At 44.2% G+C, this 57,671-nt stretch carries 43 protein-coding genes and 1 riboswitch (1 of these 44 running past the window's edge); of the genes, 30 read left to right on the top strand and 13 right to left on the bottom strand.

The window, feature by feature from the left end:
* Window positions 1–309, top strand: partial view of an ATP-binding cassette domain-containing protein gene (locus tag MHB71_RS08965; protein ID WP_036615424.1) — the 3' end only. Its footprint begins 1,431 nt before the window's first position; only the last 309 of its 1,740 coding nucleotides appear in the window; its start codon lies off the left edge, out of view; its stop codon occupies window positions 307–309.
* 70 nt (window positions 310–379) lie between these two features.
* Here the strand turns inward: MHB71_RS08965 and MHB71_RS08960 are convergent, their stop codons facing one another.
* Both MHB71_RS08960 and MHB71_RS08955 read right to left on the bottom strand, forming a co-directional pair.
* On the bottom strand, window positions 380–766 hold the full coding sequence (locus MHB71_RS08960; RefSeq protein ID WP_036615422.1) for a hypothetical protein: 387 nt from the start codon (window positions 764–766) through the stop codon (window positions 380–382).
* 241 nt (window positions 767–1,007) lie between these two features.
* Window positions 1,008–2,609, bottom strand: a complete 1,602-nt coding sequence (locus tag MHB71_RS08955) for a response regulator (protein ID WP_340029345.1) — start codon at window positions 2,607–2,609, stop codon at window positions 1,008–1,010.
* Window positions 2,610–2,951: 342 nt separating this feature from the next.
* Between MHB71_RS08955 and MHB71_RS08950 the strand changes: the two genes are divergently transcribed.
* From MHB71_RS08950 to MHB71_RS08930, 5 genes are all read left to right on the top strand, one after another.
* Window positions 2,952–5,234 (top strand): glycoside hydrolase family 3 C-terminal domain-containing protein, encoded by a 2,283-nt coding sequence (locus tag MHB71_RS08950; RefSeq protein ID WP_340030148.1) that lies wholly within the window; start codon window positions 2,952–2,954, stop codon window positions 5,232–5,234.
* 178 nt (window positions 5,235–5,412) lie between these two features.
* On the top strand, window positions 5,413–6,615 hold the full coding sequence (locus tag MHB71_RS08945; protein WP_340029344.1) for a sensor histidine kinase: 1,203 nt from the start codon (window positions 5,413–5,415) through the stop codon (window positions 6,613–6,615).
* A gap of 21 nt (window positions 6,616–6,636) precedes the next feature.
* Window positions 6,637–7,284: a response regulator transcription factor gene (locus tag MHB71_RS08940; protein WP_340029343.1), complete on the top strand. Its 648-nt coding sequence runs from the start codon at window positions 6,637–6,639 to the stop codon at window positions 7,282–7,284.
* 191 nt (window positions 7,285–7,475) lie between these two features.
* Complete coding sequence (locus tag MHB71_RS08935) at window positions 7,476–9,677, top strand: MMPL family transporter (protein ID WP_340029342.1); 2,202 nt, start codon at window positions 7,476–7,478, stop codon at window positions 9,675–9,677.
* Between the two features lie 52 nt (window positions 9,678–9,729).
* Window positions 9,730–10,599, top strand: a complete 870-nt coding sequence (locus MHB71_RS08930) for a DegV family protein (RefSeq protein ID WP_340029341.1) — start codon at window positions 9,730–9,732, stop codon at window positions 10,597–10,599.
* On the opposite strand, the gene MHB71_RS08925 is transcribed toward MHB71_RS08930, so the two are convergent.
* A complete protein-coding gene (locus MHB71_RS08925; protein ID WP_340030146.1) occupies window positions 10,589–11,173 on the bottom strand; it encodes a helix-turn-helix domain-containing protein in 585 nt (194 codons plus the stop codon). The two genes, MHB71_RS08930 and MHB71_RS08925, sit on opposite strands and share 11 nt — an antisense overlap.
* 249 nt (window positions 11,174–11,422) lie before the next feature.
* On the bottom strand, window positions 11,423–13,087 hold the full coding sequence (locus MHB71_RS08920) for a sensor histidine kinase (RefSeq protein WP_340029340.1): 1,665 nt from the start codon (window positions 13,085–13,087) through the stop codon (window positions 11,423–11,425).
* 190 nt (window positions 13,088–13,277) lie between these two features.
* Here MHB71_RS08920 and MHB71_RS08915 point away from each other — a divergent pair, with 190 nt between their 5' ends.
* From MHB71_RS08915 to MHB71_RS08885, 7 genes are all read left to right on the top strand, one after another.
* Entirely contained in the window at window positions 13,278–14,927 is a 1,650-nt protein-coding gene (locus tag MHB71_RS08915) for an extracellular solute-binding protein (RefSeq protein ID WP_127549385.1), read from the top strand.
* Window positions 14,928–14,979: 52 nt separating this feature from the next.
* Entirely contained in the window at window positions 14,980–17,820 is a 2,841-nt protein-coding gene (locus MHB71_RS08910; RefSeq protein WP_340029339.1) for a family 78 glycoside hydrolase catalytic domain, read from the top strand.
* Between the two features lie 204 nt (window positions 17,821–18,024).
* Window positions 18,025–19,257: a cytochrome P450 gene (locus MHB71_RS08905; protein ID WP_340029338.1), complete on the top strand. Its 1,233-nt coding sequence runs from the start codon at window positions 18,025–18,027 to the stop codon at window positions 19,255–19,257.
* A 338-nt stretch (window positions 19,258–19,595) separates the two neighbouring features.
* Window positions 19,596–19,928 (top strand): hypothetical protein, encoded by a 333-nt coding sequence (locus MHB71_RS08900; protein WP_340029337.1) that lies wholly within the window; start codon window positions 19,596–19,598, stop codon window positions 19,926–19,928.
* 378 nt (window positions 19,929–20,306) lie between these two features.
* Window positions 20,307–21,080, top strand: coding sequence for a glucose 1-dehydrogenase (locus MHB71_RS08895; protein ID WP_340030145.1), 774 nt, complete (start codon window positions 20,307–20,309; stop codon window positions 21,078–21,080).
* Window positions 21,081–21,565: 485 nt separating this feature from the next.
* Window positions 21,566–24,007, top strand: a complete 2,442-nt coding sequence (locus tag MHB71_RS08890; protein WP_340029336.1) for a glycoside hydrolase family 2 TIM barrel-domain containing protein — start codon at window positions 21,566–21,568, stop codon at window positions 24,005–24,007.
* A gap of 225 nt (window positions 24,008–24,232) precedes the next feature.
* Entirely contained in the window at window positions 24,233–25,639 is a 1,407-nt protein-coding gene (locus MHB71_RS08885; RefSeq protein ID WP_340029335.1) for a glycoside-pentoside-hexuronide (GPH):cation symporter, read from the top strand.
* 71 nt (window positions 25,640–25,710) lie between these two features.
* Here MHB71_RS08885 and MHB71_RS08880 read toward each other — a convergent pair whose 3' ends face one another.
* On the bottom strand, window positions 25,711–26,931 hold the full coding sequence (locus MHB71_RS08880) for a cytochrome P450 (RefSeq protein WP_340029334.1): 1,221 nt from the start codon (window positions 26,929–26,931) through the stop codon (window positions 25,711–25,713).
* A 395-nt stretch (window positions 26,932–27,326) separates the two neighbouring features.
* Between MHB71_RS08880 and MHB71_RS08875 the strand changes: the two genes are divergently transcribed.
* Both MHB71_RS08875 and tenA read left to right on the top strand, forming a co-directional pair.
* A complete protein-coding gene (locus MHB71_RS08875; RefSeq protein WP_340029333.1) occupies window positions 27,327–29,999 on the top strand; it encodes an endo-1,4-beta-xylanase in 2,673 nt (890 codons plus the stop codon).
* A 207-nt stretch (window positions 30,000–30,206) separates the two neighbouring features.
* A riboswitch (TPP riboswitch) is annotated at window positions 30,207–30,304 on the top strand.
* Window positions 30,305–30,417: 113 nt separating this feature from the next.
* The gene (gene tenA, locus MHB71_RS08870; RefSeq protein WP_340029332.1) at window positions 30,418–31,080 is read left to right on the top strand and encodes a thiaminase II; all 663 of its coding nucleotides are present in this window, start codon (window positions 30,418–30,420) and stop codon (window positions 31,078–31,080) included.
* Window positions 31,081–31,290: 210 nt separating this feature from the next.
* On the opposite strand, the gene MHB71_RS08865 is transcribed toward tenA, so the two are convergent.
* Genes MHB71_RS08865 through MHB71_RS08845 form a run of 5 tightly spaced genes read right to left on the bottom strand, consistent with a single transcriptional unit; the run spans window position 31,291 to window position 33,604 of the window.
* On the bottom strand, window positions 31,291–31,587 hold the full coding sequence (locus tag MHB71_RS08865; protein ID WP_036615415.1) for a spore coat protein: 297 nt from the start codon (window positions 31,585–31,587) through the stop codon (window positions 31,291–31,293).
* Window positions 31,588–31,598: 11 nt separating this feature from the next.
* Complete coding sequence (locus MHB71_RS08860; RefSeq protein WP_036615413.1) at window positions 31,599–31,799, bottom strand: hypothetical protein; 201 nt, start codon at window positions 31,797–31,799, stop codon at window positions 31,599–31,601.
* Window positions 31,800–31,830: 31 nt separating this feature from the next.
* Window positions 31,831–32,967, bottom strand: coding sequence for a zinc-dependent alcohol dehydrogenase (locus MHB71_RS08855; RefSeq protein WP_036615410.1), 1,137 nt, complete (start codon window positions 32,965–32,967; stop codon window positions 31,831–31,833).
* A complete protein-coding gene (locus MHB71_RS08850; protein ID WP_036615408.1) occupies window positions 32,964–33,350 on the bottom strand; it encodes a spore coat protein in 387 nt (128 codons plus the stop codon). The genes MHB71_RS08855 and MHB71_RS08850 overlap by 4 nt, the downstream gene beginning before the upstream one ends.
* A gap of 11 nt (window positions 33,351–33,361) precedes the next feature.
* Window positions 33,362–33,604 carry a hypothetical protein gene (locus tag MHB71_RS08845; RefSeq protein ID WP_036615405.1) on the bottom strand — a complete coding sequence of 81 codons (243 nt, stop codon included), beginning with the start codon at window positions 33,602–33,604 and terminating at the stop codon, window positions 33,362–33,364.
* A gap of 188 nt (window positions 33,605–33,792) precedes the next feature.
* Here MHB71_RS08845 and MHB71_RS08840 point away from each other — a divergent pair, with 188 nt between their 5' ends.
* From MHB71_RS08840 to MHB71_RS08820, 5 genes are all read left to right on the top strand, one after another.
* A complete protein-coding gene (locus MHB71_RS08840; protein WP_036615403.1) occupies window positions 33,793–34,077 on the top strand; it encodes a hypothetical protein in 285 nt (94 codons plus the stop codon).
* Between the two features lie 253 nt (window positions 34,078–34,330).
* A complete protein-coding gene (locus MHB71_RS08835) occupies window positions 34,331–35,416 on the top strand; it encodes an L-dopachrome tautomerase-related protein (RefSeq protein WP_340029331.1) in 1,086 nt (361 codons plus the stop codon).
* 344 nt (window positions 35,417–35,760) lie between these two features.
* The gene (locus MHB71_RS08830) at window positions 35,761–37,221 is read left to right on the top strand and encodes a spore germination protein (RefSeq protein WP_036615397.1); all 1,461 of its coding nucleotides are present in this window, start codon (window positions 35,761–35,763) and stop codon (window positions 37,219–37,221) included.
* Window positions 37,218–38,333, top strand: coding sequence for a GerAB/ArcD/ProY family transporter (locus MHB71_RS08825; protein ID WP_036615394.1), 1,116 nt, complete (start codon window positions 37,218–37,220; stop codon window positions 38,331–38,333). Before MHB71_RS08830 ends, MHB71_RS08825 begins: the two co-directional genes overlap by 4 nt.
* A 2-nt stretch (window positions 38,334–38,335) precedes the next feature.
* Entirely contained in the window at window positions 38,336–39,430 is a 1,095-nt protein-coding gene (locus MHB71_RS08820; RefSeq protein WP_036615391.1) for a Ger(x)C family spore germination C-terminal domain-containing protein, read from the top strand.
* Window positions 39,431–39,548: 118 nt separating this feature from the next.
* Here MHB71_RS08820 and MHB71_RS08815 read toward each other — a convergent pair whose 3' ends face one another.
* The gene (locus MHB71_RS08815) at window positions 39,549–39,890 is read right to left on the bottom strand and encodes a nuclear transport factor 2 family protein (RefSeq protein ID WP_036615388.1); all 342 of its coding nucleotides are present in this window, start codon (window positions 39,888–39,890) and stop codon (window positions 39,549–39,551) included.
* Between the two features lie 28 nt (window positions 39,891–39,918).
* Window positions 39,919–40,713 carry an SDR family oxidoreductase gene (locus tag MHB71_RS08810; RefSeq protein WP_036615385.1) on the bottom strand — a complete coding sequence of 265 codons (795 nt, stop codon included), beginning with the start codon at window positions 40,711–40,713 and terminating at the stop codon, window positions 39,919–39,921.
* A gap of 176 nt (window positions 40,714–40,889) precedes the next feature.
* Between MHB71_RS08810 and MHB71_RS08805 the strand changes: the two genes are divergently transcribed.
* From MHB71_RS08805 to MHB71_RS08790, 4 genes are all read left to right on the top strand, one after another.
* A complete protein-coding gene (locus MHB71_RS08805) occupies window positions 40,890–41,771 on the top strand; it encodes a LysR family transcriptional regulator (protein ID WP_036615383.1) in 882 nt (293 codons plus the stop codon).
* Between the two features lie 226 nt (window positions 41,772–41,997).
* Window positions 41,998–42,144, top strand: coding sequence for a hypothetical protein (locus tag MHB71_RS08800; RefSeq protein WP_200868520.1), 147 nt, complete (start codon window positions 41,998–42,000; stop codon window positions 42,142–42,144).
* 395 nt (window positions 42,145–42,539) lie between these two features.
* Window positions 42,540–44,132: a glycoside hydrolase family 32 protein gene (locus tag MHB71_RS08795; protein ID WP_340029330.1), complete on the top strand. Its 1,593-nt coding sequence runs from the start codon at window positions 42,540–42,542 to the stop codon at window positions 44,130–44,132.
* A gap of 126 nt (window positions 44,133–44,258) precedes the next feature.
* Window positions 44,259–48,062 carry a GH32 C-terminal domain-containing protein gene (locus MHB71_RS08790; protein WP_340029329.1) on the top strand — a complete coding sequence of 1,268 codons (3,804 nt, stop codon included), beginning with the start codon at window positions 44,259–44,261 and terminating at the stop codon, window positions 48,060–48,062.
* A gap of 106 nt (window positions 48,063–48,168) precedes the next feature.
* Here MHB71_RS08790 and MHB71_RS08785 read toward each other — a convergent pair whose 3' ends face one another.
* Window positions 48,169–49,830 (bottom strand): PucR family transcriptional regulator ligand-binding domain-containing protein, encoded by a 1,662-nt coding sequence (locus tag MHB71_RS08785; RefSeq protein ID WP_339193465.1) that lies wholly within the window; start codon window positions 49,828–49,830, stop codon window positions 48,169–48,171.
* A gap of 202 nt (window positions 49,831–50,032) precedes the next feature.
* Here MHB71_RS08785 and MHB71_RS08780 point away from each other — a divergent pair, with 202 nt between their 5' ends.
* The 6 genes from MHB71_RS08780 (at window position 50,033) to MHB71_RS08755 (ending at window position 57,230) form a co-directional block, all read left to right on the top strand.
* The gene (locus tag MHB71_RS08780) at window positions 50,033–51,292 is read left to right on the top strand and encodes an amidohydrolase family protein (protein WP_051447392.1); all 1,260 of its coding nucleotides are present in this window, start codon (window positions 50,033–50,035) and stop codon (window positions 51,290–51,292) included.
* A gap of 23 nt (window positions 51,293–51,315) precedes the next feature.
* Window positions 51,316–52,536 (top strand): amidohydrolase family protein, encoded by a 1,221-nt coding sequence (locus tag MHB71_RS08775; RefSeq protein WP_036615378.1) that lies wholly within the window; start codon window positions 51,316–51,318, stop codon window positions 52,534–52,536.
* Between the two features lie 333 nt (window positions 52,537–52,869).
* Window positions 52,870–53,802 (top strand): ABC transporter permease subunit, encoded by a 933-nt coding sequence (locus tag MHB71_RS08770; protein ID WP_036615375.1) that lies wholly within the window; start codon window positions 52,870–52,872, stop codon window positions 53,800–53,802.
* A gap of 17 nt (window positions 53,803–53,819) precedes the next feature.
* Window positions 53,820–54,701 (top strand): carbohydrate ABC transporter permease, encoded by an 882-nt coding sequence (locus MHB71_RS08765; protein ID WP_339193470.1) that lies wholly within the window; start codon window positions 53,820–53,822, stop codon window positions 54,699–54,701.
* Window positions 54,702–54,757: 56 nt separating this feature from the next.
* Window positions 54,758–56,251, top strand: coding sequence for an ABC transporter substrate-binding protein (locus tag MHB71_RS08760; protein ID WP_340029328.1), 1,494 nt, complete (start codon window positions 54,758–54,760; stop codon window positions 56,249–56,251).
* Window positions 56,252–56,267: 16 nt separating this feature from the next.
* Window positions 56,268–57,230: an amidohydrolase family protein gene (locus tag MHB71_RS08755; RefSeq protein WP_036615371.1), complete on the top strand. Its 963-nt coding sequence runs from the start codon at window positions 56,268–56,270 to the stop codon at window positions 57,228–57,230.
* The last annotated feature ends 441 nt before the right edge of the window (window positions 57,231–57,671 follow it).

Raw genomic sequence — 57,671 nt, 5'->3', positions numbered from 1 at the left:
ACACAAATCGCATTGGAGAAAGCCATTGAAGACTACAAAGGTGCGATTATCATGATTTCTCATGATTTCTATTCGGTTGTAAATGGTATGGATTATGTTTTAATTATCGAGGACAAAACGATTAGTAAAATGAGTATAGAAGAATTTAGACAGATGATTTATGCGAGTCATTTTGATGAAAACTATCTAGAAAATGAACAAAAGAAAAAGTCTGTTGAAATGAAAATTGAATTGGCTTTAAAAGATACTAATTTTGAACTTGCAAAGAGTTTGGTTGATGAGCTAGAAAAGCTGATTAAGTTGCTTTAGACAAGGTGAATATTCCAAAAATCTAAATCCCCCTGTATGTGGATTAATCCGCATACAGGGGGATTTACTTCTAGAAACAGCTAAACGAGCTGATTCGCTGCAGATCAATGCCGGTGTATAGCCAGAAGAAGCCATTCCAACGGAAGCCAGCCACCGAGTTTCTACCTACAAATACCGGGTACATCCAGAAGCCGGGACCACGATCCGGCCAAATATATGTGTAGCGAAACAGGCAGCCGGATATGGCTCTTGGATCTACCGCATATAACGAAGCGGGTTGCTGTGGAACGAATGATGGTGGCGGTCCGGTAGGTGCCTGCACGCCTTGTGGTCCGCCACCACCTCCACCCCCGGGGAACGATGGCGGACCAGGAAATCCGCCGGGTCCTCCTGGTCCTCCGGGACCCCCAGGTCCGCCAAACCCTCCACCAGGTCCAAAAGGAGGTAAAAATGTCATATCACATCACTCCTGTTCATTAGTCTACTGTATTGTATGTAGGCAATTGAGCAGGGGAATGGGTGAAAGCCTATAAAAGGCCGCTAATTTGGTCATAAGCTTGTCAGGTGGATATTCAAAATAAAGACACGCTCAAGCATAATAGATTTATACGAACTGCAAAAATGCACTGGGAGCAATCCCGGTGTATTCTCCTTTTAAAATGAGCGATAAGCCCATAATTTTTTTGCCATTCATTTTGTTAACGAGTACGAAACTCCTGTGGTGTGCAACCATAATGCTTTTTAAATATTTTTATAAAATGCGGCGGAGCCAAAAAACCAAGCGCCTTGCTGACATCTGCAATTTTGAGGTCTGAGTTCAGTAACAAGTAAGATGCTCTGTTCATACGTAAGCTGTACAAATAATCACCAATCGTTTCTCCGGTGACCGTTTTGTACACCTTGGACAGGTAAACGGGGTGCAGGCCGATATAGTCGGCAATGACCTGAAGGGAGATGCCTTCTGCCAAATACTCCTGAATGTATGTTCTCACTTTAGACGTAATTTGTTCATGCGCATTCATCAACTGATTAGAAGCCTGCTTGCGCCGCTGATTAATCATTTTCTCTGCCCAGCTATATATGCGTTGGCTGGATAACTGGCTTTTTTTCCGAAGTAAAAATTCGAACTCCTCCCCCAGCATTTCCTCAACAGTCGTGTCCTGCGATTTTAGTGAAATCGAGAATGTGGAAGACAAGTAGAGTAGTACTGTAAACAATTGATCGTGGGACAGTTCTTTACCAACTTCGTTCAAAAAAAGAATTCTGGAAATTTTGCTTATGGCCTCATCCCAATTACCTGATTCCAGCAGGTTAGGGAGCAAGGGTGGCTCATACAAATTAATGAGATTTTGCTGTTCATGGGAATCCGCATCCTTTTTGTCCAGCGTAATAAAATAACTTTTATTGCTACCCACATTCCGATTGATGGCTGACACGGAGGCTAAATACAGATCGGAGAGGTGGTCAGGGAAGCATTGCTCTTTACTCAGACAAATGGAGATGGCTCCCTTTAAAAATTTTTGCACATTGTTTTGCAGTCTGACCGCGTGGGAGTCGACTGAATCGAGTGCATGCAGATCACTGTTTTTGATCAGAAATACCAGATATCCCTGCTCTGTAATACAATGCCACAGCTTGAACGGATGCTGAAACACTTCTTCGGCTATATTGGTTACAGCATATTCGAGCAAGGATAATGACCGAAGATCATAACCGGAGAATTCCTCCTCCATCCGAATGACCATCATAATAAAGGGGTCAGAGGACACAAAGGGAATCTCCAGCATGCTGAGACGATCAGCCAGAATCTTATGGCTCATGGCTTTGTTCTGAAGAAGTTCCTTGAGAAGTTGATTGCGCAACAAGGGCATATTGGCGTGAAGGGCATGCTGAATTTGCTGAAATGAACTGATGCGTTCCCATTCGTGCTCAATATTGGCAATAGCCTTTGTTACAGCTTGGATGAGCTCATCGGTATTAATCGGCTTCAGCAGATAATTAGCAGCCTGATACTGAATCGCTTTTTGGGCATATTCAAACTCATCGTGACCAGACAAAATAATGCATCTAATTTTACTGGAGAATCGGCGAATCTCCAAAATAAGCTCCAATCCATCCATCTCGGGCATACGAATATCGGTAATCATGATATCAACAGCGTATTTGGAAGCGATATCGAGAGCCTCCGCAGCAGAGTATGCTCTATGCACTTCCTGGATGCCATAATCTTCCCAGGGAATTGTCAGTGCGAGACTATCAACAACCGATTTCTCGTCATCCACTATTAATAAACCGTACATGCTAATTCCCCCCTCTACAGACAAGCTGTTACAACACTTATTGTATTGTATGATGGCCGAACTATCATTTCAATGCGTGCCGCCTTGACTGACCTCAAATCTTAAGAAAACGATATAGATGTTCAGATATACTTATGCGAATTAGCGCTGCAAGTGGCCAGCGAGGTATGAAAGCTTAATTTGTATTCAGATTGCGTTATATCACATTAAGAAAGCGCTATTTCATGTCATTCAACCACACAGTATTATTAAAAAGAGAACTAAAACAATATTATGTGGGACCTTACATAACCGTTTTGCATGTCAAGGATACCTGCCGATAGATGAAGGAGTGTCTGGATGATGAATCGTGATATCAAGCAAATCGTGAAACAGTTAACCTTAAACGAAAAGGCAACACTATGCTCAGGTAGCAGCTTTTGGACAACGCATGCTGTAGAACGTTTGGATATTCCATCCATTATGATGACGGATGGTCCTCATGGATTACGCAAGCAAGCAGGTGATGCTGACCATTTGGGACTGAACGCAAGTGTTCCCTCCACTTGTTTTCCATCGGCGGTTGGGCTGGCAAGCTCCTGGAACCGGGATCTTGTGCAGCTTGTCGGAGAAACCATTGGTAAAGAGGCGCAGGCGGAGGATGTCGCCATTCTGCTCGGCCCAGGGGCGAACATCAAGCGTTCCCCGTTGTGCGGGCGCAACTTCGAATATTTCTCAGAGGACCCTTACCTGACGGGTGAACTGGCAGCATCTCATATTTCTGGTGTGCAAAGCCAGGGTGTGGGAACCTCACTTAAACATTTTGCAGTGAACAATCAGGAGCATCGCCGAATGACTACCGATGCGGTGGTCGACGAGCGGACATTAAGAGAAATCTATCTGACCGGGTTTGAGAAGGCGGTCAAGCAAGCGCAGCCATGGACAGTAATGTCTTCTTACAATAGAGTGAATGGAACGTATGCGTCGGAGAATGATTACTTGCTGAATACCATTTTGAAGGAAGAATGGGGACATGAGGGCTTTGTTGTGACAGACTGGTCCGCAGTGAATGAGATCGCAGCCAGCATCGCTGCGGGACTTGGACTGGAGATGCCTTCTTCCAACGGAGAAGGACCACGCAAAATTGTGGAAGCGGTGAATGGCGGCGAGTTGTCCGAAGAACAGCTTGACCAAGCCGTAGAGAGGTTGTTAGCTATTATTTTCAAGGTGGCAGAGCACAAACGTCCAGAAGCAACCTTTGATTCTGAGCAGCATCATCAGATTGCGAGAGAGGCAGCAAGAGAAACGATGGTGTTGTTGAAAAATGAGGACGATATTCTTCCGCTGAGCAAGAATAGCCGCATCGCCGTTATCGGAGAGCTAGCTGAGAAGGTCAGATATCAGGGCGGCGGCAGTTCGCATATCCATCCGACTCAACTGGATAGCCCTTATGAACAGATGGTTTTGCTTGCTGAAGCAGATGCATCGGTGACTTATGCTGCGGGCTACAACCTTGCCTCAGATGAAAGTGACCCGTTATTGATAAAGCAAGCCGTCGAGGCAGCCAAAGCAGCGGAAGTCGCTGTGCTGTTCATTGGTCTGCCTGACCGCTATGAATCGGAAGGATATGACCGGTCTCACATGGACATTCCAGCTAACCAATCGGCGCTAATCAAAGCCGTGGCAGCAGAGCAGCCTAACCTTGTTGTTGTGTTAAGCAATGGATCACCGATTGTGATGCCATGGCTTGATGATGTGAAGGGAGTACTGGAGGCGTATCTGGGTGGTCAAGCAGCTGGAGGAGCTATGGCGGATCTGTTGTTCGGAGAAACCAACCCAAGCGGTAAGCTGGCGGAAACGTTCCCGCAATCGGTGCATCATAACCCTTCGGCTCTGTTCTTCCCCGGAGACGGAGATCGTGTGGAATACCGTGAAGGCATATATGTTGGTTATCGCTACTATGATCGCAAGGACATTGAACCGTTGTTCCCGTTTGGTTACGGATTGAGCTATACGCAGTTTGAATATACCGGTCTGAGCCTGAGCGATACACAGTTCAAGGATGTGGATTATCTAACGGTAACTGTTACAATTCGAAACACGGGCAAACGTTACGGTCAAGAGGTTGTGCAATTGTATGTGCGCGATCAGCAAACCGTAGTAAGTCGTCCGGACAAGGAATTGAAGGGATTTGCCAAAATCGGACTGGAGCCGGGCGCTGAGGGCAGCGTTTCCTTCACACTGGATAAACGTAGCTTTGCCTATTATAATGTTGATTTGAAGGACTGGCATGTAGAGAGTGGCTCCTATGATATTTTGATTGGCTCATCCTCTCGTTCCATTCTTCTGCAACAGACGGTCAACGTGGAGTCCACGACAACCGGCCCAGTACCTACCTTTGACCGTAATACAACGCTGGGTGAGCTGCTCGCCAATCCAAAAACGATGGCTGTCATGAGTCAATTACAGGGACTGGCTCCACAGGGAGCGGAAGAGGCCCAATCCGATGCGATATCCTCCGAGATGATTCAGGCATCCATGAAATACATGCCGCTTCGTGCGTTGATTCCGTTTACGGGAGGGGCTCTTACAGAGGAAACTCTTTCCCAGTTGCTTGCTGGATTAAATGCGGCTGTTCGTCAGTAAAACACTACACAACAGCTTTTCACTATACAACATCGAAAAACGCTCATAAGTCATGACTTGTGAGCGTTTTTCATTTAAGATGTTATGGGATGTTAGCTCATGCACGAAAGGGCATGCACCAACGTACATACAAAAGGACAACCATCCGTAATATAATCATTGGAGAAGAGGTGATCTTATGAATGAGACGACGGAACGATCCAGCTTCTTGCAAATGAGTCAGGATGCCGAGGATGACCGAATCGCTTCATCCCGACTTCCAATTGCGTTATGGATTATACTGGTCACTATGGTAACGGTAGCGATGCAAACCTTGCTAGGACCGTTGCTGGTGCCCAGCCTGTTTTTTGTAGGCTTGATGGCGGCACATATTCAGTTATACTGGCGAGTGAGCAGGTTGATTCAGGTATCCAAGGTGTTATATCTGTTTCTTCAGGCCGGCTTGATTTTCGGGAGCGCTGCCTTGATGCCAGATGGTCTTCCCGTCATACTCATTGGTTTGATTCCTGTATTGATTGGACAGACCGTAGCTATTTTGTTTGAACCCAAAAAGGTTGTTTTTTTTGCGTTTGTACTCTATTTCCTTTTCTGTTTGGTTACGCTTTGGATTAAGGATGCTAAGGACCTTGCGCTGTTTATCCCCTTGTTATTCCTGATGATTGTTGTGGTAATGGCCTATGCTCTCCTGTACTACAGGCAGGTTAATGCCCGGGTGCGCACGCAAACGTTTTTGCGCGATCTGGAGCTGACACATCAGAAAGTTGAGGAGCTTACACTCGCTAACGAACGCCAACGTATGGCGAGAGATTTACATGATACACTCGCTCAGGGACAGGCAGGTCTCATTATGCAGCTTGAAGCCGTGGATGCATACCTCAGCCGGGGAAACATTCAGCGTGCTCACGAGATTGTTCTGACATCCATGGGGCAAGCTCGACAAACGTTGGGTGATGCGAGAAAAGCAATTGATGATTTGAGAACAAGGGCTACTCCTGTATTTGACTTCAACGAGGCAGTACAAGACCAATTACAACGCTTTCGAATTGCTACAGGCGTTCAAATCCAACTGGAGTTGCAACTTCGTTCGGCTCTGACCGGTTTTACCATGGAACATGTATTACATATTTTGAGTGAAACACTTATGAATGTGGCACGACATGCCCATGCTGATCAGGTTCATATATCTATTATAGAAATTTCCGGCTCACTCCAAATGGTGATCAAGGACAATGGCAGAGGATTCAATACTGCAACTATCGGAAAAAAGACCGGGCATTACGGTCTCATTGGCATTTATGAACGAGCCAGACTCATCGGAGGGCAGATTCAAGTTGAAAGCAGCGATGCGGGTACATGTATAACCTTATCTATACCATTTTGAATAGAAGGGAGGACATAAACAATGAGTCATAAAGTTCTGATTGTAGATGACCACTGGGTTGTACGTGAAGGCATCAAAATGATTTTGGGGACGGATGACAATTATGAAGTGATTGGCGAGGCTGAAGAGGGACACACGGCGCTGGAGCTGATGCAGAAACTTCAGCCTGATGTCATCCTAATGGACCTGAACATGCCTGGCGGCTTGAGCGGTCTGGATACGTTAAAACAGATGAACGTAGAACAAATTAACATTCCAGTTATTATTTTGACGACCTACAATGAGGATGAACTAATGATCAACGGGCTTGGGCTGGGGGCCAAAGGGTATTTGCTCAAGGATACAAGTCGCGATCATTTATTCCGTACGCTGGAGTCGGCCCTTCGCGGTGAAACATTGCTGCAACCTGAAATTTCGGCAAGGGTATTTGCCTTTCACCAGAAGCCGCCGGTAGTGCACAAGCACAAAGATACATTACTGACAGAAAAAGAACTTATAATTCTTCAGGCAGTCGCTCGCGGACTACGAAGCAAGGAAATCGCATTTGATATGGGCATTGCAGAAAGAACAGTAAAAGCTCAGCTGACTAATATCTATAATAAGCTGGGGGTAGACTCGCGCTCCGAAGCGGTTGCTGTATCCGTAGAGAGAGGCATTCTGCATCTGTAGAATATAGAATAATGTTGTAGGTTTCAAAGGGCAGCCTGTACGCAGGCTGCCCTTTGGTTCAACCCGATCGTACATGAAGGGCATGCCCCTACGTACGATTTTTTTTATTTAAGTTTCCACTATGATGATGTCATGAGGTTGTCCGAACAAGAGAACCTGAGTTTCAGATTAGAAGGGAGCTATCCATATACATGGCTAAATTTTTGTATCAATTAGGTGAATGGGCTGTAGCCAAGAAAAAGGGAGTAATTACAGGAGGGCTTGTCATCCTGCTGCTGTTGGCAGCAATCGGCATGGGGCTGGGGACCTCCTTTACAGGAGAGATGACGATTCCCGGAACCAAGTCGGAGCAGGCGGCCGATGTATTGAAGCAGGAATTCCCGTCCTCGGATGATGGTGGACAGGTTCGAATGGTATTTAAATCGGAGAAGGGCACGCTTGAAACAGACTCCACCCAAAAAGCAATTCTCGCAGCGCTGAAAGAGGTAACGTCCGATTCATCTGTAAAAGTAGTTGTTAGCCCCTATGACGGGGGCACAATCAGTGGAAACAAAGAGGTTGGTTATGCGGACATTACATATACGCAACCAGCCTCAGATGTAAGTGAGATGTCCAAAGAGCATATCCTTGATGTTGTCCATACATTACGTGACAAGGGTGTTCAAACCGAACTTGCAGGAAGCGTAGCCTTTTCAGAGATTGAAATTGGCGGCGTGTCCGAGGTGATTGGTATCCTGATTGCATTTGTGATTCTGGCGTTCACCTTTACGTCTTTCCTTGCAGCAGGACTTCCCATTTTGACTGCGGTTGTTGGGCTTGGCATAGGACTCATGATCATCATCATCGGCTCCAACACGGTATCGATGGCTTCATTCTCCATTACGCTGGCTGTTATGCTTGCACTTGCGGTAGGGATCGATTACGCCTTGTTCATTATGTCCAGATATCGGCAGCAATTGGCCGCAGGTTATGATCGAACTACCGCTATTGCGCAAGCCAATGCAACAGCAGGAAGCTCCGTTGTATTTGCAGGATTAACCGTTATTATCGCCCTCGTAGGGCTGTCCGTTGTACAGATTCCGTTTATCACGATGATGGGACTCGCTGCAGCAATCAGTGTACTGGTCGCTGTATTGATTGCTATTATATTTACCCCGGCGCTGCTGGCAGCAGCAGGGGATCGAATCCATCCTGCTCGTGAGAACAAATGGCTGCGCAAGTGGTCTGGTCGCAAAAAATCAGCTGAAGCAGAAAATCGTTGGGGCAAAATGGTTACTCGCAAGCCATGGCTCACAACCATTCTGTGTATTGCGATTTTGGCGGTGTGTACCATTCCATTCACACATATGCAGCTTGGCCTACCGGATAACGGCCTGAAATCCAAAGAAACAACAGAACGTCGAGGTTATGATCTGCTTTCAGAAGGTTTCGGCAAAGGATTTAATGGTCCGCTCATCGTCGTTGCCAAGGCTGCAAACAGTACGGATGCACAGGCAGACATTACGAAGGCAACCACATTCATCAGCAAACTTCCGGATGTAGCCTCTGTAGCTCCGCAGATTCCAAGTCCTTCAGGTTCTACGGCGATTATTACAGTGTTACCCAAATCAGGACCGAATGATATTAAAACAACCGAACTTGTTCAAACGATTCGTGATCAGGCAGAGCAGGTACTCAAGGATCATGATGTCGAGATCATGGTTACAGGTGGAACTGCCGTTAATATCGATATTTCAGAGAAACTGTCTCAGGCTTTACCAAAGTTTGCTTTGTTGATTGTCGGTCTTGCTTTTGTTCTACTTATGCTTGTATTCCGTTCCATTCTCGTTCCAATCAAAGCTGTAGCCGGATTTTTGTTCACTCTGGGTGCAACGCTCGGCTTTATTGTCTGGGTCATACAGGATGGCTATTTGGGAAGTTTCTTCGGAATCCCTGAGCCAGGACCTGTACTAAGCTTCCTGCCAATTCTGGTTACAGGTATTCTGTTTGGTCTGGCGATGGACTATGAGGTGTTTCTTGTTAGCCGGATGCGTGAGGATTATACACATACCGGAGATGCTGTAAAATCGGTACGAAGTGGTATATCCCATAGCGGTCCTGTAGTCACGGCTGCTGGATTGATTATGATCGCAGTATTTGCCAGCTTCATCTTTGCCGGGGATACGATTATCAAATCGATGGGACTTGCGCTGGCGTTTGGTATCCTGGTGGATGCATTTATCGTAAGAATGACTCTAGTTCCAGCCCTGATGACACTCATGGGTCGAAGTGCATGGTATTTGCCAAAATGGTTGGATCGTTTGTTGCCTAACATTGATATCGAGGGAGAGTCTGTGATGAAAGATACTCAAGGACATCACTCATCCAATACTCCAGATAATGACAACAAATAAAACATGGTTGGTTTCTCATATATCATAGAACGCCGTGAGCAGGAGGAGTCCAATGGCTAATGTTCGCATTTTCACAGACAGTATCTCTGATATACCCAAGGAATGGGAAGAAAAGTATGATATCGGGATTATTCCACTATATATCGTTTTCCAGCAAGATTCGTATTTGGATCGGATCGAAATCACTCCACAAGAGATGTATAACATGGTCGAATTATATGAAGAGCTGCCCAAAACGGCGGCTCCTCCACCCGCAGATTTTATGAAGGCTTTCAGCCCGGTCATTGAAAATGGAGAAGATATACTGTGCATCAGTATGTCCTCTCACCTTTCATCCACGTACCAGAATGCGTGTAGTGCGGCCAGAGAGTTCCCCCCAGGCAGAGTAACAGTGGTGGATTCTCTCAATGTATCGGCAGGCACCGCAATGCATGTACTGCTTGCAGTGCAGATGGCTAGGGAAGGGAAAAGCGCACTAACCATCGCTCAGGCTTTGGAAGCAATACGTCATGAGGTACAATTAAATGTGCTTGTGGATAATTTGGATTATTTGCATCGGGGAGGACGAGTCAGCAGCATTCAGCATATGCTGGGCAGCTTGCTGAGAATTCGACCGGGCTTGTATGTTCGAGATGGACTGGTTCATGCCGGAGCCAAATACAGAGGCAGCAAGGACAAAGTCGTGAACAAGTTGTTAAATGACATGTTGAGTCAGATCCACCGTATTGATCACGCGCAGATCATTATCGCCCAAACATTAGAGGAGGAGAAGGCGGAGTGGGTCCGCAACTTCATCCAGGAACAAACCTCCATTCAACATGTGCACATCATCGAAGGAGGTTGCTCTATCTGCTCTCACAGCGGTCCTCATAGCATAGCTATCAGTTATATCTTAAAATCGGAGCCACTGTTCAGGGCTTGAGATGATCCAAAAATATGTTCTTGAGGATATTAAATTGCTCGGCTTCGTCCACTTTTGTTTGGAAGGCTTCAATGCCATTGAGCATCGCTGTTTTTTTGGAGAAGTTGCCAAAGACATTAATCATCGTGTTAATCGTTTCAACCACATTGGCGTCGTTACGAACAGATCCATCCTTTTGACCAAGCTCAGCCAGCTCTGCACAAAGCATAATAATCTGTTGGTAGTTAGAATGATACATCTCGATATCCTCCAACGGGGACTTGGACATTGCGACGTAACACTCAAACGCTTCTATTAATTTGGAGCTTTGCTGGCTTTCTACCTGCTGGAAAAAAACTAGCGAGTCGAAAAGGCGGCCAAGCTTGTCGTAGCAGGTGCCTTCACCTCTGATAATATCGGATAATACCAGAACCTCGGACTGAACAATATCTGAAGCTACGGCAACAATAAGCTGCTCTTTCCGCGGAAAGTAGCGGAAGATTGTTGCCACCCCCAGTATTGCCTCGTCCGCAATATCCTGCATGGTCGCTTGCTCGAAGCCTTTATTCAAAAAAGCAATTTTAGCTGCTTCAATTATAGCTGCTCGTCTTCTTGTTTTGAGGTCACTGCGCTCTTGTTGAAGCCGTTGACGGGGTTCTATTGTAAAAACCTCCTTGTTGGAATGAACTCAAACTATGCTATCAAACTAGACTCTTTTCTGTCAACGTAAGGATTCATTCTGCCGTTTGGCGATCGAAAAAGCACTTCAACCCAAACCATGCCTCTGCCGTCACTGGAAGTGATGATCAGAGGCATTGTTCTAATATATAGTGTTTTCTTTACCCTACGATTTTGCAAGCGACCAGTTTAATCGGACTCGCATGCCTCCAAGGGGACTCTGCTCAAACTGGATACCCGAATGGGTAGCGTCCTGAATGCGTAGACGCTCCGCAATATTCCAGAGTGCACATCCCATCGTATCCACAGGCGGCTCGGATATTCTGGCCTTAAGTGCATTGATTTCTTCCTCCGTCATGCCTCTCCCGTCATCATCAACCACAACACAGATCCCGTGTTCCGTACGCTCAACGGTGATATGAATGGAACCGGAATCCCGCTTGGCTTCTATGCCGTGGATGATGCTGTTTTCCACCAAAGGCTGAATGAGTAGTTTGGGAATCGGGACAGATCTTAGCTCGTCCGGTAGCTCGATCTGATAAGAGAGACGGTCCATGCGCAAGCTCTGTATCTCAAGGTAATTGCGGACGATGCCCAACTCTTTTTCCAAACGGGTCATCGGCTCGTCAAGGCGTGTGGTGTACCTGAAATATTCAGCCAAGTTCTGGGTCATGGCAGTAACCGCTTCCTCATTGCCCAATCTTGTCATATTATTAATGAAAAAGAGACAATTATATAAAAAGTGAGGATTAATCTGGGCTTGTAGCTGTTTCAGCACCGCTTCACGAGCAACGATTTTTTCCTTATATACCTTTTCAATCAAATCCTCAATCTGTCCGGCCATGTCGTTGAATTGACCATATAAGTAATCAAATTCATTACCGCTCTGTCGTTGAATCCGATAAGAGAAGTCGCCATGCTTTAAAAGACGAACACCTTTTAACAGAGCAAGTATGGGGATCTGTACCTTGCGGAAAAGAACAACAATAATCGTGACACCCGCCATAAACAGCATGACACAGGCAGAGTAAAACCAGAATTGAGTCATTCGTATAGGCTGCAACGCTTTATCAAGTGGCATAAAATCAATTAAATACCAGCCGAGCTGATGAGAGTACACGTAATTGACAATGTACTGGGCTCCGTTAACCGAGACGGTTTCTGTACCGGAGGATGGTTGTAGATGACCGGTTAGCTCTTTCATGATAAGAGGGGTCATGGGATTAGCCTCTTTGCGAGTAATCAATTGCTCGTCCGGGTTATAAAACAACGTCTCATTCTCGCCCTGATGTGAGTTCTCAACTATATCCTCCAGATTGCTACGCGGGAACTCCAACCGAATAATAATCTGTGGACTGACCTTGTATCTATAATATTTAGCTGTAGCTGCATCATAGTTCCACCCTGATTTCAGTGAATCTACAGAGGGAGTCTTCATATTTAACTCCGAAGAAATGATCCATTGATTCAACAGAACCGAGTAGACCGATATTTTGTTATTCCATCCCTCGGACAGACTTTGCAGATTAACTCTCGCAGCAACATTTTGAATCAACTGTACCTGCTCAAAGGAACTCATCACGTCAATGGATCGCAGCAAGGCAATAGAATTGTCCGTTTCCATGGAGATAGATAACATATTCAGTCGATTTATGCTCTGATCGAGAGAGTTAACGACAAACTGCACTCGATTGAGATTGTTGGTTTCAATATCCTTTTGAACGGTATCCAGACTGGATTGAACGGAGAAGGTATACATGACCAGCACGGCGACAAGCATAATCAGCGTGATGGCCACCATGTTCATAAAGGTCCTGTATTTCTTTTTCAACCCTTAACGCCTCCTGCCAACGATGTAAATTCACCTTATTGTAGGCTGGCATTGGATGAAATACAAGTGAATTGGAATGTAATATAGATGAAGGTTAAGAATGAATTATCCAATGTTGGAAAAGCGTTATTTCGACTGTATAACTGGCACGATATGATGAAGATGAATTAGATGAAGGAGCGCATTTCGCATGAGCTGTAGCAAAATATACCTGTCTCTTACTGTTGCTTGTTTGATTCTGTTTACCGCCGCTTGCAGTGGTAAAGCACAGGAGCCTAAGCCTGTAAAAACAGGTGTGATCGTAACAACGGTCAAAATGAATGATCCAACCACGATCTACAAAAATGGCGAAACCGCCGCGGATAATGTTCATATCCGTTGGGCCAGAGAAACGCTTGGCGTGGATATTCGGACCAAATGGAGTGCTCCTGTCGATGACTACGATATGAAGCTTCGATTAATGCTCTCTGCCGACAATACGTTACCTGATGTGTTCTCATCCAATGTCATGGACACGGTCAATGGATTCATGATCTCAGGAAAACTGTTGGACGCTGGACAAGCCTTTGATCGATATGCCTCATCCACCTGGAAAGCGGCTATGGCTGAAGTGCCAGAGGTATGGAAGCCCTTTGAGATTGACGGGAAACGGATGGCGATTCCGATCATTACGGAGCAAGCCTCGCAGTCCGTACTCTGGATTCGCAAGGATTGGCTAGATCATCTGAACCTGAAGGCACCAAGCAATCTCGACGAACTGGAAACGGTAATGAAAGCCTTTACCTATGATGATCCAGACGGTAATGGCATACAGGATACCTACGGTATTGATTTTGCAATCAAGGACCAGTATCTGGCCTCTCCTACAGGAGACATATCCTGGGTATTTGGTGCATATGGAGCGATTCCAAGTATATGGAGCAAGAATGCACAGGGCAATCTCGTCTACGGAAGTATCCAGCCTCAGATCAAAAATGCGCTGGCAAAACTGCAAGACTGGAAGAAAAAAGGATATGTGGGCAATAACATAGCTCTGCAAGACTTCAATCAGGTCAATAAAAATATTATTGATGGCAAAGTTGGGATGGTGGCTGGTCCACGCTGGTTTGGAGATTATCCGCTGCAACAACTTAATGAAAAGGATCCGAAGGCTGAGTTTGTGCCTTATCCGATTCCTGCAGGAATCGATGGAACCACAGCGAGATTCAAAGGAAACTCTTACAGTGGGGCTTTAATGATCAGCGCAGACATTTCTGAAGAAGCCTTGCAGGCTTTTTTCAAGTATCAGAACTATCTGTATGAGGCTACGGTGACGAATAATCCGTTGTATCTGAGTGCGTATCAGAATGGATATGATTATGTGCTGAACCCGGATGGTACGGTGGATAGTGACAGCGGCGATATTCCCGGGGGGAAAGTAATAACATTCAAATATACCCTCATGGGACAATATGCGAGTTACCCTTCCCGATTCAGAGCAGCTCTTCTGAGAATGGGCAAGGGAGAAGAGCTCAGCTCGCATGATCGCGCCATTTTGTTCAGTATGGGAATTGATCCTAAGGATGAGAAGCAGGATCCCATTATGAAGGCAAACGTTGTAGAGACCAGGCAGCGGCAAATTGATCGAGTCAATCTGTTTCAGGGGCCCCCAACAAAAACAATGCAAGCTCGAAACACTTATTTGCAAAAATTGGAGCTGGACACCTTCAACTCCATTATTTATGGAGAGGAGCCACTCACCATTTTTGATGAGTTCGTGAAAAAATGGCTGGATTCAGGTGGAAGAAAGATCACGGAAGAAGTGAATGAATGGTACCAATCGGCGCAGAATCAGCCTTAAAGCAGGATGGTTAAACGGTCCGAAAGGTAATATACAGGGGGAGGTTTCATCGATGAACATTACTCATATGAAAACAAATCACATCACTAATCCGCTCGGTTTTGCGGTAACCAAGCCAACCTTTACTTATGCCGTTACGGATACGATAGCAACAACGCAGATCGCCGCACAGGTAGAAATTGCACTGGATGAATCCTTTACAGAGCTTGTATTTGATAGCGGAATAACAGAGGATATGGATTCGCTCGCGTATTCTCCGGATCTGGAACTGGCTGCACGGACGCGTTACTTCTGGAGAGTTCGAGTCTGGAATGAGCTTGGGGAAAAGGCGACCAGTGAAACGGCCTGGTTTGAAACGGCGAAGCAGGCTGAGCCATGGACGGCAAAATGGATTACACCTGAGCTGGAACCAACGATTCACCCAGTCCTCCAAAAAACGTTCGAAGTCAAAGGGCCTATCGCCAAAGCACGGGCGTACATCTGTGGTTTAGGAGTATACGAATTGGAGCTAAACGGAGTCAAGGCTGGGGATGAGTACTTGGCCCCTCATTATAATGCCTATCACAAATGGCTTCAGTATCAAACCTACGATATTACCGACCTGTTGCAAGAAGGGTCCAACGCGATAGATGTTCGTTTGGGGAATGGCTGGTATAAGGGACGGTTTGGTTTTGAAGGAGATACCACTGCCAATTTGTATGGTGATCATTTTGCATTGCTGTCCGAGTTGGTGATTACTTATAAGGATGGAACAGAAGACGTTGTACCGTCAGATCTGTCCTGGCATGCCATCCGCTCGAATGTGGTGGATGGTAACATCTATGACGGAGAAATCTATGATGCCACGCTGGAAGTGAACGAGACTTTCCCCGTTCGGGAAAGTGATCTGGGATATGAGCGAATTCAAGCAAGAAAAAGTCTTCCGGTTGTAATCAAGGAAACCTTGAAGCCGATCGAAATTTTGATCACACCTGCTGGCGAAACGGTCATTGATATGGGTCAGAATATGGTAGGCTGGCTGCAATTCCGTACTACGGCACCAATTGGAACGGTCATCCATTTGCAATATGGCGAAGTGTTGCAGGAAGGTAATTTCTACCGGGAGAACCTTCGCTCGGCTAAGGCGGAGTATATCTATACCGCAAACGGTGAAGAAGCTATTGTGCGTCCGTATTTCACATTTTACGGTTTCCGATATGTTAAGGTTGAAGGTTGGGTAGGCGAACTGGATCTAAATGACTTCACAGGCTGTGTGGTTTACTCGGATATGGAACGCACGGGATATTTGGAAACAAGTCATGCTGGCGTGAATCGTTTGTTCGAAAATGCACTTTGGGGGCAAAAAGGGAACTTCCTCGATACGCCTACCGATTGTCCACAACGCGATGAGCGCATGGGCTGGACAGGGGATGCACAGGTATTCTCCGGTACAGCAAATTATAATATGGATACGTATGCCTTTTTTAACAAGTATGGATATGATCTGTGGATGGAACAGGAGGATCGGAACGGTATGGTTCCGATGGTCGTTCCGGTTGGACGTGTGCAGGGCGGAGGGTCCAGCGCCTGGGGAGATGCGGCAACCATTATTCCTTGGAATACGTACCTGCATTCCGGGGACCCGTCCATTCTGGAGCAGCAGTTTGACAGCATGAAGGCATGGGTAGATTATATCAAGCATTCAGATGACGAATCCGGTGGTACACGTTTGTGGACGGTAGGTTTTCACTTTGGTGACTGGCTCGCGCTAGATGGGGATGATCCGAACTCTCCGATGGGGGGAACAGATAATTACTTTATTGCCTCAGCCTACTATGCCTATTCTTCAGATATCGTAGCCAAGGCTGCCAAAGTACTTGGACATCATGATCTTGCCGCATCCTATGAGCAGTTGGCGGAAGAGGTTAGAGCTGCAATTCTGAAGGAATACTTTACTGCGAATGGACGTCTGGCAGTAGATACACAGACCGCATACGCTGTAGCGTTGTATATGGATCTCGTTCCTGAGCAACATAAGGCACGGACTACAGAGGCTATTCGCTTGCGTGTACGAAAAGATCAAAATCATCTGAGAACCGGCTTTGTAGGTACGCCTTATTTAAACCGAGTGCTGTCAGCGCATGGCAGCAATGATATCGCCTATACACTTCTGCTCAATGATGATTATCCAAGCTGGTTATATGCGGTCAATATGGGAGCAACAACAATCTGGGAGCGTTGGAACTCCATTTTGCCAGATGGTACAATCAGTGAAAATGGTATGAACTCGCTCAATCACTATGCCTACGGTGCCGTTGTTGAATGGATGTATCGTCATATGGCGGGGATCAATCCAGTAGAGGATCGGCCTGGCTTCCGCCATGCACTGCTGGCACCGATGCCTGATTTCAGAATCCAGTGGACCAAAGCCCGCATTGACACCACAGCAGGAACTTATCGCAGTGAATGGAAATTTGACGAAGCAGGCAGGCTGTATTTAAGCTTCTCTGTTCCGTTTAATGCAACAGCAACGATCAAGCTGCCACGTGCCGTGGTTGATCAGGTGATGATAAACGGAATTACACTTTCGGATGCAGGTCTGACTGTTGTTCAGGGTGAGGATGAAGTGATCATCGAAGTGGTGAGTGGCACGTATGATTTCAGCTATGTACCGTCTGTTCCTTACAAACAAACGTTAAGTACGCGAACCCCGCTGAATGTGCTGCTTCGTAATGACGAAAGTCGCAGCATGCTGAACGAGCTTTCACCGATGCTTGCTTCGCTGGACCCGGGAACAATTGGTCCAATGGGGGAAGCAAGCCTGCGTGAGCTATCCAGCTATCCTTCGTTCAGTACGCCAGAGGAAGAACTCGACCAGCTCGATCTCAAGCTGGAGACCATTCAACTCGTTTAGAATAAATCATTGTTCGTTGATACGAAAACGAAACACAATGACGTTTCTTTAAATACAAATCATCTCATCCCGATGCACACAAGTTGATCTTGTGTGCATCTTTGATTAGCAGAAAATGAGTAGTTTATCAAAATTTGAAAGCATATTGGTTAAATGATAGAATTCATATTGTATTGATATCCACTCTATCATTCAGGAGGCGTTATGATGTTTACAAACGAGAGCAAAAACGATTCCAAGTCCAAGGTTGATTTTATGGATAGAACGTTTATCCAAAATCCGTTCCCGGTGTATGAACAGTTGCGTAAAGAAGATCGGGTACACCGTTTTCTTCTGCCGAGCGGCCACTTTGCCTGGTTAGTGTCTGGTTACGATGATGCTTCTGCCATTTTGCAGGACAACAAGCGCTTTGTAACCAACTCTCCGTACATGGGAGAAGCTGACGGCTCAGCCCCACCGCATCAGGAGATCATCTCTCGCAACTTGCTTAGTGTAACGCCAGAGGACCATCGTCGGTTGAGAAGGTTGATCCAGAAGGCCTTTACACCACGTATGATTGAACGCCTCCGTGGTCGCATCCATGAAATTAGTGAAGATTTGCTTGATGGTGTACTCGCCACAGGTAAAAGAGAAATGAATTTGATCGAGGACTACGCCTTTCCTCTTCCAATCATTGTAATCTGTGAGATGTTAGGGGTTCCTCACGAGGATCAAGAGCAGTTCCGTGAATGGTCCAATACGATTATGGAAGGTTTCAATAACCCCGAAATGAGTGAACAGAGTGATCAAGTCATGCGTGCCTTTGTCGAATATTTGCAGAAGCTTATTGCAGAACGGAGACAGTCTCTTCAGGAGGATCTGATTAGCGACCTCATCAATGTAGAAGAGGAAGGAGACGTATTGTCCGAACAGGAATTGTATGCCCTTGTTTTTGTCCTCATCATTGCAGGGCATGAAACCACTGTAAATCTGATTGGCAACGGTATACTGGCCTTGCTCGAAAATCCGGAGCAGAAGCGCTTGCTGCTAGAGAAACCAGACATGATTGGACCGGCCATTGAAGAGATCCTGCGATATAACGGGCCTGCTGAGGTGAGCAATATTCGCTGGGCTAGCGAGGATGTCGAATTCGGGGGCAAGCATATCCGTAAGGGTGACATGCTCTTTGTTTCCTTTTCCTCAGCCAACCGGGATGAGAATCAGTTCGCTGACCCCGATGCGTTTGATATCACACGGAAGGTCAATAATCACATTGCCTTTGGTAAAGGTGTTCATTTTTGTCTTGGAGCCCCGCTCGCCAGACTTGAAGGAGAGATCGCCATTAATGCATTGCTTCGTAAAATGCCGGATATTCAATTTAAGACACAGCCCGCTTCACTGGAATGGCGTCCAGGCATGATTATTCGCGGGCTGTACGATTTTCCGGTTTCCTTTTAATCCAGTTACAATATCATTTGTTATAAAACAGGATAGCCTTACTTAACCGCGATTTCGCGGTTTTTTTGTCTTTGACTAGCAATAGGCTTGAATTACGCTACACGATCTTTGTATTGCGTTATAGTCGATCGTCTCACTTGAAATCTACAATAAAAGTATCCTTTTAGCCCTGCCAATCCACTGAGTTAAGGAGACAGATTTTAAATGAACATACAATCGGTTAACCTGAGCAATATCAACGTCACATTGACCGCCTACCTGTTGGATTCTTCACCTGAGATGCCAAATATTAAAAAGCGGCCAGCGGTGCTTGTGCTTCCAGGTGGAGGGTATAGAGCTTGTGGTTTGGTCTGTGTACACGCTGGGTCCGCAGTGTGTTTGGCGAATTTCCCTCTTCTATTGAGCATGTTCTGGATGAAGAGGTCCACGAGTGCAGTCTCGATGTGAAGCCGGGTCTTCTATGGAGCAACGAGCAATGTAAAAAACGGATTCTTGCCGCTATTCCTGAACTCGGGGAAACTCCACATCCTGATGCGATGGGAGTGTCACTTCGCACGATTTTAAATTATGGCGGGGACCTGTTGGCCAAGGAAGAGCAGAAGCAGCTTAACGATGGGCTAAAGACTATTTCAGTGATAAAACCTGAAGGCAACACAGCAGAAGCAGGATGACCCTTTAACCATTTTCGGATTCGTTCCAAATCTATTAAAACGACGAATTGCAAAAATCGACACAAAATGATAGTATTTATATCTATATAATAGTATAACTATCAAAATAAAAATTCGGAGGAAACAACCATGACAACTTACAATGAAAACATTAAAATTTCGGAACTATTGAATAATGAAGAAGCAACTGCATTGCTTACCAAACATCTACCTGAATTCATTAACGAGCCATCATTCAAAATGGCTTCCCATTTTACGCTGGACCAGCTCGCTGCCATTCCACAGGTCGATCTGCCCGAAGACATTTTGTCCGCACTGAAAGCCGATCTTGCTAACGTAACCTTTGAATCTGTAGAGGCTCCTAAAGCGAGCAAAGCTATGAACCCCAAATCCGATTCACTGGCAGGTAAAGTGATTACCATCACAGGCGCTGGCAGCGGTATTGGCCGAGCTAGTGCAGTGTTGATGGCATCGAGAGGAGCCAAGTTGGTTCTCGTGGATTACAACGTGACTACAGGGAAAGAGACACTTGAGCTTGTGAAAGAGCAAGGTGGAGAGGCGATTTTTGTTCAAGCCGATGTATCCAAGGAAGAGGATGTAGAGAACTATATTCAAAAAGCAGTTGAAACGTTTGGCAAAATCGATGTCGCGTTCAACAATGCAGGAATCATTCAGAAGTTCCAGCCTTTCCATGAAACATCCCTGAACGATTTCTCCCGTATCATTGACGTCAACTTGAAAGGGATTTTCCTGGGGATGAAACATGCGCTTAATGTGATGGTTCAACAAGGCTATGGCCACGTGATTAATACCGCATCAACAACAGCACTTCGCGCTGAGCATAGTCTGGCCGCTTATACAGCGAGTAAACACGGTGTTGCTGGATTGACAAAAGCCGCAGCGATTGAGTACGTCAGAAAAGGCATTCGTGTGAATGCCATCTGCCCTGGGGGTGTAGCCACTACCCTGACCGCAGCTGTTCCACAAATGTTGCAAGAGAGCGACTACATGCCTGAAGAATTCCCGAATATGAGAATTGGGCGTTTTGCAGAGCCGGAGGAGCTTGCTGAACTCGTTGCATTCTTGGCATCGGACGGATCCAGTTATATGACAGGCTCTATCATTGTAGCAGACGGTGGATTGACACTTTAAGGATTAACCATAAGTCTTTCGATCATGTTTCTAGCGATTTTACAGCAGTTGCGAAGGACACGAACATTGTTCCATTCAAAGTCGCTATTATAGCGGCTTTTTAGTTTTGCCGAAAAGGACAAGAACATTGTGTCATTTCGGATTAGATTGTTATCTAAATATTATCATGACAGAACTTATGTGGAGAGATAAAAACGCGTAGGTGCACTGGGATGTCGTCTGCCTGCGCGAATTTTAGATATCGGTCCATTTATTAATATGCAAGTTAAGATCCAATTATCCAGCTTAATATCGAGTTATATAAAATGATAGAATGATCAAATAAACTTGAGAGACGGACTAGTACGGCTCATCGAGTAGAAACTTTTGAATACAGATTACTCGAGTGGAACCTTTACATAGACCTTTCCCAACATAGCAAAATCTTGATTAAGGCAATAAGAAGACTTCAAACTCTACTACATAAAGAAGGAGATGATTTAGATATGATTAAAACATCTTTTAATGCAGATTGGTTAGTTGGCTCAAAACCGGGTTTATTTGGTGAGTGGGTAACAGATAAAAAACCTCATAAACTGGTTACTTTATCATATGACGCGATGTGGGCAAATGAAAGACTTAAGGACGGTAGAGGTACTATTGCTTGTTATCCGGAAGGTGAGTATGAGTATAAAAAGTCATTTTTTGTTCCCGAAGAGTACCGAAACAAGCGGGTTACCTTCGAATTCGAAGGCGTATACAACCAAGCGATGGTCTATATCAACGGAGACTTCGCGGGCCAGCATCCCTATGGATATAGCAACTTCTATATAAAGGCTGACCGTTTCCTAAAATATGGTCAAAAAAATGAGATCAGTGTTATTGCTAATAATTACAAAGATTCCCGTTGGTATTCCGGAGCTGGGATTTACCGGAACACAAAGATGATCATTGGAAATTTAGCCCATGTTGCCTTAGATGGTGTAAAGATTACAACACCTGAGGTTTCTGCAGATCGAGCAGTCGTAAAAGTAAAGACAGTCATTGAGAATGAAGGTCTGAGCACTTTGACTGTACAATTGTTGACTGAGATTATTGGTGCAGATGGTACGGTCGTTGCCTCTGACCTTGTTCCGGTCACAACTTTTGCAGGAGAACTGTCAACAATTCGTCAGTCAATGCTTGTTAAGGCTCCAAAACTTTGGAATGTAGACGAGCCCAATCTATATACTTGCAGAACAACTGTTACGAGTGACGATGAAGTGGATCAGGAGCTAACGACTTTTGGTATTCGTACGCTAACTTTAGATACAGATCAAGGATTATGTATAAATGGAAAAGTAGTCAAACTGCGTGGTGCTTGTATTCATCATGATAATGGCGTAATCGGTGCTGCTACAATTGATCGCGCCGAGGAACGACGAGTTGAGATTCTGAAAGAGTCAGGATTCAATGCACTCCGTAGCGCGCATCATCCGATTAGCAAAGCGCTGTTAGACGCTTGTGACCGTATCGGAATGCTTGTTATGGATGAGAGTTTTGATATGTGGAGTTCTGTCAAAACCGATTATGATTATGCAATGAGCTTTCCAGTTTGGTGGGAAAAGGATGTCCAGGCTATGGTGGATAAGGATTTTAACCATCCAAGCGTAATTATGTATTCCATCGGCAATGAGATTCCAGAAGCGGGCAGTTCAATTGGTTCAATATGGGGACGCAAGATTTCGGAGAAAATCCACACCCTTGATCCTACCCGCTTCACCACGAACTCGGTTAGTTTCTTACTGACTGTAATAAAGGATTTGCCCAACATGATGGGGGTTGAGAGCGAGACCCGTCATGCATCCGATAATAGTGAAGCCGCTGGTATTAATACAACTATGAACAATTTGGGTGATGCCCTTGCGGCAATTATCGATGGAGAAATTTGCACTGAGCGAACAGCCGAATCATTTGCTTATGTAGATATTGCGGGCTACAACTATGCAGAGTCACGATATCTTAAGGATATAGAACGGTTTCCTAACCGGATTATCGTAGGAAGTGAGACCTTTCCTAATAAAATCAATGTAAACTGGAATTTTGTAAAAGAGCATGGCCAGATCATTGGTGATTTTACCTGGACAGGTTGGGATTACCTAGGAGAAGCAGGAATAGGGAGAGTTCACTATGATATAGAAGGCCCGACTCACCTAATTCAGAGTACTTACCCGTGGATTTCCGGCTGGTGTGGAGATATTGATATTATTGGTAACCGAAGACCTGTGTCATATTATCGTGAGATCGTATTCGGTCTTCGTAAGGCTCCGTATATCGCTGTTCAGCGGCCTGAACATTATTCTAAAGAAGTAACTCTGTCGGATTGGAGTTGGAGCGACTCGGTCTCTAGCTGGTCTTGGACCGGCTACGAGAATAAGCCAATCAAAGTGGAAGTGTATTCTGATGCAGAAGAAGTCGAGTTACTGATAAACGGTCGTACTATCGGAAAAACTGATATGAGTGAAAAACAAGACTTTATAGCAGAGTTTGACACGGTCTACGAGTCAGGAGAAATTATAGCGGTGGCTTACGTCGGGGGCCAAGAAGTTGGCAGGATGTCAATTCATTCCGCAAAAGGCGATGTCATTCTCAAAGCAGCAGCTGATCGAACGGAAATTAATGCTTCAGATAGTGATTTAGCCTTCGTTATGATCAGCCTGGAAGACGATCAGGGGAATCTATACAACACGGCTGACCGAAAGGTTAAACTTATGATTGAAGGTCCTGGTCACATTCAGGGTTTTGGTAGTGCCAATCCAGTAACCGAGGAAAACTTTTTTAATGAGGAGTATACAACATTCGACGGCAAAGCATTGGCTGTCGTCCGTCCAACTGGCGCAGGCACTATCATTTTGACAGTAGCTGCTGAAGGGTGTATTCCCCAATCTGTTAGAATCAACGCAGTATAACGGGTAACGATATCCCAAGAACAACTGAACTGCACCCAATTGTTAGCACCATCTAGCAATTGAAGGTGCAGTTTTTTTGTCCTTCAAACAGCAGGAATACCTTCTGTTTGGATTGCGTTATTTGATCTTAACAATGCGCTATATCTGTTATATGTGCCAGGACATAAAATGAAAGTATAGAAGAGGAAGAGAAATTCAACATGAAGAGTAACGGAGGCGAGTGTTATGGGAGTTGCAGTGAATGAGCAGCATATTAAAGTAGATAATACGCCGACTCAGCCACCCCGGGAAATACCAACGAAAAAATTAATTGGCGATTCAATGGGACAGTTCGGGTTAAACATTTCAAGTGGATTGTTGGGTTTGATCACGTATTATTACACGGATGTCGTTGGTGTATCTGCCGCGGTAGTCGGTACAGTAATGCTGCTGACCAAAGTTTTGGATGCGTTTGCAGACATCGGGATGGGTGTACTGGTGGATCGGACCAAAACCAAGTATGGGCAAGCCCGTCCCTGGTTGTTATGGATGACCATTCCAATGTTCATCTCATTATTCTTAATGTTTTCCGTGCCGGATATAAGTTCCACAGGCAAAATTATATATGCGATTATTACGAATCTGGTGTTCTACATTTTGGTGTTTACTCCAACCTCGATTCCATATACCAGCTTGATGGCGTTAACGACCCGTAACAGTTACGAGCGTTCCTTAATGGGTATTATCCGTTCAAGCAGCGGGTATCTGGCAGGTATGGTAGTTGCCGTTGCATTTGTTCCAGTCGTTACAGCCATGGGGAATAGCAGAAGTGACTGGACGTTGCTAGCAGCAATTTTTGCTGGTGTTGCAGCCATCGGGATTTTCATTTCGTTCCTGTCCAATAAAGAAAAGTACAATAATGTTCAACTGGACGAACTCGGCATGTTTCAGGATAAAACGCCGATTCGTGAAGGACTGAAATTGCTTTTTGCCAATAAATACTGGGTGTACATGTTCTTCGTAATGGCTCTCGCCAACATTTTGTTTGCTCTGGGTGTAGCAGCAGGAAGTTATTATGCCAAGTACATTTGGGGCAATGTCAGCCTGATTGGCATCATGGGCGCTATTGGTTTGATTCCCGTTATTATCGGATTTGCCTTATCCGGACCATTCATCAAACGTTACGGCAAGCGTGCCACGGCCCTCGGTGGTATTGTAATCGGACTCCTCGGAGCAGCCGTTCGGTTAGTCGCTCCTGAGAGCATTACATTGGGTCTGGTCTGTTCTATCTTCCAAACGCTTGGTACAATTCCGCTCATGGCAGTAGGTGGAGCAATGGTCACAGACACGATTGAATACGGTGAATGGAAATTTAACAAAAGACTCGTTGGTTTAACGAATAGTGTAATCGGTTTCGGTTCAAAAGTAGGCACAGCCATTGGCACGGCTATGATTGGATGGTTCCTCGCGCTAGGAGGATATGTCGAACAAGCTACAACCCAAGGAGAAGGAGCAAAGCAGGCCATCATTGCGTTGAATATATACGTCCCCATTGTTGTGTTCATTCTTCTTACAGTATTCCTTTACAAAAACAAGCTCGACAAGGAATATCCAACGATTATTAGAGAGCTCGAAGATAGAAGAAGGGCATAATAAGATAAAAGTGTCCTTACACACAGCCAATCGCTTGTGTGTAAGGGCACTTTTAATTTGATAAAATTAGTTCAAAAAAGCTTGGGTGTTACGATGGCTGGCAGGTTTTGAAGAGTCTGTGTACCCGGGTAGAGCTGGCTTGCCGCTTTAAATTTGATTTTTGCAGTAATATCGGAAAAGTGACTCGTGAAACCTCTCAGCACCAGTTGGCCCTCCAGCCTGGCCAATGGAGCGCCCAGACAAAAGTGAGGTCCTTTGCCGAAGGCGAGATGACGATTGCTGTTGGGACGGTAGATATCAAAGCGGGAAGGTTCGGGAAAATGTCTAGGGTCATTGTTGGCTGCACCCAGCCAGGTTAATATAACGTCTCCTTTTTTCATAGGCACGCCCAGGATATCTGTATCCTCTACTACCACACGATCAAGTGTCGTTGGAAAACGATACCTTAACGATTCTTCAACGGTGTTCTCTATCAGTTCTGGATCTGCGGCAATATCCTGATAGATTCCGGGTTGATCATACATAAAACTGTAGAACAGGCTGTTTATCATGTTGGTCGTAGTTTCGTTCCCAGCAGCAAGCAGGCCCAGGCTAAAGGTAACAACCTCTTCATCGGTCAGTTGATCCCCATCCAGCTCAGCAAGTGTGAGATCGGAAATAATGTCCTCGGCAGGATACTTTCTCTTCTGCTGAACAATGGGGAGCAAAAATTCGTTAAATTCCTGCATAGCCGCATACTTCGCATTCATCTGCTCCTGCTCATTACCTGTGGCATTGGGGAAAAATAACATGTCAGACCAGGCTTTGATCTGTGCACGGTGTTGCCTCTCCACCCCAAGCAGATCGGCAATGACAGTAACAGGAAGTGGGACTCCTAGATCTCGAACGATGTCGACATCATCTTTCTCCTTCATCTCAAGCATTAACTCATCAACGATAGCCGCGATTTGAGGCTCCCAGTTTTTCAACTGACGTGGGGTAAAGGCACTAGAGACTAACTTTCTAATATCACGTTGAACAGGGGGATCAACAGAATTGATGTTCACTCTGGTAACTACCGGCGGAACCGGGGAGACACTCCGTTTACGTACACTGGAGAACCGTTTCCAGTCTGTTAGAACGGAATTGACATCATCATAACGATACAGATTCCATACCTGTTGCTCCTCGTCAAAATAGATGGGATGATTCTCCAGCATGTACTCATAGTAAGCATATGGATCCCAAAGTTCTTCAGGTGTCTCTAAATTAGATACCTGATGAATAACGATCGATCTGTTATCAGCCTGCATGTCTCCTCGCCATCCTTTAATGTAGTTTGTGGAAATCTCCAAATAATGATAGCCAATCTATCATTATTTGATTTAAAGGTACCATATATTACACTTATTTAGCAATTAGATGAAATCTTTTACTAAATATCAATTATTTAGAGATATTTTCGAGTCACAGATGGAGAAACATTTTCATATCAAAATGCAGAAAAATGGCGAATAAAGTGTTTCCTAACTAATTTATTGTGTGATATGAACGACCGAGACGGGTATCGCGTATTACCAAGTGATAACATTTTATTGTAATTATTGTAAATTTATTATATGTAAGCGTTATCCAAAGAGCTATAATCTATTTATCTGGATGTTAATCCGTTCAGAAATAATTAGACCCAATCAAGAGGAGGAATTGTATGAAACGGTTACGTCAATGGAATATTGCAGCCTTGGTTCTTGTGCTGATACTCGCCATGCTTCCATTTTCGAATGTCTCACATGCAGCCAAGGCAGTTACGGAAGTGGAGGGAGGTCATTTGAGTACAAACTTTGAAGACGGTACACTTCAGGGGTGGACTCCACGTACAGGTAACGAAAGGCTGACAGTGACACAGCAGGAAGCACACGAAGGTCAGTCCAGTATGCTGGTCGCCAACCGTGAGCGTTCCTATCATGGACCAATGTTATCCATGAAGGATCTGCTTAAGCGTAACCAAGAGTACGAAATTGCGGCATATGTAAGACTTACTCAGGAGCCCACCACGGATCAAACATTACAGCTCACCACATATAAAAAAACAACTGCCGAAAGCTGGAACCCAATCGGTAGCGTGAAAATTGCCAAAGCAGAATGGAATACATGGCACAAAATCACCGGAAAATTTCAGTATAGCGATGATCCCACTGAATTGAATTTGTTCATCGAAACACCCTACATCTCTGAAGATAGCGTAGATACGTTATCGTTCTATGTGGATGATGTATCATTTACTCTGGCCGAGCAACTGGAGATTGAAGAAGGGATTCTGTCTCTGAAAGACCTGTATCAAGATGATTTCCCCATTGGTGCAGCGGTGTATCGCTGGCAGTTGGAAGGCGCATATGGACAACTGCTCACAAAGCACTTTAACAGCTTGACCGCAACCTATGAGATGAAACCGAAGTACATGTCTCCTTCCGAAGGTGTTTATGAGTTCGAGGCAGCCGATCAATATGTTCAGTTCGCCGAGGAGCATGGTATGGGCGTACGCGCACATGCATTGTTGTGGCATATTGATGCAGCAGAGTGGATGTTCAAGGATCCTCAGGGTAACCCTGCGAGTCGAGAATTACTACTTGCCCGGATTCAGGATTACGTTGAAACCGTCATGACCCGATACAAAGGTAAGATCTATGCCTGGGATGTGGTAAACGAGGCGATTGCGGATAGCAATGGTGATGCCAACGGTTTACGTAAAAGTCCCTTTTATGAACTAATCGGTCCGGATTATATTGAGAAAACCTATGAATTCGCTCGTGCAGCCGATCCGAATGCCAAATTATATTACAACGAATACTTCACGGAAATCCCTGAGAAAAGAGAGCATATGTATCAGTTGGTCAAACGACTGAAAGAGAAAGGGCTCATCGATGGTGTGGGTTTGCAATCCCACTATAACCTGGAATCCCCGCCCATCAAGGAAATTGAAAAAACGATCAGCATGTTCGCCGAACTTGGATTGGATATTCAGATCACGGAACTGGATGTTGATAGCGGAATTCCATTTGGTGAAGAGTTGTCCGATGAAGTCGCGGTAAAGCAGGCGTATCGATATAAGGAACTGTTGGATTTGTACAAAAAACACAAAGACCACATTTCTTCAGTTACCTTATGGGGACTCCAAGATGAGAAGTCTTACAACAACCAGGCTATGCTGTTTGATTCAGCCCTGAAGGCCAAAAAAGCATACTGGGGACTCGTGGATGAATCCAGCTTGCCTGTGTTGACACAGAGAGCCGTCTCACTTTCGGGTAAACCGGATATCAAAAAACAGTCACAAGATCCGCTCTGGAACAAAGCGGTGTCTACTACACTGAAGGATGACTCTTCGGGATCAGCCAGTTTCCGCACCTTATGGGATCATAGTAACCTGTATATCCTTGTGGACGTTCAGGATGCAAAGGCAGATGTGAACGACAAAGTAGATATCTTTGTTGATCTCAATAATGGCAAGACCACTTCATATGAAGCAGATGACCGACACGTAATCATTAAGCGGTCGGGCAAAGCTGAGGGCGTGGAGAAGCGTTCATATCGTGTACGCGAGACCAAAGCCGGATATCAGGTTGAATTGTCCATTCCGTGGGGTGGTATCCAAGTCGGATCAGAATATGAAGCCGGATTGGATATCCGTGTGACTGATGGCGGTTCAAGTGGGACACAACCTTATAATCCACTGTACTGGAATGATCGAACACAATTTCAGGAACAGGATACAAGCAAATACGGCGTGATTCAGCTTGCCCCTATGCCCAAATCTGCACAAGCTGTGCAAGGGATTGTTCAGATTGATGGAAAGAAAGACACATCATGGAATAAGGCTGCACCATTTGAAGTAAAACGGTTGAACCAGAGCGAAGGTGCAGAGGCAGTGGCTCGCGCTATGTGGTCAGGTGAGTATCTATACCTGCTGATCGACGTCACTGATCCAAACATCATTACAGACAGCATCAACCCATGGGATCAGGATTCGGTTGAGATTTTCCTGGACGAGAATCACCAGCGCACACCGTATTTTCAATATGATGATGCCCAGTTCAGAATCAGTGCAGACAATGTAGGAACCTTTGCAGGGGGTGCCTCACCTGGACGCCTTGTAAGTGCTGTGAAGAAAACAAATAAAGGATATCTCGTAGAAGCCAGAATTCATTTACAATCATTGACGCCCAAAGCAGGAAATGTTCTCGGTTTCGAGCTTCAAATTAACGACAACCAGGGCGGAGGTAAGCAGAGCGTAGCTAAATGGAATGATACGACCAATGAGAGCTGGAGAAATACTTCCCAGTACGGAATACTCACTTTTGTCGGAAAGAACAAACTCGGGCATTAAACCATCGGCAGTAGTTGCAAGAATAGAAACCATCATAACAGTGGCTGAAACTCAACCATTGTTGTGATGGTTTCCATCGTTTACATACGTCACCAAAGGTGATGAGGGGCGATACAATCTGCCTTGACTATATTTAACAGCCCTTGATATACTAAATGGATGTTATTTTTTCTTTTATGCGGATAAGAAAGTAATCAACTACATACTAACCGTTTGCGAGGGAGCCTTAACCGGCTGAGAGGGTGTTAAACCGACCTTACCTGATTTGGATAATGCCAACGTAGGGATGCAACGATGAAACGCTTTACTTGGGTAGCTCATGCGAACCCCCTTGTTTTAGTGTATTTGTCTGCGAAACATCCTATGGATGTTTCGTTTTTTTGTTTTTAAATACGTACATTATGAATTGGAGGAACACATGTTGACTATTTCAGAGAGACTATATCAGGTAGCACAGCCTGTGTGGAAGGAATGTCTTGAGCATCCTTTTGTTAAAGGGATCGGAGATGGTTCTTTACAGGTTGAACAATTTCGTTATTATTTGCTGCAAGACTACTTGTATCTGTTCGATTATGCCCGTGTATTTGCACTAGGTATCGTCAAGTCGCACGACCCCAAATTGATGCAGTTTTTTAGTAAAAACGTAGATAACATCCTGAATGGTGAAATGAAAATTCATCGTTCTTATATGGAGCGATTAGGAATTACAGAGGATCATGTTTTTCAGGTAAAACCTGCACTGAAAAATGCAGCCTATACTAACTATATGCTCTCTGTTTCCCATGCGGGTGGCATAGCAGAAGTACTTGTATCCATTCTGGCCTGCTCATGGAGCTATGCAGAGATTGGTCAAGTCCTTGCCCAAAAGCCAGGTGCAGCTGAGCATCCTTTTTACGGAGAGTGGATCACAGGATATGCTTCCTCTGAATACAACAGCAACAATCAATCCCTAGTGACGTTAACTGATAAGCTATTAGAAGGCTGTAGCGAGGGAACGTACCAACGGATGGAGGATATTTTCGTGATGTGCAGTCGCTTTGAGCTTGATTTTTGGGAAATGTCATGGAAGCTGGAGCCTTAAGTTCACTGTAGTCAATTAAAGTAGAGAGCAGCGGCCATAAACAGTCTCAGGATAGAAATAAGTAGAATACGTAAAGGAACGCTTGCAATAAGCGTGTTTCGTGACGATGCCAAAAAAAGGGCGGATAGTATCCGCCTTTTTTCATTGTTGAAATTCTTGACACAGGGACATTTTGTTCTCTGAAGTCTCTGGCTAAAATCAAAAAGGGTGTCAGGACGGAATGTTCATAGCAGTCTGAATGTTTTTCAGATCGAGCTGAATTTGCTCTGCAATATGGTAAGGGTGGTATAAACCATGCTGCACCATGTAATTTGATATCTTTTCATGAGAATCTATGGCTTCATCGAGCTGTTTCATCAAAATTTGTTTGATTTCGGGGGTGGCACATTCGGTCACAGCCATGGCGTAGTTTCTGACACCGCTCTTGGCGTTCATCAAAAAATCCATTGCGATCACGTCATCGGTCAGCGTATTAAGACCAGTCATGTGTTCTAATATTGGGTTCATTTTTTTATCTCCTATACAGTCGCTTTAGACAGCACTCCACCGAGCTCCTGAAGCTGCTGTTGTGATAAGATCGCATCTTGTTGCAAAATTTGCTTGAGCTCCGGGTCGGTTACCAGAGCTTGCATGGTCTTGGATTTAGTCATACAAACCGTCTTGAACGCAGCTATTTCATGTACCTCGAGAATCTCATGCAAAGCGTATGTGGAATCCATTCAGATTGTCCTCCCATGTATCTATTCATATTTAAGGCTTTAAGATGACTTTAATGCAATCGTCCGTTTTTGTATCGAACACTTCATAGCCCCGTTTGGCCTCGCTGAGCGGAATGACGTGCGTAACAATGTCGCCAGGGTCCACTTTGCCAGACGTAACCAACTCGTACATGTATGGCATGTAGTGAATGACCGGAGCTTGTCCGGAACGGATATTCACGTTTCGCTGCATGATATCACCGAGCGGGAATCCGTTATAACGTCCGCCGTATACCCCAGTGACTTGAATGGTGCCACCTTTGCGAACAGCCTGAGATGCAATGATAAATGCGCTCATGGTGCCGCCTTGCAGTTTCATACCGCTGGCTAGAAATTCAAGATCGCTCATCTTGCCGTCCATTCCTACCGCATCAATGACAACATCGGCGCCGCCTTTGGTCATTTCCTTGAGAGTGTTCCCAATATTCTTATCCTGTTCGAAGTTTACTATTTCCACATTGTTTGTTCGCTTCGCATGCTTTAAGCGGTAATCGACATAGTCGACGGCTATGACCCGCTTAGCTCCTTTCAGCCAGCAGAACTTCTGGGCTAGGAGTCCGACCGGGCCGCAGCCGAGCACAATGACCGTATCTCCATTTTTAACGCCGGCGTTATCTACGCTCCAGAATGCCGTCGTCATGGCATCGGCGATCAAGCTTAGCTTTTCGTCCGGTTGTTCGCAGTTTTCAGGGATCTTAAAGTGGGTAAAATTAGCAAATGGGACCCGTAAATACTCCGCTTGCCCGCCGGGATATCCGCCGGTCGTTCCGGAGTAGCCGAAATATGCGCCCATATCCCCGTGTTCGTTGGAATTGTCACATTGGCTTTCCAGCTGATTTTTGCAAAAAAAGCATTCTCCGCATGCGATGTTAAACGGGATGATTACGCGGTCGCCTTTTTTTACCTTGGTCACGCCAGGGCCCACTTCTTCTACGATCCCCATCGGCTCATGTCCGATGACATAGTTTTCCTGAAGGTTAGGGATCATCCCGTGAATAAGATGAAGGTCAGAACCGCAAATCGCGGTACTGGTGATCTTTACGATCATATCGTCCGGTTTCACAATCTTCGCATCCGGCACCTCTTTGACCACGACATTTTTAACCCCTTGATACGTTACCGCCTTCATGCTTTATGTCCTCCAATATGTTCATCTGGGGTCCGATCAAACATCCCTTTACGTGACGTATCACCCGGGAACAGATTCATCTGCCCGATCATCACCGTATTTTTCGCCGAAAGCTGATCGAGTTGGTACTGTTCGTTCAGCTCATAAGGATGAAACCATTTTTTGCGAATCATGAGCTCCGAAATTTCTTGGTGCATTGAAATTCCCTGCTTCAGATGAGTATGCAACAGGGCTCTTACATCCGGTGAAGCCGTTTCCGTCAGGGCGATGGACAAATTACGTACACCCTCCTTGGCACGAAGAAGGAAATCCATGGCAAAAGTCATATCTGCCATTTCCGGCATATTCAATGAATTAATCGGATCTAAATAATCGGTATTCATCTGAGTTCCCCTTAATGTGTTATAGGTGTCGGATTATTCGGAACGGGTGCTTGAAAAGGAGCTCTTGCGTAGATTGCTTGCAGCTCAGCAATCTGTTGTATGGATTGAATTACGTCTTTCTGCATTAATGCTTTTAGCTCTTGGTCAAAGACCAGGCCTTGCATAAGTTTCGACTTAGCGATGCAGAGCGTTTTGAAGTTTAACGCTTCATGCAGTTCCATCGATTCGTGCGGCGCTAGCGTTGGATTAGCCATTCAGAAATGATCCCCTCCTTTTTCATCAAGATTAGATTTTCCAATGCATCGGATCTTATACTAATATGGATCACCGGAGAGGTAAGATCCGAATATTCCCATACAGTCGCAGGGATATATACAAAATCTCAATCCCATACTTATTTCTGTTTAAATGAATGATCTTACTCATGGAAGGAGGAGTCACGGTGCCCAATAAAAACAAAATTGATCTAGCAACCGAAAACGCAAGAAAACCAGCAGAAGATGCACTTAACTCGAGTGGTAGTAATACGCTGGAGCAGCATGCATCTAACGCGGTTTCTAAGGTGCAGACGGCTTTAAATCAGGCAATAAGCTCGTTAAGTGAATCTAATGCGGCAACAAATTCACAAGCGTTGGAGATTGCCAGGCAGCAATTGACCCGAGCAGAGGAATTTTTAGATCAAGCGATAACTTCAGCCAATGCATTAGGTTTACCGGACCAACAATAAAACGGTTTTGGTACTGATAAGCTTGGCAAAGTTTTGCGTTGACGATCGGAAGAAGCATTTTTCCTAGAGCACATATAGTTAACGTCAACATGCTTCGGCTTACGCCGAAGTTTTTTTGTATTTTTAAATGTATCGGACAATTTCAAAATCGAGGTTAAAAAAGAATGATTAAGGGCCAGGCATTAGAAAAAGTCTTGAACATAATTATAGGTAATATCTATTCAACTATGTTGAGGAGGACATCATACAGCCTATGTTACCTATGGAAGAATATTTTGGTAAGTTAGAACTCGTTCATTCCTTTTACGGGGCTATGCCTACAGGCGTTAGTGTATCCGAAACCGGGCGTACCTTTATTTGCTTTCCAAAATGGGGAGATGACGTTAGATTTACGGTAGCGGAAATTGTTGATGGTCAGATGCAACCTTATCCTAATGAAGAAACGAATTTGATCAACCCATTGAATATCGTTATGTCCTTCATTAGTGTCCAGAGTGTTGTTGCAGATGGAAGGGGAACCCTGTGGGTACTGGACACGGCTGCACCAAATTTTTCAGAGCCTATTAAAGGAGGGGCAAAATTAGTCGCGGTAGATTTAGAAACAAATACAATTAGAAAAGTATATACATTTGCAGATGATGTAGTCTTGCCGACAACGTATCTAAATGATGTCCGATTTGACTTTCGTGTAGGAAAAGCAGGTTACGCATATATAACGGATTCTTCTTCCAATGGTCCAGGCGCTATTATCGTCGTAAATTTAGAAAACGGAAATGCGTATAGACGGTTGCATGGAGCAAGCTCGACCTCACCCGATCCGTATTTTGTGCCGAAAGTGGAAGGTAAAATTTTGATGAATCGAAACGCGGATGGTTCGACATCTCCGTTTCGATTGGCCTCTGATGGTATAGCGATTTCCCCTGATGGAAAAATCTTATTCTATTGTCCATTAACCAGTCGCCAGTTATTCTCTATCTCAACAGAATCGTTAAGAGACAGAACGATACCGGATTTTAAGTTAAGTGATCTTGTGCAGTATTGGGGAGAGAAGGGTGCATCTGATGGGATGATCACAGACGCTAAAGGAAACGTTTATGCTGGAGATTACGAAAACGATAGTATTCGAAAGATATTGCCAAATGGAATCATGGAAACCATCGCCCATGATCCCCGAATTTTATGGCCGGATACTTTTTCTATTGGTCCGGATCAATACTTATATGTAATTGTGAACCAATTACATAGGCAGGCCAGATTTCATTACGGAAAAGACCTGCGACAAAAACCCTATAGTCTACTACGCATGAACATTGATGAATTACCTGCTCCTACCTTTTGATACATCCCACTTTTCAAAGCAGATTTTAATAGCAGATTATTCAGTTCATTTTGCGGGACCGTAGGCCCTTTATCTAAGGGCAATATAGTAATTCTAATGAACTTAAGATAGGGACAGGTATCAGTTGATGCCTGTCTTTTTGTTTTTTGTCGCCCAAGAGGAAAGCCGGAGACAGATACAAAGGGTAGGGTACCATAATACACTCATTCGATTAAGATTAATCTGGTAGCATGTTGTTCCCGATATTGCTGTTAAACTACAAATTGCCGGTCGTATGATTTTTCGATTACAGGACAAGATATTAACCTTATCACCATTTTATTACTTTGATAAAGGAGACGACCATGGTTGAAAAACACGAGCCTCAAATGAAAAATCATCAAAAGTCTACATGGCTTGATGATTTAAAACAGATATTAAACCATATGGAAGATGCCGAAATCATTGAGCACAAAATAGGTACGAGTGCTTCAGTCCATCTTTTATTTATAAAAACATTAATAGATCAAGAGCGTTTAAACGAGGCGATTATTCAGCCACTTCATCAATCAGGCGGAAATTCGCTTCCTTCATGCATAATCAATTCTGATGTTTCAGAAGTTATATCGATCGAAGATGCTGGGCAAAAAATAATGCAAGGATATATTCTTCTATACGATTCAGTCAACGATCAATGGCTAGGCATACAGTTGGAAAATCCTCTTGGCCGGGCAATTGAACCTTCCCAAACGGAAACGGTTATATATGGAGCGAAAGATAGCTTCAGCGAACAAATCGATAATAACATTACAATGTTGCGCAGACGTTTGCCTATAACGACATTAAAAACGGAAAGCTTCACTATAGGATCACTGAGTAAAACAAAAGTTGTGTTAATGTACATAGACGGAATAATTAATCCGGAATTTGTTTCCCTTGCAAGAGAGAAAATTGAAAGTGTGGATTTCGATCAGTTTTTAGACTCCGCACAGCTTGCAGCTTTTATTGAAGATCATAACCATACGGTCTTTCCCCAGTTTCTACAAACGGATCGGCCGGATGCCTGCGCCTTCGCCTTAGGTGAGGGTAAGCTGACTTTATTAGTCTCCAATTCACCGTTTGCTTTAATTTGTCCCATTACATTATTCCATCTATTCCAATCGCCAGAAGACTACTTCCTTCGTTGGCCGGTAGCCAGTTTTTTACGTTTAATGAGGTATGGAAGTTTTATTATTTCTTTGACGATGATTCCTTTTTATGTTGCGTTAACGACATTTCATTACCAAATGGTTCCGCTGCCGATTCTCTTCGTATTATTGGAATCGAGAAGCAAATTGCCCTTTACTCCGTTTGTGGAAGGAATTTTCATGATCGTAACGCTGGAAATCATCAAAGAAGCAAGTTTGCGAATGCCGACCAAAACCAGTCAAACTCTAGGGGTTATCGGTGGTATTGTCATTGGACAAGCGGCTGTAGAGGCAGGCTTTGCAAGTAAAGTATTAATTGTTTTGATGGGTATATCCGCTATTGCTTTCTTTTTAGTTCCCAATTATCAAATGACAAAATCCATGGTTCTGTTGCAATTGCTTCTTCTTATCCTTGCATCGTTTCTTGGGCTGCCAGGAATCGTGGTCGGGATAATCGGCATTCTTGCGCATCTCCATGCATTAACGTCATTAGGTCAACCTTATTTAGCGCCGCTTTCACCTTTTTATGGGAAGGATTGGATTGACCTCTTTATTCGCGGGCCTTTGATTTGGATGAAAACGCGTCCGCATAATCTAAAACCACTACAGAAATGGCGACAGGAGAAGATGAAGAAATGAAGACTTTATCCCTATTCAATCAAACTTCCACCCTTGGCGGCATCCATTTCCTTTTATTAGTTAATCGAACGCAAATGCATTATTTTATTTTAATCATGCCGGTTTATTTGGTTCATTCCTATATGGTTTGGGGAATTGTCGCCTTGGGGCTACTGTCCCAACTTAATTTGATGATGCTATCCAAATGGTTTACTTCCAGTTATGCATCGAAAGGCTATCAAGGATTTGTACAGCTTTTTGGGAAACGGGCGGTTCAAGTTTTCGCGATACTTGGTTTTGTAATAATACTGTTAAAAATTTCAATCATCACACTGGGTTACGTTGAAATGCTCCATAATTTTATATATCCATCAATGAATAAAAAGTGGCTGATCCTAGTTATCCTTTCGATCAGTTTATTTGTGGCTTCACATGGCATGGAAAAAACATTGCGTTTTGTCGTTATCGCCTTTCTTTGCGGGGCGTGGATCTTAATCATGTTTATTCCCTTTTTCTTTCCAACGATTGCAAATTACCGCGATTTGTATCCTCTAATCCCCACCGAATGGTCAGGACATTCATGGCAGGGCTTGTTGTTTATTTGGTCGGCATTTTCCGGTCCAGTATATTTGGCCTTTATGGTTCCATGGTTAAGCTCCAATAAAAAAATATCAAAATATCTTGTCATTGGAAACATGCTGACGATTATGGAATATTCATTATTGTTCATTGCTTCGGTATTGTTTTACGGTTCAAACTTTTTAAGCAAGATCAACTTTCCGGTAGTATATATGGGAAGTTACATTCAAATGAGTGGTTTAGAACGAATCGATTACATCCTTATCTCTTTCCATATGTTTAATTATGTATTTGACATTTCAATTCTTTTGTTGTGTTTATATGGAGCTGGAAGAGTCTTTATGAAAAAAATGAACAAAAGCACAACTCGGCTCGGATTATTGTCGAGTTGGTTTGTCATTTTGATAAGTATTATCATAATGGATCAATGGTTATGGCAAACGGTTCCGGGTCAAAAGATGTTGCTGAACATTCAAATCTGGCTTGGTGCATTCATTTATTTACTTGTTCCTACGATCCTTTTCACTATGGTTAAACGAAAGGAGAGTGTGTAGGCATGATACCATACAAGCATTATGGTTTATTGGCGATTGTAAGCCTTATGTGGATGGCCGGTTGCTCTTCACCATATGCCGAGAACAATATCATCGAAGAGATCGCTCCGGTAGTTTTCTGGTCGGTTGACAAGGGGACGGAGGGGAAGTTTAAAATCAGCACTTTAGTGCCACCACTCATCAAAGAAAAAAAACGCTTTCTCTCCAAGGAAGTTGATCTGTTAAAACAGGGGGGCAAGGAGTTTAATTTAATTTATTATCGGGAATTAAAGCAGGGGCAGCTGCGAATGTTATTAATCAATGAGGAACTGGCAACAAAAGAAGGCATTGAAAAGCTGATCAATACGATATTGGTTGATCCCGATATTTCAATGCATGTCTATTTATTGATTGTCAGAGGCGATTTTGATGAATACATAAAAAATCAATTGACGAAGCAAGAAAACCAAGATTATTTTCTTTATCGGATGTTAAAGCATTACGAGGAACATAACCAAGGTGAAATGAGCATTGTCAATATTCATCAATTCATGAAGATGTTATATTCCCCTCTTAAGGATCCGATCCTGCCGGTTTTTCATGCGGATAAAAACAATTTCAATTACGTAGGAACGGCCTTTTTCCAAAATGATAAAGAAGTAATGGTTACTCAAGACGTAAGTGATGAAATTTTTCAACTTCTGGATAACGATCATTTCTTAAAAGTCTTGGCCATTCCAAAGTTATCTATCAGTTTGGGACGTGTTCGATCCAATATTCGCATGAAACTATCAAGTGACTATTCATCCTTGTCTTTACATGTGGGATTGAAAGGAAGAATTGAGGAATATCAGGGAGAAAAGAATATTCAAAGCGAGGAACAATTGGAACATTTAATTCATGAGATTGAGGTATACCTTGAGGAACAAACGTCAGAATTATTAAAAAGTATGCAACGGTTGAGAGTGGATCCCTTAGAGGTCGGAACACATTCACTTAAGCCTTTTTCTAAACCAATAACGGAAGAGCAATGGTTGAGATATTGGGAAAATATGAAAATTAATGTTGACTTCGACATCAAAATACAGCCTTTGATTAATGTTGAACGGCTGTCGTGATTTAAAAGATGCCCCCTACATGATCAAATACATCATTGTGGGGGCATCTTTTTGTTCAAATCATGTACAAAGAGAGCTTATTACTGCAGCCCGTGGCGGACAAGCCATTTGGATATCTTTAGAAAATGGAAAGTCTAATGATCTTATCGTCAACAATAACAAAATGATAATCCAATAATAGCGGATCGGGTAGACCCGTCTTATCGTAGGTACCATCCAGCTTGCATGTTAACACAATTTCATCACCTATTTTTTTGGCTTTTGTTGGCTCTAACGTTACATTCGCCGCGAAATGGTTTTGATCACTCCATTTCCGAATCGCCTGTTTGCCATTTCGCTTTTTTCCTTCATCCATCACAACGGCATTTTCTGAAAAACAATCTACAAATACTACTGGGTCTGGCTTGTTAGATGCAGTAATGTATTTGGCAATTACAGACGGTAAATGATTGAGATCCATATTGTTCTCTCCCTTTATTAATTAATTATTAGACGGTAGGGATAGTTCCCCCATCTATGACATATTCACTACCTGTAATAGATGCTGCTCGGTCTGAGACCAGAAATGCGACCAGCTCAGCGACTTCTTCAGGAAATCCTGGCCGACCAATTGGAATACCTCCGAGTGAAGTCATAAGTTGTTCAAGGGCACTTTCTCGACTTCCGGTTTCAGTTGCGATCCGATCAATTAATGCGTCAGCTGCTTCTGTCTGAATAAACCCAGGAGACAACGTATTTATGCGAATTCCTTGTGGGGAAAATTCATTTGATAATCCCTTGCTATAATTAGCCAGCGCGGCTTTGGCAGACGCATAAGCCAGTGTAGTTTCATATAAAGGCAAACGTCTCTGGATGGAAGTGAAATGAAGAATAACGCCTGAATTATTTTCTAACATAAGTGGAATTAAGCCACGATCAAGTCGAACTGCTGCGAGTAAATTCCAATTTAATGTATGAAGCCAATCCTCATCACTCAATGCAAGTGCGCCTCCTGGTGGTGTCGTTGATCCACCTACGCAATGGACGATAATATCGATACCTCCAAGTTGCTCTTTTACTGCTGTAATTATTTGCTCTACACCTTCAGGTGTGGCGACATCTGCTTGCACAAATTTGACCGAATTTGGCAAGTCAGCAGATAGGGAACGGGCAGTAGTAAGAACTGTAGCTCCGCCGTTTGCAAGTCTTTTCACAACTGCTTGCCCCATTCCCTTTGTTCCTCCGGTTACAAGCACCCTTTTACCTTTAAATTCTGATACAGAGAACTCAAACTCTTTATGCATAACTATTCCTCCTAGTGATGGTATTCAATGATTAATTTGAAATTGCTCTGTCTCTAAACCTTAATGTGTAGTTCGAGAGGAGCTAGAACTAATACTACACTTGCTACTTTCATAACGTCCAATTTATTATAATAATAGAAATGATGAATATTATTAATATATGGAGGGGTGTTTTAATGGAACTTACACAATTGGAATACTTTATGACCGTTGCACAGCTTGAACATATGACCTTAGCCTCCAAAAAACTCGGTATTACTCAGCCAGCGTTAAGTCATGCAATTGCCAAGCTTGAAAACGAGATAGGAGCTCCTTTATTTGAGAGAAATGGACGAAATATTAAGCTGAACCGCAACGGTACTATGTTCTCTAAATGGATTGGTAGGGCCCTACATAATATTGAAAATGGTCTAAAGGAAATCGAAGAGTGGTCCAACCCGGATACTGGTGTGATTACGTTGTCTTATCTAAATATTCTCGGTGTTGAATTGATCCCTAGCCTAATTCGGAGTTATCAATTGAAGTATCCCAAAGTTCGGTTCGAATTGACACAAGGGAACTTAGGAGATATTGATGAACATCTGGAGCAAGGATTCTCGGATATTATGATTACATCGAGGGAATCTACTTTGGATAATCATCACTGGAAGACGATTAAAAATGTTCCTTTATACATTGTTGTTCCCTCCCAACATCGTTATGCAGATTGTAGCGCTCTTAGTTTGACAGAGCTGTCTGGCGAGCCTTTTATTGGATTGAAAAACAACTGTGGATTAAAAGCAACGATCATATCCCGGTTCCGACATACCGGATTTTTTCTTGCTTCGGCTTATGAAGCGGAGGACCTGATCACTGTAGCCGGTTTTATAAAGTCGGGTCTAGGTGTATCAGTACTGCCTAAGACGCTGGGGTTGATGTTAGATGAATTGGTCTGGATCCCTATCATTGATGAAGGATGGTACTGGGAAATAGGATTAAAGTGGAGAGATGATCATAATATTTCCCCAGCAGCGAAAAGGTTTATTGAATATGTGGATACTTTACATCAAGGAGAATGACCGCCAAATTTTTTAGTTTTGAAAAGAAATTCTGAGAAAACAATCATACTTTATTGTATTTGAACACAAGGAAAAAATCCTTTTACAATCATTGGCAGTGCGTTATAATACAACCACCAGGTAGATAACAAACAAAAAAGTGAAATATTGTAATACCAGTCACACTCGGCTCATCATAGTTCTTTGAGCCGCTTATCACAACATAATAGATATCGGAGGTATGGTTATGGTCAAGAAGAAAATTTCCACAGCCCTCAGTGCAGCTTTAATCGTTTCTATGCTGGCTACTGGCCTAATAGTCACTATCCAAGGTAACACAACGTTAGAGGTAGCGAAGTCAGCAGGGGATAAAAAGGTTGAAGTTATTAAATGAAGGCAAGACGTTAATTAATTAACCTGCCGCGGGAAATGAACATATTCCTATTGAAGTCGCTATTTTAGCGGCTTTTTTTGTTTTATCGGTAAAATTGGGTTTAATACTAACGAATATTTTGTTGAACAAGTAAAGAGAAGTTTAGATGCAACCTTTTTTACATTTGTAAACCATTAGGTTTAAAGCAATAAAAAAATGATTAAGTCAACTTAAATAAAAAATTGTTTTTTTCTATAATCAATCATAAAATGTGCAAATGTAAACTAAAACAGATATATACATAAATAATAATGTTCATTTAAACAAAAATACTTTGACAAATGAAAACGAGTGGCTTATTTTGTTAATAAGGAATGCAAATTACTTTTTTAGATTTTAAATAGCCTTAAGGGAGCGTGAATAAAATTAAAAAAGTACATCTATCAGGTGAAAATAATATCAGCAAAGGTCCAGAAAACTTTATTTATAAAAATGAATATAGACCGCAAATACATTATTCCCCTAAGGAAAATTGGATTAACGATCCTAACGGAATGGTTTATTACGAAGGAGAATATCACCTTTTCTACCAATATACTCCCCATGATACACAGCCTGACTTCGGCAGAATGCATTGGGGGCATGCAGTAAGTAATGATTTAGTACATTGGGATGAACTTCCACCAGCCATCTCGCCCGGAGAAGATGGAGCGATCTTTTCGGGAAGTGCGGTAGTCGATAAGAACAATACAAGCGGATTCTTCAACGAAGCAGGATCAGGATTGGTTGCAATTTATACGAATAATGGTAACAACGCTCAACCCGGTAAACCGCAGGTTCAAAGCATCGCTTACAGCAAGGACAAAGGTAGAACCTGGACAAAGTATGAAGGTAACCCTGTTTTATTCCCCACGGAGACGCTAGACTTTCGAGACCCAAAGGTATTCTGGCATGAAGAATCTTCAAACTGGATAATGGTTCTTGCTGTAAGCGACCGTGTAGAATTTTACACATCTTCGAATCTTAAGGATTGGTCTTTTGCAAGCGGTTTCGGTTCTGATATTCCGGGCATCCATCGTGGAATTTTTGAATGTCCTGATGTTTTTAAACTCCAAGTGGATGAGGACCCTAATACCACTAAATGGATTCTGACACTAAGTGTCGGAGATAGAAATGGCATAAATCCAAACGATCCAGAACCACCCGCAGGCGGTTCTGGCATGATGTATTTTATAGGTCACTTTGATGGTAAGGTTTTTACACTAGATGAAACATTGGAATCATTCGATACAATCCAATGGATAGATTACGGATCTGACTTTTACGCGGCCGTGACCTGGGATGGTATACCGAATGAGGATGGGCGAAAGATTTGGGTCGGCTGGATGAATAATTGGCGTTATGCTTCCACTCTTCCTTCTAAAGAATGGCGTGGCCATATGTCCATCCCACGAGAGATTCAGCTCAGGACGTATTCGGAAGGACTTCACTTAATTCAAGCACCCATAACTGAGTTAAATCAACTCAGAAGATCAATTTTGTCTCTACAAGACATTACGATTAATCCAGATATGAACGTTTTGTCTGCTGTTTCTGCTGCAAAGATGGAAATTATTGCGGAATTCGAAATCGGTAATGCAATAGAATTTGGGTTCAAGGTGCGAAAGTCTTCCTCTTCCAACCAGGAGACAGTCATCGGATATAATGTCTTGAATGAGGAGTTGTTTGTCGATCGGACGAAGTCGAACACTGTTGATTTCCATTCCGATTTTGTTGCAAAACACAAGGCCCCCATGAAGCCAGAGCATAAACGGATACAGTTGAGCATCTATGTTGATTGGTCAAGTGTAGAGATCTTTGGCAACAATGGGACAACTATCATTTCAGACACGATTTTCCCCGACTTTGGAAGTAGAGGACTGGAACTTTATTCCATTTGCGGAGAACTAAAGGTCGTGTCGCTTCAAATCAATGATCTCGTAAGCATTTGGGAAAATCAGAGTGTTTAGAATATAGCAATGGCTTGATTCGACATTATGGTTACTGCGCGGTTTTGGGCAGCCGAACTGAACTCGGTGTCCAAAACCAATTAAATTTGAACTGACTTACGATTCTATTAGAAAAGAGGGTATGGAATGAAAGATAAATCTAAATTCGCAATATGTCTTCTGATGGCAACGGGATTAGCTCTGACTTCAAACGGGATTTTTACATCTAAATCAATTGCGGCTAGTGCTGTACTTGCAGATCAGGAAACAAATAAACAGGCAAAGGAGGAGCTTGATATTTTTGAAAGCGCATCCAAATCAAATACCAATCTGATAGGCTGGCAAGTGAAAGGAAAAGGAGGATTAGAGGATACTTCAGAAGGAATCTTGCTAACTTCACAGCCTAAAGAAAATGTAATGGCCATCTCAGAGACAGTGTCCGATGATTTTATCTATGAAGCTGATGTCATGATCAGGGATACGAAGGCGGATGCAACATTGTTGTTTCGATCTAATGAGGATGGCTTTAGCTCGTACATGCTGCAAATCGTTCCGGACGCAGGCCTGATTCGGTTAAGAGATGCAAGAAATGGAGATGGGAAATTAAAGGAGGAGCGTAAAGTTTCTGTTGAAATGGGGCAAATCTATCATCTCAAAGTGAAGGCAGTGGGTTCCTCGCTAAAAGTATATTGGGGCAATCAATATAAACCATTAATTGATGTTCAGGACATTTCGTATCAAAGCGGAAAGCTTGGACTCCATGTATGGGATGGATCCGCCTTGTTTTCGAACATCGTGGTGAGTGATCTGAAAGGTAATTTGGGGCCGGTGATTTCTAGCAAGGGAAAATGGCAACCTGATATCAACGGCAAAAGAGGGACGGTAGAACAGGGGAGCATAGCACAGCAAATCTATAACAAAGAGGCGACTGATATGGTCTATGAAGGGAATATTACCCTTCGTCCTGATTCTATTGCAGCTCTCGCATTTCGATCTTCAACCGATGGAGCTGAAGGATATGAAGCTACTCTTACGAAGGAAGGAGATCAGGTCCGTGTAAGTTTGACGAATACAAAAGGAACAGTAATTGCAAGTTCGCAACGTACTTATCCGAGTCAGATGGGAGCCAAACATCATGTGGAAATCAAGGCAAAGGGAGATCGAATTCAGGTCTTCCTGGACGGATACACTACGGCCGCGATTGACGTGAAAGATTCAACCTACAGGAGTGGAAGTACCGGAATCGTCGTAAAAAAGGGGACGGCTTACTTTCAGGATACTTATGTAACGGAACTGAGCCAATATTACAATGAGATATATCGTCCACAATATCATTACACGCCAATACGTGGTTCAGCGAGTGATCCGAATGGACTTGTCTACTTCGAAGGAGAATATCATCTCTTCCATCAGGATGGAGGAACATGGGCGCATGCGGTAAGTAAAGATATGCTGAACTGGAAACGGCTTCCGATTGCACTTCCCTGGAATGATCACGGACATGTCTGGTCTGGGTCGGCTATTGCGGATATGACAAATGCATCTGGTTTATTCGGAGATTCAGGAGGCAAGGGCCTTATTGCATATTATACTTCCTTTAACCCAGATAGCCCGAATGGGAACCAGCGTATAGGTCTGGCATACAGTAAAGACCAAGGTCGTACTTGGGAGTATTCGAAGGAACGCCCGATTGTGATCGAGAACCCGGGTAAGAGCGGAAATGAAGCTGGGAATTGGGATTTCCGCGATCCGAAAGTGATCCGTGATGATGAGAATAACCGCTGGGTTATGGTTGTGTCCGGAGGAGATCATATTCGTTTCTACACGTCAACGAACTTACTTGACTGGACATTGACAGATAATTGGGGATATGGGGATTACGTCCGCGGAGGCGTATGGGAATGCCCTGATTTGTTCCAGCTTCCGGTAGACGGAACGTCACAGAAGAAGTGGGTTATGATGATCAGTACAGGAGCGAATCCCAAAACAGGCGGATCAGATGCCGAGTATTTTATCGGTCATTTAACAGCTGATGGTAAATTCGTGAACGATAATCCGGCGGGTAAGGTACTAAGAACAGATTTTGGTAAAGAGTTTTACGCTTCGATGTCTTTCGCTAACATGCCTGATCATCGCACAGTGATGATGGCGTGGATGACGAATTGGGACTATCCGTTCGCTTTCCCAACGTCCAATTGGAAAGGTGAACTAACCATTCCGAGAGAAGTATCATTGGTAACAACCAAAGATGGAATTCGGATGACGCAAAGTCCAATCAAAGAATTGGAATCACTGCGTAAACCTTTGTACTCTGCTTCTAACAAGTCGGTGAGTCCTTCTTCCGGGAATCTGCTAAAAGGTATTATTTCAGGTGCTTACGAAATTGAAGCTGAAATTGAAATCCCTGAAACCAGCACAGCGACCGAGTTTGGCTTTAACATTCGTGAGGGTGCAAATCAGAAGACGGTCGTGGGTTATAAGGCAAGCGATAGTAATATGTTTGTGGACCGAACTGCATCCGGTGAAACGGATTTTTCTAACCTATTTAGTAAGAAACATGAAGCGCCTACGCAAATGGAGAATAATCGGATCAAGATGCGTATTCTTGTGGATGAATCTTCTGTTGAAGCCTTTGGTAACAACGGCAAAGTCGTCTTTTCAGATGTAATATTTCCGGATCCTGCTAGTAGAGCGATGAGTTTTTACGTGAAAGGTGGGAATGTGAACGTTGTTTCCTTGAAAGTGCATCAACTTCAATCTGTCTGGAATGAGGACATTCCTTCAAAAGCTCAAATAAAGATGGATACGAGGGTTCGGGAACTGGGGGTAGGCGAGTCGGATACACTGCAGGCGATGGTCGAGTATGGCCCATGTCTAGGCGTTCAACCGCTGAAGTGGAGTTCCAGTAATAACGACGTAATAGCCATAGACTTGGTAGACAATTCACATGCAGTTATTAAGGCAAAAAAAGAAGGGGAGTCCACAGTCACTGTATCTACTCCGAATGGTAAAGCTTCCAGTAGTGTGCTCATTAAAGTCTCAGGTGGCGAGTTCCGGACAAACCTGAGTGGATGGACTAAAGATCTGTCTGCTGCTTCATGGTTAGTTAGTGAACATGGGATTCGTGGTAAGTATTTTAGCGATGCGAATTATATTGCCAAAGAGAAGGCTGGGAACTTTACGTATGAAGCAGACATGATGCTCGGTGAAACAGGAGGGGCAGGTTCTATTTTGTTCAGGGCTAGCGAAGATGGTCGCAGTGGTTATTATCTGAATCTAGACCCTAACATGAAGGCCATTCGTCTTTTCTATAAAATCAATGGAGGATTTGAAGAACGTCAGGTTCTTGCAAAAGTACCAACGTTCATTCAGCCAGGTCATACGTATAAGGTGAAAATAGAAGCGCATGGTCCGCATATTGTCGTTCACGTGGACAGTCAAAAAGTGATAGATATCATGGATGGTACTTTTGCAGAAGGCCACTTTGGACTGAATGTATTTGGCGGCTCCGCATCTTATCAGAACGTCAATGTGAGCAACGGTGAACCTGCAAACATCACCAAGTCCAGTCTTATAAATGCCGCAACACAAAAATCCATTTATACCGTGAACCTTGTCAACGGGGAGCCGGTTACCTTGCAAGATACAAGTGCAGCTTCCGTCCAGAAGTGGGTATTTGTTCCGACAGGTGACGAAGAAGGTTCGTATTCGATTCGTACTACGGCCGGTCAGACGCTTGATCTGGATATAGGGCAAAACAAACTTCAGCTGTATCATTACTTAGGGTACAACAACCAGCGTTGGGTCCTTCACGAGAACAAAGACGGATCAGTTCATATTACTTCAGCTCATCATCAAAAAGCATTAGAGGTATCGGAAGATGGGACCGAACTCTTCTTAAGTGAACTGAATCCATCACTTGATCGACAAAAGTGGATATTAGCAAAATAATCAAAGTTTATTCCATAATGGCGTAACTAATAGATATTCCAATAAAGAAGTGTCGTGGGACAGGAACATGTTCAATTCAAGTCGCTATTATAGCGGCTTTTTTCTTTTAATCTTGTCCTAGCAGAGGTTCGATGGCTAGCGCTATGCGGATTCGTAAGCTTTCAGTTGGATCTTTGAGTTTCACACCCAGGATTTTTTCACACTTTTCCAGTCGATACACCACCGTATTTCGATGAACGAAAAGTTGCTTGGATGTTTCGACAAGCTGGCATTGTGTATCGTAAAAAGCGTTTAAGGTGCGCAGCAACTCTTTTTTTTCATGTTCGTCTGCAATCTGCAGCAGTCCGTTTAAGGTCGCGTCGTAAAATTGTTTCAGTTCGTTGTGGGGAAGCATGTGGAATAAATATCCGATGTCCTTGGCTTGGTAAGATTGGACGAATTGCTTTCGTTTTAGCCAGTAGCCGAATTGCAATGCATTAATCGCTTCTGTATAAGAATGACGAACGCCGAGTACATTTGTTGCAGGTTTGCCAATGCCGATAGACAGACTCAGTCCTGTCTCAACATGCAGCTCTTTAAGCATTCCTGACAACTGCTCGGTGATTTTTGCCTCATCCCACCCCGACTCAGGGATAGATAGAAGAAGACAGTAGGTATCATGTTTGGTAAACATGACGAAGGAATGATCTAACCCACCAAAAACACGTTTGATGTGCTCGTACTGCTCCTCTTGCTCCGTGATATTATCTCCTTTCGGAGGCGCCGAACCTTCGTAATTAGGAAATCTTTGATGCATGTGATGCACCTCGTCATTACGCATGGTCAGCAAGACGCTTGCACGCTCCTTGATAAGCCCACATCTCTTGCCGCGGTTCAGCGCCTCCTGCTCAGACGTGATATATCCCTCAATCAGATCGGAGAAAAATTCGTTTTTGTGCCTGCGGGAGCGCTCTTTGACAGCCTGTGATTTAGTCAACTCCATTCCAATGACGTTGGAGGCCTGCTCAAGCGTCAGACCGAAAAGCCCAGTCCATTGATCCGGTGAATGAAATGATAACAAATAGCCTTCGTGGCGGTAAGTTTTTACTGGATATACCAGCATGCAGCAACGCTCTCGGACTGATGGGTTGATGAAGCACAACGAAGTGGGACTAGAAATATCGGACAAGTCTTGAAGTGTATTTACAGCGGCTGCAGTGAGTTCAGCAACACTTGTATTCTGGCTGGAAGCAGAGATAGTTTGCCATTTGTAGTTTAATAGAACGACTGGGGATGAGAACAGTTTGGACAGAGAATCGATAATGCTGGAAATTCCTTTGCCGCGCATGATCATCTCGGAGAATTTTTTGTGGATGCTGAGTGCATATTGCAGTTCGTCACTCTTGTTATTCAGAATCACACTGGTCGATCGCTGCAAAATTTCGCCAAGGGATAGACGGACATCGGAAATTTCGATGATGGGAAATTCGTTCTGATCCGCTTCCCAAAGTATTTCATCAGGGATTGGTAGTTCAAAGCGCTTGGTTTTGATGGCCAACCCCGAGCACTGAAGACGCTGCATGTCCCTGATTAGTTGAATAAACATCTCTGGTTGCTGCTTCATGAAAAAGCCGTTGGTCAGCAAGAGCTCGTTCGGCCTTAGAAAGCGAATGATATCCGGACAGTCCATAATGTTGACCGTTTGAACCTCACGTACTAGCCCCTTATGCCCCGTAATCACTCTAGCATCATCGTAAATGCCGTTTTTCAGCAAATCTGTCAGCAGCACATCGACCCATCCCTTTCTGGAACAAGTTATTTTATTGTTAAGTAATATAACACTACGATCATGTGGAGTAAATATCTTTGGTTTGATCATCCAATATTGCTAATTATTTTTATCCTTTTCATCCAATGATTTCTCAGAAGGAGTGAATTATGCTTAAAGTGTTTCTTGCGTGTAATAAAAGCGTACATGAACGGAGGATGTAATGATTGATCTACTTATCACAGATACGGTGATTTCCGGGGATGAAAGGCGAATGGATGTCGGGATATCCTCAGGCAAGATTGCATTTGTCACGCCATGCGGGGAAAGGAAAACCGAAGCTTCTCGTGTAGTGCAAGGCAAAGGGGGCTTATTGCTACCCGGATTCGTCGAGCCGCATATTCATTTGGAAAAAGCATATTTGCTGGATTCCATGGATCGGGAGGCGGAGTCTCTCCAGGACGCGATTCAGATAACATCCAAACTGAAAAGTTCGTTCACAAGGGAGGACATGTATCGTCGCTCGCTGGTTGTCATTCGGGAAGCCGTCAGGAATGGTGTAACCCATATGCGTTGCCAAGCAGAGGTCGATCCGGTTCTTGGACTCAGAGCTGTCGAATCTGCTCTTCGTCTCAAACAATCCTTAAAACATCAACTGGATTTACAGGTAGTTGCCTTTCCGCAAGAAGGGGTGTTCAAGAGTCCGGGGACTGTTGAGCTGATGGAAGAGGCCGTTCGTATGGGAGCCGATGTGATTGGAGGAATCACTTATCAGGATGCAGACCTGGGGGAGCACTTGGATTTTGCATTTGGTCTGGCAGGGAAGTACGGAAAACCGTTGGATTTTCACGCGGATTTCTCGGTCGATTTCAACGACCGTGCCGTTGTGGAAATTGCAAAAAGGACCATTGCTGCAGGCATGCAGGGGCATGTAGCCGCCGGACATGTAACCTCGCTCGGTTCCCTCCCTGAACACGAAGCTTCGGCTATCGGGGAGCTTCTGTGTCTTGCCGGAATCAGCGTCATTACGCTGCCGATGACGGACCTCTTTTTGAATGGAAGAGAAGGTCCAGAAGGTTATCATAGAGGTCTGACTCCTGTGAAACTGCTCCAGGATTGTGGAGTGAATGTGGCAATTGGCGTCAATAATGTGCGCAACCCATTCACGCCGTTTGGCAAAACAGACCCGATTGAGGTTGCCTGGCTATTGGCGATTACTTCTTACATGGGCGGCAAACGGGATGCGCTCATCTTGACCAACATGCTGACTCATAACGCAGCACAGGCGTTAGGCATTGATAATTATGGCGTTAAGGTTGGCGCTCCGGCTGATATGGTATTGTTCCGAGAGCGGTCGGAGAGGGAAGTGCTGCTTAATAAACCGGAGGCCCGCACGGTTTGGAAATCGGGATTACAGGTAGCTTGTACTGACTCAAAACTTTTGGAATTACCGTGGTTGTCGGATGGGATGGAAACAATCTAATTATGAAGTAAGGGGATGGAGTTATGGAGAAAGGCTTAACACTCGTGAAAAATGTCAAATGGTCGGAAAACCTGTTTGATCTAACGATTGATCAAGCAACTGGACTTATTGTCAGCATTGAGACTGCCGGAACGGATGCGGATCTCACATCTGTAAATATTGCCGGTAGGGCGACAACCGTCATTGACGCGGATGGGCTGCACTATGTACCGCCAATGACAGATATGCATACCCATCTGGACAAGCATTTTATTGGGGAGCCGTGGAAGTCTTTGCAGCCGTTTGTCACGCTGCCCGGCCAGTTGGAATTTGAGAAAAGTATGTTGGGAGAACTACCGACCGGAGCGGGAGAACGTGCGAAACGAATGTTGGATTTAATGTTAGCCCAAGGTACAACGGCAATCCGCACACACGTTGACGTGGATCCGCAAATTGGTCTCTCTCATCTTGAGGAGGTCTTGGAAGTGCGCGAGATGTACCAAGGACGCATCGATATGGAAATTGTGGCATTTCCCCAGCAAGGCCTGCTTCGATCCGACTCCGTTTCCGTCATGCGGCAAGCGCTTCGTGCTGGAGCCAACTATGTTGGTGGTGTGGATCCGGCCGGATTGGACCGCCGAGTGGATGCCAGTCTGGAAGCCATGTTTGAACTTGCGACAGAATTCTCTGCTGGCATCGACTTGCATCTGCATGACCCGAGTCATCTCGGAATATACACGATCAGGAGCTTCGCCGAACTGACAGAACAAGCCGGTATACCCGGCCGTACCGCGGTAAGCCATGCCTATTGTTTGGGCCAGGTTGGGGAAACAGAGGTGCGCTCACTCGCGGAAAGGTTGTGTGCGACCGGCGTAGCCATCATGACGAGTGTGCCCATTGACAGGCCTATGCCCCCCATCAAACTGTTGATGGAAACGGGAGTGTCCGTTCATATCGGTTCCGATAACATTTTGGATTCGTGGAGTCCATTCGGAAATGGCGATATGCTCTCCCGTGGGTCACGTCTCGCTGAAGCATCCGGTTGGGTGGAGGACTTCTGGTTGCTAGAAACGTACAAGCTTATTTCCAATGCGCCATTAACTCCAAAAGTGGGTGAACAAGGCACTTTCTCGTTGGTAAATGCCATAAATGCGATGCATGCGTTGGCTGCAGCACCTCCACGCGAAGCTGTATTTTCGGGTGGTGTGCTTGTTGGTGGTCGAATGTTTCCCAACAGCAGACAGATGGCAGCCATCCATTCGTAACAATCTTTAATTATACATGAAGCAGCGCATCCTTTTTCAGGTGCGTTGCTTTTTGACATGAAAAGGCTGATCACAGGGCTTATAATACGTTGCTTAATGCAGTGAATGTGATAATACATAACATTAAAATTTAGACAGGCTTTTCTTTTGGTGTAATAATCCAAATTAAATCATTTTTTTTAGTGAATCACACCAATGACTGAGGCTTACTTACATCGTATTATTCATATAAGAACAATTTTGAGTCACATAAACTGACATTCATAGAATAGGAGGGATGTTGGAGGAGTTACACAAACCAAACATCATTGTTACGAACAGGGGGAGAGAGACATGCGTCGAGGTTTCCATGCAAACCGCATCCAAAACATCAGAAAGCATGGGCTGTTATTGGTCATGATTTTGCCAGGCATCGTCTATCTGTTCATCAACAATTACTTGCCCATGTTCGGCATTGTGATTGCGTTCAAAGATATCAATTTTGCAAAAGGAATCTGGGGAAGTGACTGGGTAGGCTTCGATAATTTCGCCTATCTGTTCCAAACGCAGGATGCTTGGGTGATTACCCGAAACACGTTACTTTACAACGGCGCATTTATCGTGCTTGGAACAGTGCTCTCTATAGCTGTGGCCGTATTGTTGAACGAGGTAAAAAAGCGATTTGCCTCCCGACTGTATCAAAGCATCATTTTGCTGCCCTATCTGATCTCGATGGTCATTGTCGCTTACTTGGTTCTGGCATTGCTCAACGAGGAAAACGGATTCGTCAACCATTACGTGCTTCCTTTACTGGGGATAGACCCCGTGTCGTGGTATGCGGATTCCGGTAAGTGGCCCTTTATATTAAGTGTCGTATATCTATGGAAAAACGTTGGTTATACATGCATTGTTTATCTTGCCTCAATCGTAGGCATCAGCCAAGAATATTATGAATCCGCTACGCTGGACGGAGCATCCAAGTGGAGGCAAGTCTGGAGCATTACCCTTCCTCTGCTTAAACCCACGATGGTCATTATGGTGCTTCTTGCAGTGGGACGCATCTTCAATTCCGATTTCGGATTGTTCTATCAGGTTCCGCTGAATTCGGGTGCACTGCAAACGACTACCGATGTCATTGACACATACGTTTATCGTGGATTGATGACTTTTGGGGATTTCGGAATGTCATCCGCTGCCGGACTGTACCAGTCCATTGTCGGTTTTCTGTTAGTATTAACGACCAATGCGATCGTTCGTCGCAAAAACCGGGATTTGGCGCTGTTTTAGCTAAGGGGGAGAACAACATGTATTCAAATAGGATATATCAAATGGCTGTTCACCTCGTGCTCATCATGATGGGAATCGCTGCAGTGTTTCCGTTTATACTTCTGATATCCGCTTCCCTAACCGAGGAACAAGCCATTATCAGGGATGGTTATCGTTTGTTCCCGGCTCAATTCAGCTTCGATGCTTATGTGTATCTGTTTAATCAGTATTCGTTGATTCTGCGGTCGTATGGAATTACGACGTTCATCACGGTCGTGGGCACGATCGTTGGATTGTTGATCACAACCCTGGTCGCTTATCCGCTATCCAGAAATGTGCTTCCATTTCGTTCGTTCCTGTCATTCTTCGTATTTTTCACCCTGCTTTTCAATGGGGGGCTGGTGCCGATGTACCTGGTTTATACGGATCTCTTCCATTTGAAAGATACCATCTGGTCGCTAATCATCCCGAATTTACTGACCAACGGGTTCTACATTTTGTTGATGCGCAGTTTCTTTTCCACATCAATTCCCGGCGAAGTCGTGGAGTCAGCCTATGTGGATGGAGCCAACGAATGGGTTATTTATTGCAAAATCGTTCTCCCGCTTGCTCTCCCAAGCCTGGCAACCATTGGTCTGATGCTCATGATCTCGTATTGGAACGATTGGTTTAACGGTCTGATCTTCATCAATGACGGAAGCCTCTACAGCATTCAAAACCTGCTTAATCGAATGTTGTCTGATGTCCAGTACTTGCAGCAAAGCAGTTTGTCTGGTCAGACAGCAGTTGTCTCATCCGTACCTCTCGGCAGTGTGAGAATGGCTATTGCCGTAATCGGCGTGTTGCCGCTGATCGCAGCGTATCCGTTTTTCCAGAAGTTCTTCGTCAAGGGATTGACTATTGGTGCCGTAAAAGGTTAGTTATGCTTCGTATCCAAGATGTCTTATCCAAAAGCAAACATGGGGAGTGAATGAAGATGTTCAGAAAAAGATTGCCTGTGGGTTTCATAAAGGTAATGTCCTTAATTTGTGCGGCCCCTCTATTGTTGACGGCATGCGGAAACCCAGACAGTAAGGAGGGGGCAGAACTTGGAAAAGCTTCAGCAACAGACATGTATGAAGTGGTCATGACGTATCCAGCTTTTGGGGATGTAACAGATGTTAAGGAAATTCAGGAAGCCATCACTGATATTACAGCGGAAAAGGTAGGCGCCACCGTGAAGCTTTTACCTGTTAATGGATCGAACTATGCCAATCAAATGAACTTGATGCTGGCGGGCAGCGAGAAACTGGATCTGGTGTATACCAGCGTTTGGTTCGGCCTTGAATCCCAAATCGGCAGGGGACAGTTACTGCCCATGGACGAATCGTTGAATGAATTTGGTAAAAAGATACTGGAGGCTGTTCCGGAGGAAGCCGCAGAAGCCGGGAAGATGAATGGCGAAACATATGGCGTTCCCAGCATTAAAGCTTGGGCACTTTCCCCCAGTTTTGTGATGGACAAAGAGCTTGCTGATAAACATGCTATTGACCTTAGCGCCATAAAAACCTGGAATGATATCTCTGCTGTATTGCAGCTTATCAAGGACAAGGAGCCTGGTGTCACGCCGATTGTCAGCTATAACTCACAGGAAACACCCGGACAAGCCATGCTGAATTTTGATCCATTGGGAACAGTACCTGGCGTACTGGATTTTGGCGGGGAGGACTTCACCTTGCAGAACCTTTTTGCGACTTCGCGGTTCTCCACAATGGCTGACCTGATGCGTGATTGGTATCAAAAAGGTTATTTCAGCAAAGATGTCGCAACGTCACAGGAAACGGGCTCCAATCTGATCAAGGCAGGCAAAGCCTTCTCGTATATCCGGAATATCAATGAATGTTACTCGGAATCACTTGCGGCTGGGACTGAACTTGTATGCGTCCCCCTTGAGGATTCGTATATGACACGAAATAGCGTAGCTTCCAACATGATGTCTTTGGCAAGGAACAGTGAGCAGCCGGATAAGGCGATTCAAGTATTGGAACTGTTTTACTCGGACGAAGCAGTCATTAATCTGTTTACGAATGGGATCGAAGGCAAGCATTATGTTAAACGGGATAATGACCTAATCGGCAAGCCGGATGGCGTTACTGCAACAGGATACGATTCAAACCAATATGCCGTGGGGAACAATTTCCTGTCCTATATATGGGAAGGGAACGATCCTGACATGTGGGAGCACTTGAGGGGCGAAAATGAGAGTGCCGTAAAATCAAGGGCGATGGGTTTCAGCTTCGACATCAATCCGGTCAAAACACAAATTACCTCGGTGGCCAACGTCCAAAACCAGTATGATGCAGGCTTTCAGACAGGAACTTTTGACCCGTCAGAACTGGGTGCTTATCTCGACAAACTAAAGAATGCAGGCGTAGAGAAAATATTGACGGAAAAGCAAAACCAGTTAAACCAGTGGCTTGAAAATAAATAGAAGGAGCTGATCACGCATGTTTAATCCTGTCATTGATGTTCACCACCATATCATCTCTAAAGAAATGCAACGAAAGCAGCGGGAGCTGGGAATGGAGATTCCAAGTTTTATGCCGAAGTGGACGCCCGAGATCGGGATGCAAAAAATGGATGTATGTGACATCTCGTTTTCATTCCTTTCAGCCCCGTCAGACCTGACGTTCATCGACCAATCTTCTGCCAACGCATTGGCACGTAAAATGAATGAAGAGCTCGCATCGTATGCTCAACTTCATCCTGAGCGGTATGGTGCATTTGCAACGCTTCCACTCCCCGATCCCGCAGCAGCCATGGAAGAAACCTTGTATGCACTTGATGTTCTTGGGATGGATGGTGTTGCAATGCTGACAAGTTATCAGGGTAAATATTTAAGCCATCCGGATTACACCGAATTGTTAACCGAATTGGATCGACGCAGTGCTGTTGTGTTTCTACATCCCATCCTTATACCACAAAAAATCGCTGGGCTTAGTCCTGCATTGCTTGAGGGCACCTTCGATACAACGCGGGCTGTCACTACGATGGCTGTTCATCGCATTTTCGACCAATATCCATCCATTACGTTCATTCTTCCCCATACAGGGGGCATGGTTCCGTATATCAAATGGAGAATTGCGCTTGCCGCTATCGGACAAGATTCGATTCAGGTTGAAACAACACCGGAACAATTTCAAGCTGAAATAGCCAAACTGGACCACCTTTATTATGATTCCACGTTGAACCTCGGCACGATCCAAAAGTTGATTGCGCCTGATCGGATTCTGTTCGGAGCGGACATACCTTGGCCAGCGGACAGCGTCCTTCGGATACAACGGGAGTCGGTATTCCATGAAGCACAGCAGATCAGCGAAGAAAACGCGAAAGCGATCGCTTATGGCAATGCCTTTCGTCTATTTCCCCGCATTTCTAAGCTTTTTGATATAGAGAAAAAGTTAATTTAAAGTGTTAGGAACCGATAACTCAACATTACAAAACAATAGTTTAATCTGTCATGACAATGTAACAACAAAACAATCGTTCTTGAAACGGTTGTTTTGTTGTTAACACCCATTAGTTACATTCTGGTTCCTATTTAATAAAAAGGTGCCTACTTTTCAAGTAGTATGAGACATTTTAAGATTAAACGAAAGGTGGTTAAACAGAGGGCGTATGTAATGAACAAAAGTTATATGCAACGTTGCTTTGACGTAATAGAGATCATCCCGAAGGAGTTGCAGAGAAGATAGATCGCACCATTACTTTGTAGAAGATATGCATAGTGTGATCGTCAAATTAACCGATTAAGTGGGAGATTCATTGAAAGTAATTGAGGGGATGGTAGCGCCATGCCAATTGAAATCAAAGACATTGTAGTGTTTTAATGAGTAAGCTTCAAGATCATA

Origin of the sequence: Paenibacillus sp. FSL H7-0940, assembly GCF_037979415.1 — a bacterium.
Classification (GTDB): domain Bacteria; phylum Bacillota; class Bacilli; order Paenibacillales; family Paenibacillaceae; genus Paenibacillus; species Paenibacillus amylolyticus.
This window is presented reverse-complemented; position numbering and strand designations above follow the sequence as displayed.

What these genes read in the sequence shown, in the direction of transcription:
- MHB71_RS08910 (WP_340029339.1), top strand. Translation starts at nt 14,980, where the DNA reads ATGAACATTACTCATATGAAAACAAATCACATCACTAATCCGCTCGGT.
- MHB71_RS08885 (WP_340029335.1), top strand. Translation starts at nt 24,233, where the DNA reads ATGGGAGTTGCAGTGAATGAGCAGCATATTAAAGTAGATAATACGCCG.
- MHB71_RS08915 (WP_127549385.1), top strand. Translation starts at nt 13,278, where the DNA reads ATGAGCTGTAGCAAAATATACCTGTCTCTTACTGTTGCTTGTTTGATT.
- MHB71_RS08825 (WP_036615394.1), top strand. Translation starts at nt 37,218, where the DNA reads ATGAAGACTTTATCCCTATTCAATCAAACTTCCACCCTTGGCGGCATC.
- MHB71_RS08800 (WP_200868520.1), top strand. Translation starts at nt 41,998, where the DNA reads ATGGTCAAGAAGAAAATTTCCACAGCCCTCAGTGCAGCTTTAATCGTT.
- MHB71_RS08950 (WP_340030148.1), top strand. Translation starts at nt 2,952, where the DNA reads ATGAATCGTGATATCAAGCAAATCGTGAAACAGTTAACCTTAAACGAA.
- MHB71_RS08845 (WP_036615405.1), bottom strand. Translation starts at nt 33,604, where the DNA reads ATGGCTAATCCAACGCTAGCGCCGCACGAATCGATGGAACTGCATGAA.
- MHB71_RS08860 (WP_036615413.1), bottom strand. Translation starts at nt 31,799, where the DNA reads ATGGATTCCACATACGCTTTGCATGAGATTCTCGAGGTACATGAAATA.
- MHB71_RS08895 (WP_340030145.1), top strand. Translation starts at nt 20,307, where the DNA reads ATGAACCCCAAATCCGATTCACTGGCAGGTAAAGTGATTACCATCACA.
- MHB71_RS08775 (WP_036615378.1), top strand. Translation starts at nt 51,316, where the DNA reads ATGGAGAAAGGCTTAACACTCGTGAAAAATGTCAAATGGTCGGAAAAC.
- MHB71_RS08780 (WP_051447392.1), top strand. Translation starts at nt 50,033, where the DNA reads ATGATTGATCTACTTATCACAGATACGGTGATTTCCGGGGATGAAAGG.
- tenA (WP_340029332.1), top strand. Translation starts at nt 30,418, where the DNA reads ATGTTGACTATTTCAGAGAGACTATATCAGGTAGCACAGCCTGTGTGG.
- MHB71_RS08790 (WP_340029329.1), top strand. Translation starts at nt 44,259, where the DNA reads ATGAAAGATAAATCTAAATTCGCAATATGTCTTCTGATGGCAACGGGA.
- MHB71_RS08850 (WP_036615408.1), bottom strand. Translation starts at nt 33,350, where the DNA reads ATGAATACCGATTATTTAGATCCGATTAATTCATTGAATATGCCGGAA.
- MHB71_RS08905 (WP_340029338.1), top strand. Translation starts at nt 18,025, where the DNA reads ATGATGTTTACAAACGAGAGCAAAAACGATTCCAAGTCCAAGGTTGAT.
- MHB71_RS08760 (WP_340029328.1), top strand. Translation starts at nt 54,758, where the DNA reads ATGTTCAGAAAAAGATTGCCTGTGGGTTTCATAAAGGTAATGTCCTTA.
- MHB71_RS08955 (WP_340029345.1), bottom strand. Translation starts at nt 2,609, where the DNA reads ATGTACGGTTTATTAATAGTGGATGACGAGAAATCGGTTGTTGATAGT.
- MHB71_RS08835 (WP_340029331.1), top strand. Translation starts at nt 34,331, where the DNA reads ATGTTACCTATGGAAGAATATTTTGGTAAGTTAGAACTCGTTCATTCC.
- MHB71_RS08820 (WP_036615391.1), top strand. Translation starts at nt 38,336, where the DNA reads ATGATACCATACAAGCATTATGGTTTATTGGCGATTGTAAGCCTTATG.
- MHB71_RS08815 (WP_036615388.1), bottom strand. Translation starts at nt 39,890, where the DNA reads ATGGATCTCAATCATTTACCGTCTGTAATTGCCAAATACATTACTGCA.
- MHB71_RS08865 (WP_036615415.1), bottom strand. Translation starts at nt 31,587, where the DNA reads ATGAACCCAATATTAGAACACATGACTGGTCTTAATACGCTGACCGAT.
- MHB71_RS08810 (WP_036615385.1), bottom strand. Translation starts at nt 40,713, where the DNA reads ATGCATAAAGAGTTTGAGTTCTCTGTATCAGAATTTAAAGGTAAAAGG.
- MHB71_RS08930 (WP_340029341.1), top strand. Translation starts at nt 9,730, where the DNA reads ATGGCTAATGTTCGCATTTTCACAGACAGTATCTCTGATATACCCAAG.
- MHB71_RS08770 (WP_036615375.1), top strand. Translation starts at nt 52,870, where the DNA reads ATGCGTCGAGGTTTCCATGCAAACCGCATCCAAAACATCAGAAAGCAT.
- MHB71_RS08880 (WP_340029334.1), bottom strand. Translation starts at nt 26,931, where the DNA reads ATGCAGGCTGATAACAGATCGATCGTTATTCATCAGGTATCTAATTTA.
- MHB71_RS08890 (WP_340029336.1), top strand. Translation starts at nt 21,566, where the DNA reads ATGATTAAAACATCTTTTAATGCAGATTGGTTAGTTGGCTCAAAACCG.
- MHB71_RS08945 (WP_340029344.1), top strand. Translation starts at nt 5,413, where the DNA reads ATGAATGAGACGACGGAACGATCCAGCTTCTTGCAAATGAGTCAGGAT.
- MHB71_RS08960 (WP_036615422.1), bottom strand. Translation starts at nt 766, where the DNA reads ATGACATTTTTACCTCCTTTTGGACCTGGTGGAGGGTTTGGCGGACCT.
- MHB71_RS08830 (WP_036615397.1), top strand. Translation starts at nt 35,761, where the DNA reads ATGGTTGAAAAACACGAGCCTCAAATGAAAAATCATCAAAAGTCTACA.
- MHB71_RS08875 (WP_340029333.1), top strand. Translation starts at nt 27,327, where the DNA reads ATGAAACGGTTACGTCAATGGAATATTGCAGCCTTGGTTCTTGTGCTG.
- MHB71_RS08805 (WP_036615383.1), top strand. Translation starts at nt 40,890, where the DNA reads ATGGAACTTACACAATTGGAATACTTTATGACCGTTGCACAGCTTGAA.
- MHB71_RS08765 (WP_339193470.1), top strand. Translation starts at nt 53,820, where the DNA reads ATGTATTCAAATAGGATATATCAAATGGCTGTTCACCTCGTGCTCATC.
- MHB71_RS08935 (WP_340029342.1), top strand. Translation starts at nt 7,476, where the DNA reads ATGGCTAAATTTTTGTATCAATTAGGTGAATGGGCTGTAGCCAAGAAA.
- MHB71_RS08940 (WP_340029343.1), top strand. Translation starts at nt 6,637, where the DNA reads ATGAGTCATAAAGTTCTGATTGTAGATGACCACTGGGTTGTACGTGAA.
- MHB71_RS08755 (WP_036615371.1), top strand. Translation starts at nt 56,268, where the DNA reads ATGTTTAATCCTGTCATTGATGTTCACCACCATATCATCTCTAAAGAA.
- MHB71_RS08855 (WP_036615410.1), bottom strand. Translation starts at nt 32,967, where the DNA reads ATGAAGGCGGTAACGTATCAAGGGGTTAAAAATGTCGTGGTCAAAGAG.